The 57,671-nt window shown below is 60.0% G+C and carries 52 protein-coding genes and 1 pseudogene (2 of these 53 running past the window's edge); 27 read left to right on the top strand and 26 right to left on the bottom strand.

The window, feature by feature from the left end; genetic code table 11:
* On the top strand, window positions 1–260 hold the end of the coding sequence (locus tag QP909_RS07625) for an NRAMP family divalent metal transporter (protein ID WP_156794305.1). 904 nt of this gene lie to the left of the window's left edge; the window shows 260 of its 1,164 coding nt (coding positions 905–1,164); the start codon falls outside the window, past its left edge; the stop codon is at window positions 258–260.
* Window positions 260–1,030: a putative hydro-lyase gene (locus QP909_RS07620; RefSeq protein ID WP_225745856.1), complete on the top strand. Its 771-nt coding sequence runs from the start codon at window positions 260–262 to the stop codon at window positions 1,028–1,030. The genes QP909_RS07625 and QP909_RS07620 overlap by 1 nt, the downstream gene beginning before the upstream one ends.
* Here the strand turns inward: QP909_RS07620 and QP909_RS07615 are convergent.
* From QP909_RS07615 to QP909_RS07590, 6 genes are all read right to left on the bottom strand, one after another.
* A complete protein-coding gene (locus tag QP909_RS07615) occupies window positions 1,027–1,647 on the bottom strand; it encodes a GntR family transcriptional regulator (protein WP_284766772.1) in 621 nt (206 codons plus the stop codon). The two genes, QP909_RS07620 and QP909_RS07615, sit on opposite strands and share 4 nt — an antisense overlap.
* A 68-nt stretch (window positions 1,648–1,715) precedes the next feature.
* Window positions 1,716–3,497 carry an acetyl/propionyl/methylcrotonyl-CoA carboxylase subunit alpha gene (locus tag QP909_RS07610; protein ID WP_284766771.1) on the bottom strand — a complete coding sequence of 594 codons (1,782 nt, stop codon included), beginning with the start codon at window positions 3,495–3,497 and terminating at the stop codon, window positions 1,716–1,718.
* A complete protein-coding gene (locus QP909_RS07605) occupies window positions 3,487–5,061 on the bottom strand; it encodes a 5-oxoprolinase subunit B/C family protein (protein ID WP_284766770.1) in 1,575 nt (524 codons plus the stop codon). The genes QP909_RS07610 and QP909_RS07605 overlap by 11 nt, the downstream gene beginning before the upstream one ends.
* Window positions 5,061–5,822, bottom strand: coding sequence for a LamB/YcsF family protein (locus QP909_RS07600; RefSeq protein ID WP_284766769.1), 762 nt, complete (start codon window positions 5,820–5,822; stop codon window positions 5,061–5,063). Before QP909_RS07600 ends, QP909_RS07605 begins: the two co-directional genes overlap by 1 nt.
* Before the next feature lie 212 nt (window positions 5,823–6,034).
* On the bottom strand, window positions 6,035–6,607 hold the full coding sequence (locus QP909_RS07595) for a CAP domain-containing protein (protein WP_284766768.1): 573 nt from the start codon (window positions 6,605–6,607) through the stop codon (window positions 6,035–6,037).
* A gap of 532 nt (window positions 6,608–7,139) precedes the next feature.
* The gene (locus QP909_RS07590) at window positions 7,140–9,038 is read right to left on the bottom strand and encodes a fructose-specific PTS transporter subunit EIIC (RefSeq protein ID WP_284766767.1); all 1,899 of its coding nucleotides are present in this window, start codon (window positions 9,036–9,038) and stop codon (window positions 7,140–7,142) included.
* A 104-nt stretch (window positions 9,039–9,142) separates the two neighbouring features.
* On the opposite strand from QP909_RS07590, the gene QP909_RS07585 reads away from it, so the two are divergent.
* Window positions 9,143–9,652 (top strand): 2'-5' RNA ligase family protein, encoded by a 510-nt coding sequence (locus tag QP909_RS07585; RefSeq protein ID WP_284766766.1) that lies wholly within the window; start codon window positions 9,143–9,145, stop codon window positions 9,650–9,652.
* Here QP909_RS07585 and QP909_RS07580 read toward each other — a convergent pair.
* The 3 genes from QP909_RS07580 to QP909_RS07570 form a co-directional block, all read right to left on the bottom strand.
* On the bottom strand, window positions 9,649–10,842 hold the full coding sequence (locus QP909_RS07580) for an amidase (protein ID WP_284766765.1): 1,194 nt from the start codon (window positions 10,840–10,842) through the stop codon (window positions 9,649–9,651). The genes QP909_RS07585 and QP909_RS07580 overlap by 4 nt on opposite strands.
* A gap of 135 nt (window positions 10,843–10,977) precedes the next feature.
* Complete coding sequence (locus QP909_RS07575) at window positions 10,978–11,883, bottom strand: polysaccharide lyase family protein (RefSeq protein WP_284766764.1); 906 nt, start codon at window positions 11,881–11,883, stop codon at window positions 10,978–10,980.
* Window positions 11,884–11,904: 21 nt separating this feature from the next.
* Window positions 11,905–13,455 (bottom strand): alkaline phosphatase D family protein, encoded by a 1,551-nt coding sequence (locus QP909_RS07570; protein WP_284766763.1) that lies wholly within the window; start codon window positions 13,453–13,455, stop codon window positions 11,905–11,907.
* Between the two features lie 466 nt (window positions 13,456–13,921).
* Here QP909_RS07570 and QP909_RS07565 point away from each other — a divergent pair, with 466 nt between their 5' ends.
* The 4 genes from QP909_RS07565 to QP909_RS07550 all read left to right on the top strand — a co-directional run bounded on the left by QP909_RS07565 (window position 13,922) and on the right by QP909_RS07550 (window position 17,379).
* Window positions 13,922–14,140, top strand: coding sequence for a hypothetical protein (locus QP909_RS07565; protein ID WP_284766762.1), 219 nt, complete (start codon window positions 13,922–13,924; stop codon window positions 14,138–14,140).
* A gap of 141 nt (window positions 14,141–14,281) precedes the next feature.
* Entirely contained in the window at window positions 14,282–15,706 is a 1,425-nt protein-coding gene (uriT, locus tag QP909_RS07560; RefSeq protein WP_284766761.1) for a uridine transporter UriT, read from the top strand.
* Window positions 15,707–15,715: 9 nt separating this feature from the next.
* Complete coding sequence (gene uriH / locus QP909_RS07555) at window positions 15,716–16,657, top strand: uridine-preferring nucleoside hydrolase UriH (RefSeq protein ID WP_284766760.1); 942 nt, start codon at window positions 15,716–15,718, stop codon at window positions 16,655–16,657.
* A 212-nt stretch (window positions 16,658–16,869) separates the two neighbouring features.
* Entirely contained in the window at window positions 16,870–17,379 is a 510-nt protein-coding gene (locus QP909_RS07550) for a gluconokinase (protein ID WP_284766759.1), read from the top strand.
* On the opposite strand, the gene QP909_RS07545 is transcribed toward QP909_RS07550, so the two are convergent.
* From QP909_RS07545 to QP909_RS07520, 6 genes are all read right to left on the bottom strand, one after another.
* On the bottom strand, window positions 17,376–18,770 hold the full coding sequence (locus tag QP909_RS07545; protein WP_284766758.1) for a GntP family permease: 1,395 nt from the start codon (window positions 18,768–18,770) through the stop codon (window positions 17,376–17,378). The genes QP909_RS07550 and QP909_RS07545 overlap by 4 nt on opposite strands.
* 174 nt (window positions 18,771–18,944) lie before the next feature.
* Complete coding sequence (locus tag QP909_RS07540) at window positions 18,945–19,562, bottom strand: M48 family metalloprotease (RefSeq protein WP_284766757.1); 618 nt, start codon at window positions 19,560–19,562, stop codon at window positions 18,945–18,947.
* Between the two features lie 176 nt (window positions 19,563–19,738).
* Window positions 19,739–20,860, bottom strand: coding sequence for an ABC transporter ATP-binding protein (locus tag QP909_RS07535; protein WP_284766756.1), 1,122 nt, complete (start codon window positions 20,858–20,860; stop codon window positions 19,739–19,741).
* Window positions 20,861–20,906: 46 nt separating this feature from the next.
* On the bottom strand, window positions 20,907–22,226 hold the full coding sequence (locus QP909_RS07530) for an ABC transporter substrate-binding protein (protein WP_284766755.1): 1,320 nt from the start codon (window positions 22,224–22,226) through the stop codon (window positions 20,907–20,909).
* Window positions 22,227–22,307: 81 nt separating this feature from the next.
* The gene (locus QP909_RS07525; protein ID WP_284766815.1) at window positions 22,308–23,153 is read right to left on the bottom strand and encodes a carbohydrate ABC transporter permease; all 846 of its coding nucleotides are present in this window, start codon (window positions 23,151–23,153) and stop codon (window positions 22,308–22,310) included.
* 27 nt (window positions 23,154–23,180) lie between these two features.
* Window positions 23,181–24,161 carry a carbohydrate ABC transporter permease gene (locus QP909_RS07520; protein WP_284766754.1) on the bottom strand — a complete coding sequence of 327 codons (981 nt, stop codon included), beginning with the start codon at window positions 24,159–24,161 and terminating at the stop codon, window positions 23,181–23,183.
* 259 nt (window positions 24,162–24,420) lie between these two features.
* Between QP909_RS07520 and QP909_RS07515 the strand changes: the two genes are divergently transcribed.
* The 3 genes from QP909_RS07515 to QP909_RS07505 all read left to right on the top strand — a co-directional run bounded on the left by QP909_RS07515 (window position 24,421) and on the right by QP909_RS07505 (window position 29,191).
* Window positions 24,421–25,638, top strand: a complete 1,218-nt coding sequence (locus QP909_RS07515) for an amidohydrolase (RefSeq protein ID WP_284766753.1) — start codon at window positions 24,421–24,423, stop codon at window positions 25,636–25,638.
* Between the two features lie 513 nt (window positions 25,639–26,151).
* The gene (locus QP909_RS07510; protein WP_284766752.1) at window positions 26,152–27,462 is read left to right on the top strand and encodes a threonine/serine exporter family protein; all 1,311 of its coding nucleotides are present in this window, start codon (window positions 26,152–26,154) and stop codon (window positions 27,460–27,462) included.
* 409 nt (window positions 27,463–27,871) lie between these two features.
* A complete protein-coding gene (locus QP909_RS07505) occupies window positions 27,872–29,191 on the top strand; it encodes an MFS transporter (protein ID WP_284766751.1) in 1,320 nt (439 codons plus the stop codon).
* 264 nt (window positions 29,192–29,455) lie between these two features.
* Here the strand turns inward: QP909_RS07505 and QP909_RS07500 are convergent, their stop codons facing one another.
* From QP909_RS07500 to QP909_RS07470, 7 genes and pseudogenes are all read right to left on the bottom strand, one after another.
* Entirely contained in the window at window positions 29,456–29,746 is a 291-nt protein-coding gene (locus QP909_RS07500; protein ID WP_284766750.1) for a YrhK family protein, read from the bottom strand.
* Between the two features lie 57 nt (window positions 29,747–29,803).
* Complete coding sequence (locus QP909_RS07495) at window positions 29,804–31,123, bottom strand: amino acid permease (RefSeq protein ID WP_284766749.1); 1,320 nt, start codon at window positions 31,121–31,123, stop codon at window positions 29,804–29,806.
* Window positions 31,124–31,284: 161 nt separating this feature from the next.
* Window positions 31,285–31,455, bottom strand: a pseudogene (locus QP909_RS07490) (glycine betaine ABC transporter substrate-binding protein); the annotation flags it as partial.
* A 138-nt stretch (window positions 31,456–31,593) separates the two neighbouring features.
* Window positions 31,594–32,985 carry a hypothetical protein gene (locus QP909_RS07485; protein WP_284766748.1) on the bottom strand — a complete coding sequence of 464 codons (1,392 nt, stop codon included), beginning with the start codon at window positions 32,983–32,985 and terminating at the stop codon, window positions 31,594–31,596.
* A 502-nt stretch (window positions 32,986–33,487) separates the two neighbouring features.
* Window positions 33,488–34,225: a sulfite exporter TauE/SafE family protein gene (locus QP909_RS07480; RefSeq protein ID WP_239278727.1), complete on the bottom strand. Its 738-nt coding sequence runs from the start codon at window positions 34,223–34,225 to the stop codon at window positions 33,488–33,490.
* Between the two features lie 45 nt (window positions 34,226–34,270).
* On the bottom strand, window positions 34,271–34,933 hold the full coding sequence (locus QP909_RS07475) for a TIGR03089 family protein (protein WP_239278728.1): 663 nt from the start codon (window positions 34,931–34,933) through the stop codon (window positions 34,271–34,273).
* Window positions 34,934–34,958: 25 nt separating this feature from the next.
* The gene (locus tag QP909_RS07470; protein WP_239278730.1) at window positions 34,959–36,590 is read right to left on the bottom strand and encodes an LCP family protein; all 1,632 of its coding nucleotides are present in this window, start codon (window positions 36,588–36,590) and stop codon (window positions 34,959–34,961) included.
* A 124-nt stretch (window positions 36,591–36,714) separates the two neighbouring features.
* Between QP909_RS07470 and QP909_RS07465 the strand changes: the two genes are divergently transcribed.
* From QP909_RS07465 to QP909_RS07455, 3 genes are all read left to right on the top strand, one after another.
* Window positions 36,715–37,614 (top strand): glycosyltransferase family 2 protein, encoded by a 900-nt coding sequence (locus QP909_RS07465; RefSeq protein WP_284766747.1) that lies wholly within the window; start codon window positions 36,715–36,717, stop codon window positions 37,612–37,614.
* Window positions 37,615–37,715: 101 nt separating this feature from the next.
* Complete coding sequence (manB, locus tag QP909_RS07460; protein WP_284766746.1) at window positions 37,716–38,810, top strand: mannose-1-phosphate guanylyltransferase; 1,095 nt, start codon at window positions 37,716–37,718, stop codon at window positions 38,808–38,810.
* Window positions 38,811–39,376: 566 nt separating this feature from the next.
* Window positions 39,377–39,625: a WhiB family transcriptional regulator gene (locus tag QP909_RS07455; RefSeq protein ID WP_005528147.1), complete on the top strand. Its 249-nt coding sequence runs from the start codon at window positions 39,377–39,379 to the stop codon at window positions 39,623–39,625.
* Window positions 39,626–39,704: 79 nt separating this feature from the next.
* On the opposite strand, the gene QP909_RS07450 is transcribed toward QP909_RS07455, so the two are convergent.
* Window positions 39,705–40,175: a metallopeptidase family protein gene (locus QP909_RS07450; protein WP_005322429.1), complete on the bottom strand. Its 471-nt coding sequence runs from the start codon at window positions 40,173–40,175 to the stop codon at window positions 39,705–39,707.
* Window positions 40,176–40,271: 96 nt separating this feature from the next.
* Here QP909_RS07450 and QP909_RS07445 point away from each other — a divergent pair, with 96 nt between their 5' ends.
* Together QP909_RS07445 and QP909_RS07440 are read left to right on the top strand one after the other, a co-directional pair.
* Window positions 40,272–40,739: a DUF3499 domain-containing protein gene (locus QP909_RS07445; RefSeq protein ID WP_284766745.1), complete on the top strand. Its 468-nt coding sequence runs from the start codon at window positions 40,272–40,274 to the stop codon at window positions 40,737–40,739.
* Window positions 40,740–40,793: 54 nt separating this feature from the next.
* Window positions 40,794–42,161, top strand: coding sequence for a phosphomannomutase/phosphoglucomutase (locus QP909_RS07440; protein WP_284766744.1), 1,368 nt, complete (start codon window positions 40,794–40,796; stop codon window positions 42,159–42,161).
* On the opposite strand, the gene QP909_RS07435 is transcribed toward QP909_RS07440, so the two are convergent.
* Window positions 42,158–43,513: an FAD-dependent oxidoreductase gene (locus QP909_RS07435; protein ID WP_284766743.1), complete on the bottom strand. Its 1,356-nt coding sequence runs from the start codon at window positions 43,511–43,513 to the stop codon at window positions 42,158–42,160. The genes QP909_RS07440 and QP909_RS07435 overlap by 4 nt on opposite strands.
* Window positions 43,514–43,766: 253 nt before the next feature.
* Here QP909_RS07435 and QP909_RS07430 point away from each other — a divergent pair, with 253 nt between their 5' ends.
* From QP909_RS07430 to QP909_RS07415, 4 genes are read left to right on the top strand one after another with little or no spacing between them, the layout of a single operon-like run.
* A complete protein-coding gene (locus QP909_RS07430) occupies window positions 43,767–45,443 on the top strand; it encodes a nitrite/sulfite reductase (RefSeq protein WP_284766742.1) in 1,677 nt (558 codons plus the stop codon).
* Window positions 45,440–45,691: a hypothetical protein gene (locus QP909_RS07425; protein WP_005322420.1), complete on the top strand. Its 252-nt coding sequence runs from the start codon at window positions 45,440–45,442 to the stop codon at window positions 45,689–45,691. The genes QP909_RS07430 and QP909_RS07425 overlap by 4 nt, the downstream gene beginning before the upstream one ends.
* A gap of 11 nt (window positions 45,692–45,702) precedes the next feature.
* Window positions 45,703–46,389: a sirohydrochlorin chelatase gene (locus QP909_RS07420; RefSeq protein ID WP_284766741.1), complete on the top strand. Its 687-nt coding sequence runs from the start codon at window positions 45,703–45,705 to the stop codon at window positions 46,387–46,389.
* A complete protein-coding gene (locus QP909_RS07415) occupies window positions 46,383–47,432 on the top strand; it encodes a sulfite exporter TauE/SafE family protein (protein ID WP_284766740.1) in 1,050 nt (349 codons plus the stop codon). The genes QP909_RS07420 and QP909_RS07415 overlap by 7 nt, the downstream gene beginning before the upstream one ends.
* Window positions 47,433–47,537: 105 nt before the next feature.
* Here QP909_RS07415 and cobA read toward each other — a convergent pair whose 3' ends face one another.
* On the bottom strand, window positions 47,538–48,275 hold the full coding sequence (gene cobA / locus QP909_RS07410) for a uroporphyrinogen-III C-methyltransferase (RefSeq protein WP_239278738.1): 738 nt from the start codon (window positions 48,273–48,275) through the stop codon (window positions 47,538–47,540).
* A 41-nt stretch (window positions 48,276–48,316) separates the two neighbouring features.
* Here cobA and QP909_RS07405 point away from each other — a divergent pair, with 41 nt between their 5' ends.
* Together QP909_RS07405 and manA are read left to right on the top strand one after the other, a co-directional pair.
* A complete protein-coding gene (locus QP909_RS07405) occupies window positions 48,317–49,339 on the top strand; it encodes an exopolyphosphatase (RefSeq protein WP_269954195.1) in 1,023 nt (340 codons plus the stop codon).
* A 6-nt stretch (window positions 49,340–49,345) separates the two neighbouring features.
* Window positions 49,346–50,575: a mannose-6-phosphate isomerase, class I gene (manA, locus tag QP909_RS07400; protein ID WP_284766739.1), complete on the top strand. Its 1,230-nt coding sequence runs from the start codon at window positions 49,346–49,348 to the stop codon at window positions 50,573–50,575.
* Window positions 50,576–50,816: 241 nt separating this feature from the next.
* On the opposite strand, the gene QP909_RS07395 is transcribed toward manA, so the two are convergent.
* Window positions 50,817–51,605, bottom strand: coding sequence for a hypothetical protein (locus tag QP909_RS07395; protein ID WP_284766738.1), 789 nt, complete (start codon window positions 51,603–51,605; stop codon window positions 50,817–50,819).
* A gap of 247 nt (window positions 51,606–51,852) precedes the next feature.
* On the opposite strand from QP909_RS07395, the gene QP909_RS07390 reads away from it, so the two are divergent.
* The 6 genes from QP909_RS07390 to QP909_RS07365 all read left to right on the top strand — a co-directional run.
* On the top strand, window positions 51,853–52,206 hold the full coding sequence (locus QP909_RS07390) for a DUF4259 domain-containing protein (protein ID WP_179387511.1): 354 nt from the start codon (window positions 51,853–51,855) through the stop codon (window positions 52,204–52,206).
* An 81-nt stretch (window positions 52,207–52,287) separates the two neighbouring features.
* Window positions 52,288–52,902 (top strand): dTMP kinase, encoded by a 615-nt coding sequence (locus tag QP909_RS07385; RefSeq protein WP_239193477.1) that lies wholly within the window; start codon window positions 52,288–52,290, stop codon window positions 52,900–52,902.
* Window positions 52,903–52,905: 3 nt separating this feature from the next.
* Window positions 52,906–53,598 (top strand): MtrAB system response regulator MtrA, encoded by a 693-nt coding sequence (mtrA, locus tag QP909_RS07380; RefSeq protein ID WP_284766737.1) that lies wholly within the window; start codon window positions 52,906–52,908, stop codon window positions 53,596–53,598.
* A gap of 68 nt (window positions 53,599–53,666) precedes the next feature.
* Window positions 53,667–55,445 carry an MtrAB system histidine kinase MtrB gene (mtrB, locus tag QP909_RS07375; RefSeq protein WP_350309220.1) on the top strand — a complete coding sequence of 593 codons (1,779 nt, stop codon included), beginning with the start codon at window positions 53,667–53,669 and terminating at the stop codon, window positions 55,443–55,445.
* 2 nt (window positions 55,446–55,447) lie between these two features.
* The gene (gene lpqB, locus QP909_RS07370; RefSeq protein ID WP_284766736.1) at window positions 55,448–57,181 is read left to right on the top strand and encodes an MtrAB system accessory lipoprotein LpqB; all 1,734 of its coding nucleotides are present in this window, start codon (window positions 55,448–55,450) and stop codon (window positions 57,179–57,181) included.
* A gap of 141 nt (window positions 57,182–57,322) precedes the next feature.
* Window positions 57,323–57,671, top strand: partial view of a ComF family protein gene (locus tag QP909_RS07365; protein ID WP_284766735.1) — the 5' portion only. 173 nt of this gene lie beyond the right edge of the window; only the first 349 of its 522 coding nucleotides appear in the window; its start codon is at window positions 57,323–57,325; the stop codon falls past the right edge of the window.

Genomic DNA, 57,671 nt, shown 5'->3' with positions numbered 1-57,671 from the left:
TCTTCATTGCGGTGTGCACGGTAGTCTTTGTGGCCATCAACTCCGCGCCGCAGAAGTTGCTCATCTTTGCCGGCGCCATCAATGGCCTGATCCTACCTATCGGTTTCGCCCTCGTGATGTGGGTGGCCTGGTTCCGCCGCGACCTCCTGCAAGGCTATAAGTATCCCAAGTGGTTGCTGGTTATCGGCGCCCTGGCGTGGGTACTTACCATCTTCATCGGCTTCAAGGCTTTCTCCGGCATTACCGAGCTGTGGGCATAATGCAGACCCCGGAGCAGGTGCGCGAGTATGCGCGCAGCCATGACATGGCCACCACCGCCGGGCATGCCCGCGGTTTCATGCAGGCTAACCTGCTGGCCGTGCCGCAGGAATACGCGTTTGATTTCTTGCTCTTTGCCCAGCGCAATCCCAAACCGTGCCCGATTGTGGGCGTGCTGGAAGCTGGTCAGTACACCTCCGAGCTGCTGCCGGGTGGGGACATCCGCACCGATATTCCGGCCTACCGCGTTTTTGAAAACGGCGAGCATACAGCCACGCTTGCCGACGCCACCTCGTACTACACCCCAGACATGGTCAGTTTCCTTATTGGTTGCTCTTTTACCTTTGAGACGGCGCTGCAGGATAACGGCATTGAGGTCGCGCACATTGCTCAGCAGCGCAACGTGCCGATGTTTAAAACCACGATTCCCACCACCCCGGCCGGTGTCTTTTCTGGGCCCATGGTGGTCTCCATGCGCCCGATTCCGGCCGCGCAAGTCTCCGATGCCGTGCGGATTACCTCCCGTTACCCATCAGTTCACGGCGCCCCGGTCCACGTAGGTGACCCGGCGGCCATTGGCATTGAGGATTTAAACCGCCCGGACTTTGGTGATCCGGGCGAAGTGCCGGAGGGCTGCCTGCCAGTCTTTTGGGCCTGTGGTGTGACCCCGCAGGCCATCGTGATGGAATCCAAGCCGCGCTTAGCTATTACGCACGCACCGGGCCAGATGCTCGTGACCAACGCCCGGGATCAAGATTTTCTCATTCCTTAATCGTCTAGCACGGCGAGGATCTTCTCGCAGGTATTCATGAGGCTGTCATGCGCGAGTGTGGCGGCCTCGAGGCGTTTTCCGTCCGCGATGAGCGTGGCCAAGGTGATATTTCCTTGAATGTGGTCCGCATGCAGCTGCGGATAGCGCGGAATGGCTAGCAAGAAGGTGAGCCGCATGCGGGCGAGCAGATTATCCATCTGCTCATTGAGCGTAGGCGAGCCCAGCGCGGCGACCAGCGTGCGGTGGAAGCGTTGGTTAATGGCGGAGACTTCCTGGTGCTCGCCGCGTGCCGCGTAGTCGAAGGCGGAGGAGGTGAGGGTGACGAGCGAGGGGGCATCAGCAAACTCGCCCCAGCGCACCGCCGCGGGCTCGATAGCCGCGCGAGCAGCAAAGAGGTCGCGGATATAGTCTGCATCCGGCGTCGCGAGGAAGACGCCGCGATTAGGGATGCGCTCGACAATGCGCTCCGCGGCAAGCCTGGTGAAGGACTCGCGGAGGGTATTGCGCGAGCAGTTAAAGCGTTCGGCCGCTTTGACTTCGCTGAGCTGCTCGCCCGGCTGAAACTCGCCGGCGGAGATGGCCTCGCGCAACTCGGAGGCGACAGACTGGGAAAGCATGACCACAACTGTACTAAAAAGTTATGCACCTCACATTGAAGATGAGGTGCATAACGATGGCGAGAGCGCTAATCGATGGTCGCGATGACCTTGGAGGAATCCAGACGGTCACCCTCGGAGGCCAGGAGCTTGATGGTACCGCCGCGTGGAGCCTTGATGGCTGATTCCATCTTCATGGCCTCGACGGTGGCGATGGCATCGCCCTCGGCCACGGTATCGCCGTCCGCAACGTTCCAGGCCACTAGGTTGGCCTCGAACGGGGAGGTAACCGCATTGTCATCGGTAGACTGTGCGCCGGCCGAAGACGGCGCGGTGGAGGCAGAACCACCGGCCGAGCCGGCGCCCGGCGCGGCGAGGAAATCGACGGGCACGCCGACGTTGACCAGCTTGCCGTCGATTTCTACGGCCACATTGCGGCGCTGGGTGTAAATGGCCTCGACCTTTTCCACCTGGTTGGCGGCAGACGGACGGTAGTTGTGATCCACCCAGTCCGTAAACACGCCGATTTCGGAGGCACCAGCGGCAGCGGTGTCCTCGGCCGGTGCGGCAGTGCCGATGAGTGCAGGCTCATCCATCATGTCGCGGTGGAACGGCAGTACAGTGCGCACGCCAGTAACGGTGAACTCGCGCAGGGCAAAGCGGGCGCGGGCTAGGGCGATCTCGCGGGTTGGGCCCCACACCACGAGCTTGGCAATCAGGGAGTCATAGTACGGAGGGATGATCGATCCGGAGCGCACCGCGGAATCTACGCGGATGCCCGGGCCGGTGGGCGGCTCGAAGGAGACGATAGTACCAGGGCACGGGGCGAAGCCATTGAGAATGTCCTCGGCATTGATACGGAACTCAAAAGCATGGCCCTGAGACTGCGGATCCTCATCGAAGGACAGCGGCTCGCCGGCCGCAATGCGGAATTGCTCGGCGATGATATCGGTGCCGGTGACTACCTCGGTAACTGGGTGCTCGACCTGGACGCGGGTATTGACCTCGAGGAAGGAAATGGTGCCGTCCTCGGAGACAATGTATTCCACGGTGCCGGCGCCGGTGTAGCCCACCTTGGAGCAAATGGAGCGGGCGCCTTCGATGATGCCGTTGCGTTGGGCGTCGGAAAGCGCGGGCGCCGGAGCCTCCTCAATGAGCTTTTGGAAGCGGCGCTGGGTGGAGCAATCGCGGGTGCCGAGCACGCGCACATTGCCGTGCGTATCGGCCAGCACCTGGGCCTCCACGTGGCGCGGGTGGGTGAGGAACTTCTCCACGTAGCACTCGGCGCGGCCGAAAGCCTCCATGGCCTCGCGCCCGGCGGAGTTGAACGCGCCCTCGATCTCTTCCATGTTGTCCACGACCTTCAAGCCGCGTCCGCCGCCGCCATAAGCGGCCTTGATGGCAATGGGCAGGCCGTGTTCTTCGGCGAAGGCGCGGGCCTCCTGCCAGTCATCGATGGGATCGGAGGTACCCGGTGCCAGCGGCGCGCCGACCTCCTCGGCCACGCGGCGCGCTGCAATCTTGTCACCGAGCAATTCGATGGACTCCGGGGAAGGGCCAATCCAGATCATGCCGGCCTCGGTAACCGTGCGGGCAAAGTCGGCGTTCTCGGACAAGAAGCCGTAGCCCGGGTGGATGGCATCGGCGCCGGCGCGCACCGCGATATCGAGCAGCGCGGGCACGTTCATGTAGGTATCGGCCGCGGTATTGCCCGGCAGCGCATAGGCTTCATCCGCTACCTGGGTATGCAAGGCACCAGCATCCGCTTCGGAATAAATGGCGATGGACTTAATGCCCAGGTCGCGGGCGACACGGGCGATGCGCACGGCAATCTCGCCGCGGTTAGCAATGAGGACGGTTTTAATCTGCATTCTGTTCTCCAGTGTTCAAGGCTTGGGGTGCTACGAGTTCAAAGTTCACGCGCGCGCCGGGTGGCAGCTGCGCAGCAATATCAATATCTTCTTCCAATACGGTGGCGATGACCGGGTAACCGCCGGTCACGGCATGATCACGGAGGAAGACCACGGGCTTGCCATTGGGTGGGATTTGGATCGAGCCGGCGACCATGCCCTCGGAGGGGAGCTCTCCGTCTTTAACGCGCTCAATCGGCTCTTCGCCATCGAGGCGCAGGCCCACGCGGTTGGAATCCGAGGTGACGGTCCACTCGGTATCCAGGAAGGCGGAGACATTATCGCCAAACCAGTCATCGCGCGGTCCAAGTACGCAGCGCAAGGTGGCGCGGGTTTTGCCGTCGGAGCTTTCAGAAACGCGCAGTGGGTTGGCTAGCTGGGCGTCGGTCATGCCGGTAGAGCGCGGCAGCACGCCGATGACATCGCCGGTGGTGACCGGGTCCGGGCCAAGGCCAGAAAGGACGTCGGTGGCCGCGGAGCCGAGCTCGGATTCAGCGATGATGCCGCCGCGGATGGCCACGTAATTGCGCATGCCTACCGTTGCAGGGTCCACCGTGACGGTTTGCCCGGCCGTGACCAGCACAGGGCGAGCAAGGTGAACCGGCATCTCGCCGAGGCGCACACGCGCGGTCGCGCCGGTGACGCAAATGACGGTATCGGTGAGCGCGTGGAGCTTAATGCCGCCGATATTCTCCAGCACTGTTGCCCCGCGCGGGTTGCCCACGGCCACATTGGCGGTCGCGGCGGCGGCGCGGTCGGCGGCACCGGAGGGGGTCACGCCGAGATCGCCCACACCGGGGCGTCCCAAATCTTGGTAGAGGGTGAGCAAGCCGGCATCGATAACCTCCATGCGCGGCAAGCGGGCAGGGGCGCGCTTCGAGCGGGAAGAGTGATCAACAAGCTCCGGCAGCTTATCCACGCTGCGATAGCGCACGCGGTCACCAGGCTGCACCAAAGCCGGCGGGTTGGCATTGGAATCCCACATCGGCGTATTGGTGGTACCCAAAAGCTGCCAGCCGCCCGGGGAAACGCGCGGGTACACCGCGGAAAACTCACCCGCGATACCTACGGCACCGGCCGGCACCGCGGTACGGGGACTGGAGCGGCGTGGCACAGCACGCGCCTGGGAGGGGTCCGACGGCGCACAGTAGGTAAAGCCAGGGGCAAAGCCACCGAATGCCGCGGTCCACTCGGTAGAGGTATGCCAGTTTATGAGCGCTTCGCGCGAAAGCCCCAGCAGGTCCGCGGCCTCGTCCACATCCTCGCCGTCATAGAGCACATCGATTTCTACCGTGCGGGCCTCCGCAGCCGTCGCGGCGGCAGGGGAGAAGTCCTGCAGGAATTCGGCCGCATCGCGCGCCGAATCCGGCGCTTCAAACGTCAGTAGCAGGGTGGTGGCGGCCGCGATGCAGTCCACCTGATTCTTCAAAGGCTTGGCAGAAAGCGCCGCGTGCCAATCCATGACCTGGTTCAATCCATCCAGGTCAATGAGCAACGCGCGCGTGCCCACAAAATTAATGTGCATTAGATAAAGCTCCGAATCTCGATGCCTTCTTCCTGCAGGCGCTCCACCACACCGCGCAGCAGCTTCACCGCGCCAGGCGAATCACCGTGGGTGCATACGGATTGCGCATCCACCTCAAGCTTCGTGCCATCCACGGCCGTAATCGACCCGGTCTGTGCTACCTCCAGTACTCGCTGTACCACCTCATCGGCGCTGCCGAGCACCGCATTGGCTTCCTTGCGTGAGACCAGCGTGCCATCGGGATTGTAGTTGCGGTCCGCAAAGGCCTCACGGATGACGGTAAGCCCGCTGCGCTTGGCGACGTCCACCGCTACACCCCCAGGCAGCAACATCACCGGCAAGTCTCCAAAGGCCTTAATGCCCTTGATGACGGCTTCTGCCTGCGCCTCATCTTTCACGATCGCGTTATACATCGCACCGTGCGGTTTTACATAGGAGACCTTGGTGCCATTGGCACGGGCCAAAGCGTCGAGCGCGCCAATTTGGTAGGTCACCTCGTCTGCAAGCTCGTCCGGGTTGTAATCGATAAAACGGCGGCCGAAACCCGCGGCGTCGTTATAACCCACGTGCGCGCCTACGGTCACGCCTGCTTCTGCGGCCGCCTTGAGCGTGCCGGCAATCGAGTGCGGATCGCCCGCATGGAAGCCCGTGGCCACGTTTGCGGAGGACACCATTTCCAGCATCGCTGCGTCATCTGCGACCGGATTGCCTGCAGTGGTTTCTCCCAAATCCGCATTGAGATCGATATGGAGCGAGGACATTCAACACCGTCCTTAAGATTGTTGAACAATTCGAATGTCATTAAGTGTAACCCTCGCCACTGCCATTTGTGAAGGCGGTTACGTTTCATTTACCCGCGTGTGCACCCCCACCCTGGCACGAGAAAACCGCCCCGCCCCGGGTGCGAGGTCCGGGAGGAGGCGGCATGGCCTGCTAGAGCCCAAGGGCTCGAAGGTCCTAGCTTGTGAAATCTTTAGCGTCCGTAGTTTTGGACAGCGTAGAGCTTGCCTTCAGAGTTAATGGCAACGCCGACTCCGATGGTCTTGGCGCGTGGGTCCAGCATAATCTTGCGGTGGCCCGGGGATTCGTACCAAAGCTTGACCAAGAGGGCATCGGAATAGTCGCTCCACGCCTGCAGGACATTCTCGCCGCCGGCCGGGATATTGGAAGGGTAGTAGTTCCAGTGCTGCGGGCGGTGGCTGAGCTTATCCGCGCGCACTAGCTGGTCGGCCCAATCTTGAGCCAGCCCATTGAGTGCGGCATTAGCGCGAACCGGGCGCAGGCCGTGCGCCTGGCGGTATTCGTTGGTGTGGTTGATGATGCTCTGCACGCGATTGGAAGCCGGAGCGGCGGGCTTCGCTGCTGTGGCCGGCGCGGCGGGAAGGTTTAGCGTCGGCACCGGAAGGTTCGCGCCTTTAAAGTCGCTCGAGGAACTTAGGGAGCTGGAGGCTTCAGCAGGTGCAACGCAAATTCCCAAAGTGATGGCTGCCGCAAGGGTGGGGGCTACAAATTTTTTGGTGGAGAAGCGAACAGCGGGGGTGAACATGAGCGGAACCTTTCTTCTGTAACCTGGCGGAGAATCAGGCGGGAAACTGGGAAAATTACAGGAAAAAATCCGTTCCCCTTTGTTTACAAGTTAATCAATTCCAGCGGATAAAAGCGACTTGAACAGCAATTATTAGAATATTTGAAGTTGATGTTCCGTATAACTAATTACTTCTTAGTTATTTCTCGAACTGAGTTAGGAAACTCCTGAAATCCCTCAGTTGGTTGCGTATTTCCCCTCCCCAACGGGGGTGGTCTCTAGTCAATGTCTTAGATTCTCGGAGAAGCAGTAAGTGCTTGAGTTTTGAGGGTGGAGTTTTAAGTCGGGCATAGGGAAATTCGTCCGTTTCTTGGTAGAACCTATAAAGATCATGAGATTTACTAGGCTGCTTAACCTCTACCTGTCCTTTGCTTCTATGGGTGTTGCCTGGCAGTTGTCTCTCGGCGTCGTTGTGTGCTCGGTGAACGGGGTTTAGAAAGGAATAAGAAAAGCGCCCGGCGATGAATCGCCGAGCGCCACATTGAGCAAAGTATTATGCCTTTGCGGGCGTTTCTGTCCCTTGAGAAGCTGGGGCAGGGGAAAGGGCCGAGGAAATGATCTCGGCTGCTTCCTTGCGGGTTTGTGCGCCATAAAGCTGGTTGCGGAAGTCTTCCTTCATAATGCTGCGCGCCAGCTTGGAGAGTAGCTTGAGGTGTTGCTTGCCGGCATTTTCAGGCACAGCGATAAGGAAGGCAAGATTAGTCGGTTCTTCGCCTTCTCCCCATGTAATACCTTCGGGTAGGCGCGCGAAGGCGAGAGTTGGTACCTTCACCCCGGCAGACCGAGCGTGCGGAATGGCCACGCCGTGACCCACACCAGTGGAACGGGTAGATTCGCGCTTCAATGCGGCGCTAGCGACCGCCTCTGCATCGGACATGCGCGCGGAGGTGAGCTTCACCATGGAGCGAATGACCTCTTCGCTAGAAGAACCCAGATCTTTATCGAGGCTAATCGTGTCGACAGCAACCAGCGGTTTGTCCTTGCGCTGCGTCAGTCCTACGAGCAGGAGAATAAGGCCAGCACAGACAGCGATGCCGGCAAGCATGGCGATAAAGAAGCCAACGACGTTATCTACCGCGCCGAGCACCGCGACGATGGGGCCGCCGTGCATAACGTGGTCTTGTGCACCGAAAAGACCGGCGAGTGCACCGGCTACGGCACCACCGGCAACATTGGCGGGGATAACTTGTAGCGGGCGTGCGGCCGCGAGCGGGATGGCGCCCTCGGTGATGCCGAAGAATCCCATGAACAATGCGGCGATGCCCGCATCATTTTCGGCCTTGGTAAACCAGCGGCGGCGCAGGAGCGTAGCTACGCCCACAGCGAGGGGAGGTACGGCAATCGCACATGCCGCCATGCCCATCGGCGCCGCATTGCCGGCCGCGATCATACCGCCGCCGAAGAGGAAGGCCGTTTTATTGAAGGGGCCACCCATATCGAAGGCGATCATGGCGCCCAGGATAAGGCCCAGCACGATGACGGAGGAGCCCTGCATTCCAGCGAGATAGTTGGTCATTGCCTCGAACGCGGCCGAGACCGGTGCGCCAATGAGCAAGATGAAGATGAGCCCCACGATGAGCGTGGTGAAAATCGGGATGACGATGATGGGCCAAATCGGTGCGATGAACTTGTGCACCGGAATCTTCTTAATAGCAAGAGCCACATAACCGGACAAAATACCGGTGACAATGCCACCCAAGAATCCGGCACCTGCCTCAGAACCGTAAAGCGAGCCGGTGGTGGCGATGAGTCCGGTAATAAGGCCAGGGGCAAGGCCCGGGCGATCCGCGATGCCCACTGCAATGTAGCCGGAGAGGACCGGGACCATCAGCGAGAACGCCAAAGCACCGAGCTCATTGACTGTGTTCCAGAAGCTATCTTCCGGAATCGCCATGCCCTCGGGCGTGGGCGTGCCGCCGATGGAGAGGGCGACTGCAATGAGCAGACCGCCGGTCACCACGAACGGGATCATGTGTGAGACGCCGTTCATCAGTGCCTTGTACAAGGTTTGACCTACGCTATTTTTGCGAGGCGTCTCTTCCTCCGTCTTCTCGGAAGATCCCTCCCAGCGCGAGGCGCTCAAGGACCTGCTGAGCAGTTCCTTCGGGTGTTTGATGGCCTCGTCCACGCCGGTGGCCTCGAGTCGCTTGCCGTGGAAGCGGTCCTTGGAAATGACCGTATCGGCACCAATGACAATGGCATCGGCTTCGTCGATATCTTGCTTGCTAAAGGTTCCCTCTACGCCGATGGAACCGTGAGTTTCAATCTTGATGCGATAGCCCAGCTCTTGGGCTGCGGCCTCGAGATTCTCGGCCGCCATGTAGGTATGCGCGATGCCCGTCGGACACGCCGTGATGGCGAGGATGAGGGGCGATGACTCTGAAGTGCTCATGACTCTCATTAAACGGCAATCGTTTGCGTTGACACAAGAGGAGGTTGCCTACTCGATGGCCGGTACGCTGGAGGCACTCCGCTATAGAAAGGGAACGCTCGCTCGTGAGTAAAACATCGCCGGATAATATCTTGCTCTACCTGCCGCAAACGCAGGAAGATCAGGTGCGCGACATCTTTGCCGGTCTTGCTGAGCGCGGCTTTCCAATCCAGCGGCAACGCCCGCACATCACGATCACTTTCTCCCCGGAAATGCAGCCGGAAGTGGTGGATTTGGCCGCCCAGCTGCTGCCGGCCGTTATCCCAGCGGATTTTCGTCGGGTAGGAAACGTCATTTTTGGCACCAAGCGTAAACAGACGGTGGCCTGGCTGCTGGAGACCACTGACGAGTTAGAGATTGCCGCGCGAAAAATCAGTGCCGCAAACCCGGACGGGCGTGGGCCGCGCTGGACTCCGCACCTGACCATGGGTTTGCGCCTGCCGCGCGAGGAGGTCCCCGGCTATATCCAAGCGATGGACGAGCTCACCTCAGCGCACTTCAAGGAACTTACCGCCGTCGAGGCCGCCTATTGGCGGCCGCGCACGCAGGAAAAGACCCTTCTAGCAGGGGCTTAGAGCAGGGCCTGCAGGGCACGGGCAACGCGCAGGACGGTCAGGTCCTCGCCCGGCTTGCCGACGACCTGCACGGCATCACCCACGCCTTCTTCCTCTTCGCCGCGCAGTGGCACCGTAATGGCCGGCCAGCCGAGCACATTGAACGGCTCGGTCCACCGCCGCAGGCTCGCGGCCGATTCCGCGGTATTGTCCGGGGTGATATCAGACCACTTGAGGGGGCCGGAATCGAGGGTAGGGGTGAGGATAATGGGGGCGTCGGCAAGCAGGGCAAGGGCCTCTTCGCGCAGCTTCTCTACGCCCCGTGCGGCCGCGTCGTAGTCTTCCTGGCTGATATCTTCCCCGCCCAGTACGCGCTGCAGAATCACGTCCTGGTACTTATCGCGCTGGTCCAGCAACGGCCGGTGGACGTCATAGACCTCCTTCAGGCGCATCGGCTCATAGAGCTCGGCCGTGGCGGCGATGGTGTCTTCCACATGCACGCCCTCGCTGAGTTCAAAGTCCGATCGCTCCAGCGCCGCTAACAGTTCAGCGAAACGCTCGCCCTTGGCCTTAAGGGCCGTGACATCAAGAGCAGAAACGTCCTGCGCCGCGGCCGGCTCCTCATCCGCAGTGGCAACAAAAGCCTGCTCAATCAGGTCAATCGAGCTGGCAAAGAAGCCAATGCAATCAAAGCTCGGGGCAAAGGGGAAGACACCTTCGACCGGAATTACCCCAAAGGTGGGCTTGAACCCCAGCACGCCCTGGCATGCGGCTGGCACGCGCACCGAGCCGGCGCTATCGGAGCCCACTGTAAGCTGCAGTGCTCCGCAAGCTACCAGCGCCGCCGAACCGGAGCTCGATCCGCCGCCGCACACCTCCGGATCACGCGGGTTAATCACGCGACCATAAGCCGAGGCATCGCCCAAAATGCCATAGGAAAATTCTTGCAGGTTCGCTTTCGCTACCGGCAGGGCACCCTTTGCCGTCAATCGCTGTACCACCGGGGCATCCTTGACCGGAGTGCGGCCCACATTCACCTCGGTGCCGCAGGTAGTCGACACCCCAGCAATATCCACGATGTCCTTGAACGCCACCGGCTGCCCCTTAAGCGTGGGCGATTCATCCACCGCGTGCTCATCAAACGGGATAACGGAAATCACCGCATTATGATTCTGCTGGGCACGGTTTAGGCGATCAGAAACAGTAGGCATATCGGGTGCTAAGTCCTTTCAACGTCGGCGTCGTGTGATGCCAACGATGTAATAGAAGGGGGCAGATGTTACTACCGTACATCAGGGTTTGGTGAACAATTTCCCGTTTCTGGGCAAAGCACTGATTCTAAAGTGTTACCTAGCAAAAATCCCCAGCGCATCCCAAGCTAGCCAGCCGCCTTCGCGCAGGGTGAAGACCAGCTGATTTTCACCTTCCTGCAAGGTGTTCTCTGGGAGCGCAAACTCGATAGCTGCGGGGCGCAGCGGGCTTGGTTCGCCGCTGGCATCGCCTTGGCGCGAACCCTTCGTTGCGCCCTGTGGGAGCTCCACTTGCTTATGAAAGTCATTGATCGTGACGTCGAGAATGCCGCCGAGCTTGGTGGTATCAATGAGCCACAGTGCCAGTGCCGCCTTCTCGGTGGGCTTATCCAATTTCACCGTCCACTTCAGCGTATAGGCCTTGCTGCCGGCCCACTTATCCCCGGGGCCGGGGAGGAGATAGGGGACGTCGGCAGGCGTAGCATCCGGTCCAACGGTGATTGTCTGGTCTGGGTGCGCGGTGACGATCTTCTTGTAGTCCTTTGGGGAATACTGAAACTCCGTTCCCTTTCGGTCAAAGGAACCGATCGTGGCTAGCGCTGTGCCAGCAGTGACCGAAGGCAGGGAGGTAGACGTCGCTTTGCCAGAAGGAGAGGACTCAGCACCGGCGGCATCAACCACCTTGACATAATAAGACCACTGTTCACCGGCAACATCGCGCCGGGAGTGACGGAAGAAGGGGAAGATGGTCTTGCCCAACAGCACGTCTACACCATTGGGATCAGTGCCGATGACGCGGTAGCGATCCAAAACGACGTCCCAGGAGGCAGGCTCCCAGGTGACGTAATTTTCCATGAGCTGCGGTTCTGCCTGAACACCGGTTGCGGCTGGCGGAGCAACTACCGCACCAGGAGCTGGGGTAGAGGAATCCTGGTTAGAAGAGTTCTTGCGGGAAGAACCGCGGCGAGAGGAAGAAGAGGAAAGCGAGCTAAAAAGTCCCATGATGAATTGTCCTTTCGGGGTTTAGAGGGAGCGCAACGTGTGCTCGCCGGCATTGGTGCGGAAGGAGAAAGCAGTCTCACGCGGGGCAGTATCATCGCGCTCAATCCACGGTACGACGACGAATTCGGAATCAAGGTGCTCGCGGGAAGCGCGCACCTTGATGTAGCCACGGCGCTTATCCATGGCCTTCACATATGGCTTTTCCAGCCACTCGGTGCTCTTGGAGCCGGCGAAGCCATCGCCATCGGAAGCAATGGAAGTAGCAACCAATTCCACGCCTACAGGCTGGCCGGATTCAGATTGGATTTCGGCAGCGCAGTGCTGATGAATATCGCCGGTGAAAACAATCGGGTCACTGACCTTGGAAAGGGATTCGATAAGCCGGTGACGCGCTGCGGGGAAGCCGTCCCATTGATCGGTGCTATCGGCGATCGGCACGACGACCACGCTATTGACCACCACGTTCCACTGTGCTGGGGAAGTGGCGAGCTTATCGTTGAGCCACTGCTCCTGCTCCGCGCCCAAGATGCTGGCATCTTCTGCAGATTCTTCGCGGTATTGGCGGGTATCGACCAGATTGAAACGCATTAGCGTGCCCACGTCGAAAGAATCGTAGATGCGGTTATTGGGGCCATCGGGAAGCGCGGGCGGAGCCACCGGAAGATTCTCATAGAAGGCGCGGTAGGCCGCTGCGCGCTGGTAGAGGAAGTGCTCGGCCTTGGTGCCAATCTCGGACCAATTACCGGCGTAGTTATTCTCTACTTCGTGGTCATCCCAAACAATCGCCATCGCGGCTCGTGCGTGAGCGGCCTGCAGGTGCTCATCGGACTTAAAGAGCGAGTAGCGCAGGCGATACTGCTCCAGCGTCTCCACCTTGGCCTTGAAAACGTCGGGCACGCTTGCGCCTTGGCGCCAGAGATTATCGCCTTCCACAATGCCGTATTCGTAAATGTAGTCGCCCACGAAAATCGTCATATCCAGGTCCGGTTCCTGCGCAATGTGCTTCCACGGGGTGAAATAGCCGTGGTACCACGCCTGGCAGGACGCTACGGTGAAGGTGAAATCATCCACCTTCGCATCCGGTGCCGGTAGAGTCTTAAACTGACCTACTGGGCTCACCTTGCCATCCACGCGGAAGCGATAAAAATACTCAGTGGCGGGCTCCAGCCCAGTCACCTGCGGGTGCACCGAGTGCGCCAGCTCTCGTTGAGCTAGGGCTTCGCCTTGCTTGACGACGTCCCCAAACCCCTCATCCTTCGCAACTTCCCACCCCACGCGAACATCGCCGCCGGTCATGCCGCCATGGCCATCCTCGGCCAGCGGTTCAGGGGCCAGGCGCGTCCACAAGATCATCGAATCGTGCCGCGGCGTGCCCGCTGCTACGCCTAGGCCAAAAAGCTCCGAATCCTGCGGATGATCCCCACCTTGCGAGGAACCCCATGAACTTAGACTCGACTGCGCACTTGCCTGCGCTGGGGCATTAATTCCCGCAGCCACTGCTGCTGCAGAAACACCAGCAATCTGCAGGAAATTACGACGATTAAAGGAAGGACGACTATTTGAATCAGACATACAAAGCTCCGTTAAAAGGTCTATAAGGAACTTTTCCAGCCTAAGTAGTTGCAGTGAATCGCTGGTTAATTCTGCGGCAATAGTAAGAGAACGTCAGTAAGCGCCTCGCTGCCATGGATCGTTCTCTCGGCAGTACTCCGGGGAGTTTGCGTTCACGCAATCCGCCCACCATTTATGTGCTCGCATATGTTCTGCTTCCACCTCGCCGGTCCTTGTCATCGCTGCAGGCAAATCCGAATCTGAACCCCCGTTCCCGCTGCCCGCCGGGGAGGAGCACTGAGATGGATCGGAGACGTAGTGATCCGTTTGCGGGCACCGGTAGGGGTATTTTGCCATCTGCTCGTCGTGGAGGTTTTGGCATTCTTGCGCCCAACGGATAGTTCCATCGCTGTACCAGCCGTTGGTGGTCCAGCTACCGCCGCCATAGACGCACTCGGTAAGGGTGGGTTCTGCGGTGGATTCGGCGGTGTTCGTTAGGGGAGCGTCGGCAAGCGAAGGCTTAGCTTCCGCTGTCGGTTGTGGCTCCGAAGAGGTCCTTTCCGGGGCAGAGCTTGTGGAACTAGAGCTGATAGTAGAACTATCGGCCGTGCTTGAGGTGCTAGGCGTCGTCGTTTCTTCCGGCTGTGACTCCGGAGAGGAACAGGAAGCTAAAGAAAGTATCACCGTTGCGACAGCGGCGATGTAGGAGAGAATCTTCATAATCTATGGATAGTAGACAATGAGAAAATAGCTGGTGGCGCTAAGTGGGGTGTCCTGCGCAACACCAAGGAAGTTGAGGCATGCTTCCCACTATGGAGCGGAGGATTCATCAACTACATTTAAAGCCATGACTTCCACCACCTCCGAGCCGCCAAAGCTCCAGCCCAGCTCCTATATTCCATTGATGTTCGCACTGCTTACGGCAGTGTTTGCTTTCCAGCTCAATGCGTCGATGCTCTCGCCTGCCTTGGCGACGATGGAAAATGAGCTGGGTGCCACCACCGCACAGATTGGCCTAACGCAGACTGCGTTCTTTACGGCCGCGGCATTGTTCTCGCTGTTCCTACCGCGCTGGGGCGACCTCATCGGGCGCAGGAAGGTCCTCGTCGGCATGATGGCGGTTGCTGCGCTGGGCTGCGTGGCTTCCGCCATCGCGCCCAACGTCGCCGTGTTGCTTATCGGCCGCATCATCCAGGGCGTGGCCGGGCCGACCGTCCCGCTCTGCCTCATCATGCTGCGCCAGCAAGTACTCAATGAGAAACAATACGCGCTGCTGCTGGGTATTGTGACCTCGGTAAACGGTGGTATCGCGGGTGTTGACGCTTTGGCCGGCGGCTGGCTGGCGGGCAACTTTGGCTACCGCTCGGTCTTTTGGACCATGGCAGTACTATGCGCCATCGCGGTAGTAGCAGTCCAGGTATTTACCAAGGAATCCACGGCCACCGAAACCCCCCGCATGGACTGGGCGGGTGTGCTGCCCCTGGCCGTGGCGCTGGGTTGCGTTCTCACCGCATTCAACGAGGCCGGCAAGCTTGCCGAGGCCAATTGGTTCCTCGTCATTGTCCTTCTTCTCATCGGTGCCGCCGGCTTCTGGGCCTTCTGGAATGTGGAGAAGAAGGTCGCTGACCCGCTCGTGCCGGTGGCTTACCTCAAGCAGCGCCGCACGTGGGCGCTGCTTTCTACCACGTTGCTTACTATGACCGGCGTCTTTGCCGTGATGAACGGCCTAATTCCGAACCTCGGCCAGGACACGGATGCCGGTGCCGGCATTTCCGCCAGCACCATTTCCTGGGTCACCCTTACCCCGTACGCCCTCGCTGGCCTAGTCTTCGGCCCGATTGCCGGTTGGATGGCCTCCAAGTTGGGCTATAAGTACGTCCTGCAAACTGGCCTCATCGGTACCGTCGTAGGCCTGGTTATCTCCATTTTCGTGGTGGGCGTTCCGAATGCGTGGACCTTGCTCTTCGTCTCCATTTTCTTGGGCGTAACCTACGCGGGCATTGCCAATATCATGCTCAACGGCCTGGGCATTGTGCTCTCGCCGGCCGATAACCAGGGCTACCTGCCAGGCATGAACGCGGGTGCCTTCAACCTCGGCGCGGGCCTGTCCTTCGCTGTGCTCTTTGCGGTTTCCGGTTCCTTCGAGCACGGCTACCGCGCGGGTATGATTGCCGGCGTCATCATCCTTCTCGCGGCCCTTGCCCTGTCTTTCCTCATTCCTCGCCCTGAGTCCATCGATGACACCGTGGCGGCGGTCAACGCCCGAAAGTAGGCTCGTGGCATGACGCGAAAAATCATTTTGGACTGCGACCCCGGCCACGATGACGCGGTGGCCCTGCTCCTAGCTCTGGGCAACCCCACCATTGACCTACTGGGTATTACCACCGTTGGCGGCAATCAGACCTTGGATAAGGTTTCCCACAATGCCCTGGTGGTCAAGGAAATCGCCGGGCACCCGGAGGTTCCGGTTTATGCCGGCTGCGATCGTCCGCTCGTGCGCCCGGTCGAGGTTGCCGAGGCCATCCACGGCTCCACCGGCATGGATGTCGAGGGCGTCCAGCTTCCGGAACCAAGCACCGCGCTTGCCGACGCCCACGCCATCGACTTCATCATCGACACCATCATGTCCCATGGGCCCGGCACCATCACCCTGGTGCCCACCGGCCCGCTTACCAATATCGCGATGGCCGCGCGCAAGGAGCCGCGCATCGTCGAGCGCGTTAAGGAAGTAGTCCTCATGGGCGGGGGCTACCACGAGGGCAATTGGTCCCCGGTTGCCGAATTCAATATCAAGATCGATCCCGAGGCCGCCCACATCGTCTTCGAAGAGCCTTGGCCCGTCACCATGGTCGGCCTCGATCTCACCCACCAGGCGCTTGCCACCCCAGAGGTCGAAGCCGAAATCAAGGATCTGGGTACCCCAGTCTCAGAATTCGTCGTGGGCCTCTTCGGCTTCTTCCGCAAGGCCTACCAAGCCAACCAGGGCTTCGATAACCCACCGGTCCACGACCCGTGCACCATCGCCTACCTCATCGATCCGGATATTGTCCAAACCCGCAAGGCCCCCGTCCACGTCGAGCTTGCCGGCGCACTGACCACCGGCATGACCGTCACTGATTTGCGCGAGCCTGCCGACGCCTCCTGCCACACCCAAGTCGCCACCACGCTCGACCACGCCGGCTTCTGGCGCCTTGTCACCGACGCACTCAAGAACCTCGCCTAGGCCACCATCGCCACGCATTCGCTGTGCGTCCGCTACGCGGGAACCCAACTTTCAGCCACGTTATCGCCCTTGAATCACCAGTTTGAGGCAATAACGTGGCTGCTTTGTATCTTGAGAGAAATGTTGACCTCGACACTAGATGCGGCTACTTAACCTGAGTTCGAGGGGTCGGCCTAAACTTGAAAGGAACACAATCAACCCAAGGAGCCACCATGAACCAGCACAGTTTCCGCCACATCGTAGTAATGGGAGTATCCGGCTCGGGCAAGACAACGGTGGGGGAGGTGCTGTCGCCGTTGGTAGGTCTGGAGTACCGCGATGGCGATGATATGCACCCCAAGGCCAATATCGACAAGATGGCTGCGGGGACACCGCTCAATGATGCGGACCGGGAGCCGTGGCTGAAGCAGATTGGTCAGTGGCTGGCAGATAGGCCACAAGGTGCGATGGTGGGCTGCAGCGCGCTGAAGCGCAAGTACCGGGATCTGATTCGCGAGTACTGCCCAGCCGTGGTGTTCGTTCACGTGCACGGTGACTTTGACGTGCTGCATGAGCGGATGCAGCACCGGCCGGGGCACTTTATGCCAGCATCGCTCTTGCAGTCGCAGTTCGATACCTTGGAGCCGCTGGAAGAAGACGAAACTGGCCGCGTCTTTGAGGTGACGCGGCCAGCCGAGGAGATTGCCGAAGAGGCTGCTGCTTGGATTAAGTCTGGTGCCTAAAAGAGCGCTGCTACTGCGTAGAGCACCAAGACCAAGGCAAAGCCGATGACGGAAATCAGAATTTGGTTGACCGTCCAGGTCTTCAGCGTGGTGACCGTATCCATGCCCATCAGGCGGCCGACGAGCCAGAAGCCGGAGTCGTTGACGTGGGAACCGAAGACAGAACCGGCGGCGGTGGCCACGACGATCAGGGCAAGCTGTAGCTCATTGAATCCGCCAGCTTCCACGGCGGGAACCATGAGGGCGGCGGCCGTGGTTAGTGCCACGGTGGCCGAACCTTGGGCCAGGCGCAGCGCCACGGCGATGAGGTAGCAGGCAAGGATGACGGGAATGCCGAGGCCGGAAAGCGAATCGGCCAGGGCGTCGCCAATGCCGGAGGTACGCAGAACGCCACCGAACATGCCGCCGGCACCGGTGATGAGCACGACGGAACAGATGGGGCCAAGCGAGGAATCGATGAGCTTTTCCAGCGCGGTCTTGTCCACGCCGCGGCGCGGCCCCAAGACCACGAGCGCGACCAGCACCGTAATAAGTAGCGCGATAGGCGTCTGGCCAAGCATGACAAAGAACCGCACCCACGCGGCGTCGGCATCGATGGTGCCATAGGACGCCAGGGCATTGAGGCCGGTGTTGAAGAAGATGAGCACCATCGGGATGAGCAAGAGGCAAATCACCGTTGGGGCAGAGGCGGGCTTAAGGGGTTGTTCTTCCTCAGAAAGCACCGGGCCGGCGATGGCATCAGTGACTTTCAGCGGGAATTTCTTGCCGGAAAGCAGGCCGAAGCGGTAGCCGGAAATATACCAGGTAGGCAGCGCAAGCAGCAGGCCAACGAGGAGGACGAGGCCAAGGTCAGCGCCGTAGAACTCACTCGCCGCCACAGGGCCTGGGTGCGGCGGCAGGTACACGTGCATGACAGAAAACGCACCGGCGGCCGGCAGACCAAAGGCCAGGACGGGGCCGTCCAAACGGCGAGCAACGGCGAAGATCACCGGCAGCATCACAATCAGGCCGGCGTCGAAGAAGATAGGAAAGCCCATGATCAGCGAAGCCAGGCCGAGCGCAAGGGGTGCTTTGGATTCGCCGAAGCGGTGAACCATGGCGTCGGCAAGCGATTTGGCGCCACCGGAGGCCTCCACCAACCGGCCAATCATGGCACCCAGTCCCACCAGCAACGCCACCGAGCCCAGCGTGGAGCTAAAGCTTTCGGTCATGGTGGGCACAATGCCCTCGAGCGGAATGCCCGCAGCCAGCGCCGTGAGCGCCGAGACCACCAGCAGGGTGAGAAAAGCGTGGAGCTTGAAATAGATGACCAGCACCAAAATCACGGCGATGGCGGCCACCGCAATGCCTAGCAGCGGGCCGGTTGACAGGGTGGGTTCCCACGTATCCATAAAGCGGGCTCCTTTTCTTATGCAAACCTTTGAATAACGGCAACGTTAGCAGCCGCCCCGCTTGCCGACGTCCCCCTTCCTCCAAATGCGACCCAGCCGACACCCCTGATGGGGCTGGGTATATAAAAATCCCCTAGGCGCCGGTACAGGAACCTAGGGGAGGGTGCAGGCAGTTTAGTCGAACTGGCCTTGAATGACAGCCGCCGCATCCAGCGGAGTCACGTGGTAGGAGATGGGGTTCTGGTTGGCGCCGGCCATAAGGGCGCCGGCGCAGGAGTGGCCCGCGCCCATCATGTGGCCCAGCTCGTGGGCGATGGTGCCCTGGACTGCCTCTGGGTACTGGGCATTAGGAATCTTGATGAAGACCATCTTGTGGTCCGGGTAGGCGGCGCCCTGGACGTAGCCGTTCGGGTCCGGCTTGTAGATGATGGCGACGGTGTCATCGTCAGCCTCGGAAGGCTTTACTTCCTTCAGGGAAGCCTTGCCCTTGAGGGCCTTGTTCCACTCGGCTACCGCGGCATCCAGCTGCTTGCGGTACGGGAAATCGCCGACCACCTTGTACTCCAGCACGCCGTCCTGGAAGTAGGGCTTTACGGAGTCCTCATCGTGGAGGATAGAAGGATCCGGGACCGGCTTGCCATCGTTAGCCAGCTTGGTGATGGTCTTGCAGGTGCCCGGGGAGATGAGGGAGCGAACTGGGTCGCTCTTAGCACTAGCGGCCGGTGCGGCGACGGTGCCGAGGATGGCGGAAGCGGCCAGGGTGGCGGCAGAAAGCTTCTTGAAAGAAGGCATAGGCAGTGAGTTACCTTTCGGTTGGTTTTAAGGTTCGCAGAGTGCGATATTCCCAGCAATATCCGTGGTAAACGGCATTGTGTGGGTGTCTTATGTGTGCGGGCATATATCAGTGTCTTATTGTCTACAAAGGGAAAAATAAGAAAATGGGGAACTTACTACCTCTTTACCGCCTTCTAGTTCAATCGCTCCCCAGTGGTGGTGCTAAACAAATGCACGCGGTCCGGGTCGGGGGAAACGTAGAAAGTATCGCCCACCGCATAGCGGCCGCGGGCATCAACCAGGATGCCGGTCTGGCCACCCATCCGGGTCGAGGATTTGAGGACGCCGTCGGCGGAGCTGTTGCCGGTGGCGTCGTTAAGCTCGCCATAGACATAGGTCTGGTTGCCCAGCTCTTCGACGTGCGCGACGGTGAACTTTGCCCCGCCGTTGCCGGTATCGCTTAGCTGCCAGTCTTCCGGGCGGATGCCCACCGTGACGGTCTCCACGCCCTCAAAGTTGTAGTTTGCCAGATTGATGCGGGTAGAGCCGATGGTGAGCTCAGAGGAGTTATGGGTGAGGTCGTAGATATTCATCGCCGGGGAGCCAATGAAACCGGCAACGAAGACATTCTGCGGGCGGTCATAAATGGTGCGGGTGGTATCCACCTGCTGCAAGACGCCGGCATTGAGAACGGCGACGCGGTCACCCATGGTCATCGCCTCGGTCTGATCGTGGGTGACATATACGGTGGTGGTACCAAGGCGGCGCTGCAGGTTAGAGATCTGCGCGCGGGTGGAAACGCGCAACTTGGCATCCAGGTTGGACAGCGGCTCGTCCATGCAGAATACGGCCGGTTCGCGAACGATGGCGCGGCCCATGGCCACGCGCTGGCGCTGGCCGCCGGAGAGGTTTGCTGGCTTGCGGTCCAGAAGGTCTTCCATCTGCAGGATTTCCGCGGCCTCGTGCACGCGGGATTTAATCTCGTTCTTCGGGACCTTGCGGTTTTCCAGCGCGAAAGACATATTCTGCGCCACGGACATATTGGGGTAGAGGGCATAGTTCTGAAAGACCATGGCCACGTCGCGGTCCGATGGGCTGACCCCGGTGACGTCCTTGCCGCCGATGCGGATGGAGCCGCGGTCGGTGGGCTCGAGACCTGCCAGCATGCGCAGGCTGGTGGACTTGCCGCAGCCGGATGGACCGACGAGAACTAAGAATTCGCCATCGGCAATATTCAGGTTAAGGCGGTCAACGGCGGGGCGTTCCGCGTCCTTAGAGTAGATGCGGCTTGCGCCATCGAAGGTGACTGTAGCCATGGTTACCTTTCAGAAACTAGTGGGGGAGAGGCGGCTGCGAGAGCCACTAATTGATGACGGTCTTGACCTGATTGTCGTAGATGGACTGCAGGGTCTTCTGCAGATCGGTCAGGACCTTGGTCACGTCATCGCGGTTGGTGACGATCTTTTCAAAGGCGCCGCCGATTTCTTGGTCCGCGCCGGGCAGGAAGACGCGGGCGTTATCCTGCGGGCGGGTCTCAGGCAGCTGCTTGATGGCGGTTTCGAAGTTCGGGTTCTCCTTCATGAACTTCTTCTGGTCCTCGTTGTCCACCGCGGTGGAGCGCACCGGCATGTAGCCCACGTTCTGGGACCAGTAGCAGGTGTTTTCCTCATTGGTGATGAAGTCAATGAGCTTGATAGCAGCCAGCTGGCGGTTCTTGCTAATGCCAGCCGGGATGGCCAGGCCGGCACCACCGGTGGGGCAGGCGCCGTCGCCAGTCGGATTAGGCAAGAAGGCGGTGCCGAGCTCGAACTTGGCGGTATCGGTCAGACCCGCCAGGTCGCCGGTGGACAGGACGGTGGCGGCGGCGCGGCCGGTGCCGAACTCCATGGCCATGTCATTGCCCACGTAGGAGTAACCGTTCTTCTCATCGGTGATGTCCTTGAGCCACTCGACGGCCTTGATGGTCTTGTCATCGGTGAACTTCAAGTCCCACTCATCGGAATAAGCGCCGCCCTTGGACCATAGTGGGCCCTGGAAGATCCACCCTAGGTAGTCCACGGCATCGCCCCAGCCGAACGGCTTCATCTTGGAGTCCGCCTCGGCCAGCTTCTTGGACCACTCATCCATCTCGTCCCAGGACTTCGGGCCGCGGTCCGGCAGGCCGGCCTTCTTCCAAGCGTCCTTGTTGTAGTAGAACAGCGGCGTGGAGCGAGCGAAGGGGAGAGCAAAGTGGCCGCCATCGTAGTTGTAGTCCTCATAGAGCGGCTGCACATAGGTAGACAGGTCGATGCCTGCTTCCTTGGCAAGGTCGTCTACATTGGCGATCTGGCCGTTGATAGCAAAGTTGTACCACCAGACGTCAGACAGCACCACGATGTCCGGCAGGTCCTGGCCGGTGAGTGCAGCGTTGAACTTCTGTGCTGCTTCTTCGTAGTTCTTGCCGGCATCAACGAGGTTGACCTTGATGTCCGGGTTCTCCTTTTCAAAGCGGGAGATGATCTCCTTCTCAATATCCTTGGAGGTGCCCGGGTGGTTGGACCACCAGGTCAGTTCGGTGACTTCACCGTCGCCGCCCTTGTCGTTGCCACCCTGCGGGTTGGTGGAAGAGGTGCCGGCACAAGCGGCGAGTGCGGTTGCAGAAGCGGCCGTGGAGGCCAGGGCGAGGAATTTGCGGCGTAGCATGTAGTTCTCCTTAAAAAGCGTGGTTAAGGGGCGGAAAATAAAGCAAGCAGAAACGGCGAGCGTGGGTGGGGAAGAAGCCTTCTAACCCTTCACGGCGCCAGTGGTAAGGCCTTGAATCATGTACTTTTGCAAGGCCAGGAAGATGATGACCATCGGGATGATGGTGAGAATGGTGGCGGCCATTACCGGACCCCAGTTGGTCACACCATCGTTGTTTTGCAGCATGGTCAGGCCCACCTGCAGCGGGGCGACGTCCTCCGTATCCGCCATGAGGAACGGCCACAGGTAGGTATTCCATTCATTGACCATGGTGATGACGGAGAAAGCAGTCAGCGTGGGCCACGAAACCGGTAGCAGCACTTTGGTCAGCAGGCGGATGGGGCCGGCACCGTCCATGCGGGCGGCTTCCACCAGCTCATAGGGCAGGGACAAAAAGTGGTTGCGCATCAAGAAGGTACCGAAGGCCACACCGGCTAGCGGCACGATGATGCCCACGAAGGTATTGCGCCAGCCCAAGGAATTGACCAGGGCGTAGTTGGAAATGACGGTGATTTCGCTCGGCACCATGAGCGAGGAAATCACCAGCAGGAAAACCAGATGGCGGCCGGGGAAGCGCAGGATGGCCAGCGCATAGGCGGAGATGACTCCCAGCACAATCTTGATGATGGACAGCGCCGCGGTAATGAGCACCGAGTTGCGCAGGTAGGTCCAGAACGGAACACGGGTGGTGGCATCGGAATAGTTCTCGGTCTCCCACACTGGCGGGAGCCAATTGACCGGGTCGGTATAAATATCGCCCTTGGCCTTAAACGAGGTCATCAGAATCCAAAATAGCGGCAGGCCAATGAGCAGCAGGACCGCTAGGATGCCCAGGTAGCCGCCGAGGAGCTTGGCGCGGCGGGTAGCGGGGGATTCATCCGTGACCATGTGAAGGGTAGAAGTAGCCATGTTGGGTTAACCTCGCTTATCCATGATGCGGACCTGGATCAGGGTGATGATGAGCAGGATGAGGAACAAGATGGTGGCGGCGGTTGCACCGTAGCCGGCGCGGAAGTTGACGAAGGTCTCGTTGTAGATCTGGAAGACCAGCGTCTGCGTGCCATTGCCCTGCGGGCCACCACGGGTCATGACGTTGATGATGTCGAAGACCTGCACGGAATTAAGCAGCACCGTAATAGATAGGAAGAAGGTGGTATTGCGCAGCTGCGGCATGGTCACACGCCAGAATTTGCGCCAGCGTCCGGTGCCGTCGATAGCGGCAGCTTCATCCAATTCCTTATCTAGGCCCTGCAGCGCCGCCAAGTAGATGACGAAGGTATAGCCTAAGTTTTTCCACACAAAGGTGAAGGTCACCATGAACATGGCCCAGCCCGGTACGGCGTAGAAGTTGGGGGAGTCCACGCCGAACCAGCCCAAGAGTTCCTGGATGAGGCCAAAATTGGGGTCGAAGACGAATTGGAAGGCAATGCCAATGGCCGCGCCGGAGATGGCATAGGGGGCAAAGACCACCGAGCGCGCAAAGTTGCGGCCCTTAATGTTTTGGTTCAGCAGCAAGGCCAGCGCTAGGCCGATGACCATGGAGCCAATCACTGCGAAGAAGGTAAAGACCAGGGTGTTGAGCACGATGGTCTTCGTGTCATCGCGGCTAAACCACTCCACATAGTTATCCAAGCCCACGAAGGTGGAGGTGGGGCTGGAGATATTCCAATTGAAAAAGGAGAGGCGGATATTGTCCAGTAGCGGCCGGTAGGTAAATACGGCCAGCAGGATCAGGTTGGGAGTAAGCAGTGCTGCAGCCAGCAGCCATTCCTTGTGTCGGTTGCGAGCGGCCTTGCGAACGAGCGCCGCTGAATCACCGGGGCTTTCCGCGCGTGCGGGAGATGCGGTTGTAGTGCCGGCGCCACCGGCACCGAGAGAGTCTTCCTGAAAAGTCACTCGGTCAATCTAGGGCGGGCAGGTGACGCCCAGCTACACAGAAAACAAACTTCTGATGAATAATAAGAAGCCGATGAGTTAAAGATGGACGCGTCATCAAAGATTCTATAAAGCCGCAGCGTAACCGCCTATGGTGCCAGTCGCAGCGCCGACCAACTATGTCCGGCATTACAAAGATGCCCCGCTTGCCGACGCCCACCTTCCTCCCACCCCACTACACTGGCCCCTACAATCCACCACGAGCCCACAGGAGGAAGCAATGTCTGTCCGTACTGTTTGCAGCAACTATGACTCCGTCAAGGTGTGGCAGGAGCCGCTGTATAAGGATCTGCACCAGCACCCGGAGCTGTCCATGCAGGAAGAACGCACGCTGGGCATTATCAAGGACAAACTTGCCGATCTCGGCTTCCATCAAATTGACGTAGGCGGCGGCGTGGTCGGTGTCCTAGAAAACGGTGCCGGGCCTACCGTCATGCTGCGCGCGGACTTCGATGCCCTACCGGTTGAGGAAGACACCAGCCTAGATTACGCCTCCACCGATACCGCCGTTGACCAGGAAGGAAACACGGTCCCCGTCATGCACGCCTGCGGCCACGATTCCCACGTGGCCAGTCTGCTGGGCATGGGCTCGCTCATGGCGCAGGCTACCGACCAGTGGTCCGGCACCCTACAGCTCATTTTCCAACCGGGCGAGGAGATTGCCGCCGGTGCCCAGTCCATGGTGGATGACGGACTCGTAGACAAGGTCGCCACGCCCGACGTAGTACTTGGCCAACACGTCTTTGCCAGCAACTTTCCTGCCGGCACTGTGGCGCTGGCCTCCGGCCCATTCATGTCCACCGCGGTAAGTATGGACGTCAAGGTTTATGGCCAAGGCTCGCACGGCTCCATGCCGCACCTCAGCGTCGATCCCGTGGTACTGGCCAGCTCCATTGTCATGCGCTTGCAGACGGTCATCTCCCGCGAACTCAACCCCTCCGAATTCGGCGTGTTGACCGTGGGCGCCATCAACGCCGGCTCGAAGGCCAATATCATCCCCTTCGAGGCCAACCTGAAGATCAATGTGCGCGCCTATAGCGAGCAGGTGCGCGATAAAATCACCGGCGCCATCGAGCGCATCGTTAATGCCGAGTGTCAGGCTGCCGGCAGCCCGCAGCCTGCCGAGTTCAGCTACCACGATTCCTACCCGCTTACCAGCAACGATGAGGACACCACGGAGCGCCTTAAGGAAGGCTTTGTGTCCTACCTCGGCCCCGACCGCGTCCTCGACGCTGAGCCCCTCACCGCCTCGGAAGATTTTTCCACTATTGCTCGCGCTTTCGGCGTTCCCTACTGCTTCTGGGTGTTTTCCGGCCGCGAAGAAGGAAAGGACGTCCCCAATCACAGCCCGCACTTCGCCCCGCTGCTGCAGCCCACCCTGCGCACCGGCACCGAAGCCCTTATCGCCGCTGCGATGAGCTACCTAGGAAACAACTAACCGAAACGCAGTATTCGGCCGTACAGCTCCAATGGTGTGTGCGGCCATGCCTTTTGGGATGCGCGCTGTATGAGGTAGCGGGGGAGTAGTCCGCAGGCTCCATAACCGCGAATCTGGTTCATGCATCGCTTTCCGACGCCCACTTCTTCCTCTACGCCCCAACCTGCAGACCTCTAAAACAGCTCCAACGCCCGGGCCTCGCTTGGGGCCACAGGGCGCTGGAACTGGTTCTCTCTATCTCTCTTGCGTTCTCTCGAACACGTAAATTAAAGATAACGCGCTAGGCTGCCATGGGTCTGGTATTTGCCTGTGAATATAGTGGCAATCATTTGACGGAGGGTAAGAAATAGCTCAATCAGGTTACGGGTATCAAGGTGGAGGCTTTTGGATCGATGAGCCTGATTCACAAGAGGCTTCTTTTGCGTAAGATTCTAGGGAAACTACAAGCGCGCTATCGGGTTGGGGTCGACAAGTCTTTAATTGTGCGCCAAGAGCAGTGTCAGAGGAGGAGAGATGGCACAACAATTTGATCCGGAGATGCATCGGCAAATGGGTGTCGAGGCGGACGTTGTATTGCGGGTGGGAATGCTCCTAATGGGTGCCGGCACCTCTGGTTATCGCGTACTTAGAGGGATGAAACGGAGTGCGCGAGCTTTGGGGTTTGACCATCTAGATGCCACAGTGGGTCTGACGCAGATTACCTGTACGTTTCACCGCGGCGAATACTTCCGGACGGTCATTGCTCGGCAACATTCGCCTGCAGTTGATGCCTCTCGGATTGAAGCCTTGGAAGATTTGACCCACAATCGCCTCTACGCTGGGATCACTGCTCAGGAATTAGCGGCGATGCTGGATACTATTGAGCATAATGTCAAAAAGCGCTGGGGCGGTCTAATTCTTTCTTTCGCTGCCGCGATCGCATGTGCGGCGTTTGCGTATCTTAATTTTTTCCCGCTGGAAGCAGTGGGGTTGGTTGCTTTGGCGGCGTTTGCAGGCCAGTTTGTTCGTTATACAGTTCTCCACCGTCACGTTCATCAAATCGGGGGAGTGATTGCTGGTGGTGCGACGGCAAGCATAGTTTTCTTTTTATTGACGGAGATCTTCGGAGCTTTAGGTTCGGTGGAGCCCAGTGAATTGTCCTCGGGTTTTGTGGCGGCCGTTTTATTCCTGATTCCCGGGTTTCCACTTTTCTCTGCTTTGATCGACATAGCCCGCTTTGATCTTGATGCGGGGATTGTCAGGCTGGGGTATGCTTTCACCGTTATATTTACGGCCGCTTTCACGGTCTCTATGGTTAGCTGGCTGACTAAACTTAGTCCTGACCCACCTGCACCTGCACAGGATATGCAGTGGTTTTTGTTGGCGCCGGTTGCAAGTTTTTTAGGAATTGCAGGGTTTGCCTTCCTTTTTAACTCTTCCCGCCGCATGGTCTTAGTAGCGGCGTGCGTTGGAACCGTGGCAAATGAGCTTCGTTTGATTCTAATTCACGCGGGAACGACCATTTTCTTTGCGGCCTTCATGGGTGGATTGCTCATAGGGCTGCTGGGTGCAGTTGCTTCTAAAATGGCGCGTCTTCCCCGTATTACAACGACTGTTCCGGCCGCAGTGATTATGATTCCGGGAGTCACAATGTTTCGAGCGGTGTATTATTTGAATGATGGTCAAATGGATCAAGCATTGGCCAATGTCGCGACCGGAATGATGGTAGTTGGATCTATTGGTGCCGGTTTGGTCTTTTCTCGCCTGCTTACTGATAAGGATTGGGCCTTGGGCCGCCTAATTGATTTTGATAAAAAGCTTCCGCAGAGACCTTCTGCCACATAATGCCAAGGCTCTAGCTAGGGCAGTAAAACGCCTGCGGCCCTCGGAACCTAAAAGGAACCGAGGGCCGCAGGCGTCTCTCTCTACAAGGTGTTTCCATGTATCGGCTTAAAGCCGCCCTCTGGAAACTGAGGGTTCTCTCTATCTCTCTCGTATGCGCTCTCTCAAACGCACGATTTCAGTATGGGGCATTGGGCTGTAGTGCCCATGGGGTCTGGCTGTTGGGTTGCTGTTAGTGGCTGGGAATGGGGTGGGGAGGGCGTCGGAAAGCGGGGCAGGGGTGTAGGTGCGCAACATTGGCGCGTGAAAGTGACGTAGAGCATAGTTGGTTTCTGTAGGGTTGAAGGTATGCGCGCAGTCAGGCTGCGCATGTTTCACATGCTTGTAGAGCTACAGAATTGAGGTGAGGAGCATGTCTCCTCTCACAGCCCAACCCCTAGCCAAGGACGCCGTGCCGGCACAGGTGGAAGATACAGAAGTTACGAAACGCCAACATCGCTCGGCCATTAAGGCGGCGTTCATCGGCACCTTCATCGAGTGGTTCGACTACGCGGCCTATATCTATATGTCCGCGATTATCTCCCGCGTGTTCTTTCCGGAGATGGAAGGCCGCCGCGCGCTGATTATGACGTTTGCGCTCTTCGCGCTGTCATTCCTGGTGCGGCCGTTGGGAGGCATTGTATGGGGTCACTTTGGCGATAAATACGGGCGCATCCACACGCTGACGGTGTCTATTGTGATGATGTCGGTGGCTACCGCGTGCATCGGATTCCTGCCGGGGTATGCCACCATTGGCTTTGCCGCCTCTATCTTGCTGTTGCTGTGCCGCATGGTGCAGGGCTTTTCCGCAGCCGGTGAGTATGCGGGCGCGGCCACGCACCTGGCTGAGATTGCCCCGGCCGGCAAGCGTGGCATCTATTCGGCGGTAGTGCCGTCCGCGACGGCCTCGGGTTTGCTCTTGGGCTCGCTCATTGCGGCACTGCTGACTGGAGTCCTCGATGATGCCGCCCTGGATTCCTGGGGGTGGCGCGTACCATTCCTCATTGCGCTGCCTTTGGGTCTGTATGGCCTGTGGATTCGCCGCAACACGGAAGAGTCCTCCCACTTTGAGGATCAAGATGAGCCGGAGGAATCCCCGCTGCGTGAGGTCCTCAAGTATCCCAAGGCCCTGGCCATTGCCTTTGCGGGCGCGGTTCTCAACGCCATTGGCTTCTACGTCATTTTGACCTACCTGCCCACTTACCTGTCGGAGGAGTTGGGCATGGCCGCGACGCCGGCGTTTATCGCGTCCTCGGTGGCGTCCGCATTCTATGTCGGCTTTGCCCTGCTGACTGGCATGCTTTCGGACCGCTTGGGCCGCCGCACAACGATGCTGTGCGCGGCCGCGTTCATGGGTGTGTCCATCATTCCGGCCTTTATGCTTCTCGATGGCGCCGGGCTCCTGCTTGTCATTATCATCCAGGTCTGCTTGGGCGGCGTGCTGGCGCTTAACGACGGCGTCCTGCCCTCCTTCCTTTCCGAACAATTCCCCACGCACGTGCGCCTGTCCGGCTTCGCGCTGACGTTTAATACGGCCAATGCTGTCTTTGGCGGTACCGCTCCCATGATTGCCACCTGGCTTATTGATGTCACAGGCCTGCAGCTTGCTCCCGCCTTCTATTTGGTGGCTGCGGCGCTGGTGACCGGAACTGCGGTGCTATTCGCTTCGAAACACAATAAGCTGCACCAGTAGCGCTTCGGCACAAAGTAAAACGCCTGCGGCCCTCGGAACCAAAAGGAACCGAGGGCCGCAGGCGTCTCTCTCTACAAGGTGTTTCCATGTATCGGCTTAAGCCGCCCTCTGGAAACTGAGGGGTTCTCTCTATCTCTCTCGTATGCGCTCTCTCAAACGCATGATTTAAGTATGGGGTACGGGGCTGCTACTGCAATGGATTGCGCCTGATAGGTCGCTGCCAGTTGCTGAAAGTTTACTGTTAGCCCCGTCTGCCCATTGCGCCTAGTAGTCGTAACTTTCGGCGGTATTGGCATCTGCCCCAATGCGCTGCAGGTGCGTGCGGCGCTTCAGGCGGATGGCCGGGCGGGCTGCCATGCCTAGGCTGCCGAGAAGATAGAAGACGGTGGCGACCATTGACATGCCGGCCAGCGTCAGCACCGAGCCAAGGATGAAGACCACGGAGATGGCGATGTCATTGGCAATGGAAAACGTCTCGTACTTGTTTTTAATTTTGATTTCGTTGTTCTGCCCGAGCTTGATTTCTAGGTCGGGATCTTTTTCCTGTTCTGACATGATGTCTCCCACCTTGCCAGACAGGAAAAGTCCTTGTCGAGCCACGTTTTTGTGCGATTATTGGAACATTCCCCAGATGGTGGCAAAGAGCACGATTAAGCCCATGACTGCCACAAAGTAGTTGGTCTTTTTACCGCGGAAGCGGGCTAGTGCCTCCACGCGGTAGATGACCCAAATAGGCAGCAGGTAGGTCATGAAGGCGAAGAAGACGCCGCCTACGACAGAAATCATATCCAGGATGGAGGGGTTGAAAATTCCTACTAGAGACGTGGTGATGAAGATGAAGAGGTAGGTCCACAGGTCAAGCGTGCGCGTAGACATCTTCTTTGTGGCCTTCGGTGCAGCCAGGTTGAAGAGGTACTGGGTCCCCTCGATGGTGCCAAGGGCGTGGCCAAAGTAAGAGGAGGCCACCGCGAAGATTACAACAATGGGCGCCATGTAGGCCATAAACGGGGTGCCGGTTTCATTGGCGAAGTAGGAGAGTACCGGAAGGTTCTTGTCATTAGCCTCCTGCATGCCGTCCGCGCCCATGGCCAGGGCGCAGGACCAGACGAAGAACATGGTGAAAAGGGTCAGCAGGATGGCGGAGTTGCGGATGACCTTATCGGACTGCGCGTGGTGGTCCGCGCCGTATTCCTTTTCCATGCCCAGGGAGAATTGGGAGATGGCGGCAACAAAGGAAAAGGAGAAGACCAAGACGGGAAGGATAAGGATGATGGCCTTGAGCACACCGCCGGCGCTGTGATCGCCGGCTTCCATGAAGGAACCCAAGTCCCATTGCGGGATGAGGTAGAGCGATACTGCTGCGAGCGCCACGATGAGCGGGTAAACCACGAACTGGGCAATCTTCAGCATGATGGCATTGCCAAAGGCAAGTGCCAGCGTCATAAGTCCCACGCATAGCGGTGCCAAGATGTAGCGGGAAATTTCCGGTCCGCCTAGTTGGTTGACGATGAAACTATCGACTGTATTAGTAATCGATACGCCGTAAATGAGCACCACCGGGAAGATAGTGAACCAGTAGATGATGGCGAGGATGATGCCGTTGCCGCGGCCGAAGAAGTGGGTGAGTACCGCGAGGACGTCCTCGCCATGCAGCGGCGAGTAGCTAATGATCCAGGAGAAGGCACGGTGGGCTAAGTAGGTCATCGGGAAGATGAGCAGAGTGGCTACCAGTAGCGGGATGAAGCCGAAGCTGCCGGCAGAAATCGGCAAGAAGAGGATACCTGCGCCCACGGCAGTGCCGAAGAGCGTGATTGTCCATTGGCTATTGACGGCCTTATTGGCGGTCACCTGGCTGTTGTTGGGGGTGTCTGCGCCGCCGGTAGTGGGTGAACTGGCCGGTGAAGCGGGCGCATTCGCAGTAGTGTGAGACATAGAATTCATCCTTCAGTACTTGTGAATGAGCTAACATAAACAATCTATCTGAAGGTGTTAGCGAACGAAAGCAAATTTGTGATCTACGTTAAATAAATGTTAAAGACCGCCGCACCGAGGGTGGTGCAGCGGTCTTTGAGAATCTTGTTAAGGTGCCGCAGCTAGTCCGCGATCAGGTCTTCTTCCTTCAAGAAATCCAGCGCTATGGTGGTGCAGTCCTCGCCATCGACGTCGACGCGGACGTTGAGTTCCTGCATCTTTTCGTCGGTAAGCAGCTGCGAAAGAGGAGCGAAGAGCTCTGCAATTTCTGGGTGCTCGTCCAGGGCCTCGGTGGGGGCATCTGGAGCGGAGTGATGACATGTATGGGGAGGGGGACATGAAGGAAGGCCGCCGCACCATTTGATGGTGCAGCGGCCTTCTGGAAGTGACTGGCTAGGAAACTGTGTCCCTAGGGCAGAAGTAGGGTGTTCTTAGAACAGGCCCTCAGCCTTCTTGCCGGTGTCCTTCATGGTGTGCTCGCGGGAGTCAACGTTCTGGTCGTTGTGCTTGGAGTCATCACCCTTGATGCGGGAGGTCTGGGTTACCTCGATGTTGTTGATGAGGCGGCCTTCCTTGGTCTTGCCGTCGCCGAAGTCCAGGTTAGCGATGCGAGCTTCTTCGCCAGCGTTAATCGGGTTAGCCAGGGTTACCTCGAAGGAGCGGGTGGAGGTCTTCTCATTGAAGCCCAAGTCACGGATGTGAGCGCCGTTGGAGGAACGCGGGGTGATGAGGCGGTCAACGCCCTTCGGGCCCTTAACGGTCTTCACGTCAACGCGGAACTGGGTAGCTGGGAACTCGCCGTAGTAACGCTCGGAGCCAACGTTCTTAGCGCGCAGAGCAACGGTGCCTGCGAAGCCAGCGTGCTTAGCGCCGGACACGGTCAGGTAAGGCTCGAGGTCGAGCTTGTGCTTGGAGTCCTTCTTGTCCTCCTTGGCATCGACCTCTTCCTGCTTCTTCTTGTCGGCAGCCTCTTCGTTCTTGCCCTCTGCCTCAGAGACCTTCTCGGTTGCTTCCTTGGCGTTGCCCTCGGAGTCCTTGATTACCTCTGCGTCAGCCTCGAGGTTCTTGTCCTCTTCAACAACCTTCGGGTCATTGACGTCGGTGGTGTTCTGAGCGTCCTTGTTAGGAGCGTAGGAGTCGGACAGCTTGTCGTACAGCTTGACGCGAACCTCGTTCTTTACCGGCTGCATTGCATTCCATGCGGTCGGGGTGGACCAGGTGCCGTTAGGCTTGCAGTACTGCTGGGTGCCGGTCATGTTCAGCACGCGGAAGCCGTAGGTAGCTTCACCGGTGTGGTTTGGCGGAACGTCGTATGGTCCGATGGACTGGCCAGCTTCCCAGGACAGGGAGTAGGAAGCGCTAGCGCCGATCTTGGTGGCGATCTCGTGGGAGATGCCGAAGGAGCCCTCACCCTTCTTGCCGGAGCCCTTGCCGCCCAGGTTCATGGACGTGGTCTCGGTGCGGTCACCGTTGACGGAAAGGGAGATGGACTGAGACTTGGACAGATCCTGCTGCAGCGGGATGTCCTTCTTGGTCTGGTTGGTGGTGGAGATGGTGCCGGCCGGCAGGAAGCGATCGGAGACCTTGTAGACCACGGTGCGGTGGTCCTCCCACGGGTTGCATACCGGGCGAGGGTTCAGGACGTTCGCCTTCTTGTGGTCGGAACCGTGGGTGGTGTGGATGATTGGCAGATCCGGGTTCAGAGCCGGGGTCTCCGGGTAGGACTCGGTCTGGGTAGCTGCGCCAGCCAGCGGTGCCGCGAAAGCGGTGCCGGCGACGATGAGGCCGGCGGTCAGGCCGGTCATGCGACGACGAATCGACATATAGAACTTCTCCTGGGCAGGTAGAAAATGAATGAACTTATGAATGAAATCCAGCAACTCACAGTGTTGCGCTAAGAAAACGCTAAAACAGGCTCATAATTAAGTCATCTCTTAGATGTCTATATATTTACTGGAGCGGAGGGTGGGTATTTTTTATATAGACCAACCTGTTTATTGGGATTTATTCCCGCTAGATGGCTGGCAGTGTGTGAAAAATTATTGATGGATAGATGTATATACAATGGCCGATCGACTTAAATTTGTAACACCCCTAGGTGGGGGTGTTCCTGTGGCTGCGAGAAAGGTATTGGCACCCTGTTGAAAAGTTGTGGACATGTCACAATATGCGCCGTACGCTGCATTTAGGCGGGTGGAAAGAGGTTATAAAATGCCTAAGCGTGAATGTTACGTGACATAAGTTAAAGGCGTTTACATTGCAGAGGTTGACGTGTTCCGCAACTGGAACCTGCCGGGGTCTTCCGCTGAGGGGTAGCGGGTAGGGCTAGAAAAGGGCGGCTTCGGCAATAAGCATGAGCGCCGCGCAGATGGCCACGATGATGACGATGCGGTTGAGGAGGCGCCTATCTATAAAACGGTTGAGGTAGTTGGCGGCAACGAGACCCACGACAACGAGGGGGAAGTAGGCCGCCGCTGCGGTCACCTGAGTGCTGGTGATCTGCCCATTAAACGCCAGAATTATAAGAGAAATTAAGGTTCCGAGGACAAAGGTGCCCGCCAAGGTGCCGCGGGTGCGGTTTGGGTCGAAGCGCTTCATAATCAGCGCCATGGGCGGGCCGCCGATGGAGGTCGAGGTGCCCAGGATGCCGGAGGCTACGCCGGCGATGAGCGTATTGGCGGTGGTGGGGCGAGGGCTCCAGCCCAAGCTGGATAGCGTCATAGCAAGGAGTACGGCGCAACCGATGAAGATGGACAGCCCATCGGGAGAGAGGCTGGCGATTGCCCACGCGCCCACCAGGGAACCGGGAATGCGGGCGAGGGAGGAAATGCCCACCACGCGCCAGGATGTCTCGCGGAAGGTGCGCGCGAGCGTATAGCTGGAAATGCACAGTGCCAGCAGCAGAATGAGCGTGGGCACGAGCTCAGGTCGAATGAGCGCGATAATGGGCGTGGCAATGGTGCCTAAACCAAAGCCGATGGTGCCCTGAGTAATGGTGCCAGCGAGGATGAGGACGCCGATGAAGATAGAGGACCATGCGTCCACAGAGATTCCCAGAAACATAACGAGGGCTAAGTATATCTGGGTCTAGCCTGCATACAGAAACAATTAGAGGCGTGCGGTGGCCTTCTCATTGGCGGCGATTTCCTCTAAGCGCTCGGCCGGGCACATGCCGGCAACGATGACCGCGGAACCGCCAGCGGCTAGGGGCTCGAGCACGGCGCGGGAGAAAGACTCATTATCGGACCAGCCGGTAGAAAGTAGGCGCTCGGCGGTAGCGGGGGCATCGACAAGCTGGGGCAGTGGTTGGGTTTCTCCGAAGTACTGATCGCCGTAGAAGCGCACGGTGGGGCCAAAATCGATGGCGCCGGTGGGAAGCTCCCCGCCGGACTCGACCACGCCGCGGCCAAAGGGGTTCTCGCTAATGAGCACGATGTCGGCCTGGGGCTGGCGCTCGTGGGCGGCCGCGTAGCGGGAAGGGGAGGTAAAGACGACGTCGGCAAGCGCGGCAGACTCGCCAAAGCTATAGGAAGGGCCAGAAGCAAGGGCGCCCAAGGCCACAACGGCCGCCTGCCACGAGGAAGGAAGATCGATAGCGATGGTGGAATCCGCCTCTAGGTCGAGCTCTTCTTCCAGCATATTGGCGATCTTGGCCACCCAATTGTCGAGCGTTTGTGCGGAAAAATCCATGCGCGCGCCGGTGGACTCGTTGTATACGGTAAGCCGCGGGGAGGCGGCATCGGCACGCAAAAGATGGGCGAGTAGTTCCATACCCGCCCATCGTAGGGGAGAAGTGCTAGTTCACGCAGCGCGGGCCGTCGCCACCAGCATCGATCTCTGGGGAAACCTTGGCGGTACCGAAGTCGTTGCCTGGGGTGCCAACCGGCTGGCTGGACTTATCTTCCTCCGGCTGCTGGTCGCTGGCTTCCTTATCGGAAGGTCCCTGGTAATCATCGGTAGCAACCACGATGAGGGTGTCGTCATCGAGCTGCGTATTCTCTGCCACCGGCACCCCGCCCAGCTTCTTGGCCAGGGCCTTAGCTTCCTTGCTCGTCGGATCGGCGGCGACCACCTGCGACTCGCTGTAGATGCCCGGCTGCGCATTGGCGGAACGCTCCACCGTGTAGCCCTTGCCTTCCAGCCAAGAGCCGATGCCGGAGGCCAAGCCATCAATATTGCCGGCGTTGAGGACGTGAATATTGATATTCGGATCGACGTCCTTGTCCTTGTCCGCCTTTTCTTGCTTGTCCTTATCTTCGGCCTTGGACTCATCGGTGGCTTCATCGTGGGTCTTGGCCAGGTCATCCATGAAGCGGTGGACCTCGGCGGAATCGATGGTGACGATGGATTCGCCATAATCGCCCTGGCCGTCGATGGAGGTCACCGGGATAGTGGTGAAGGTGACATTGCCGCCGGCCAGACCGGCCAGCTGGGTAACAAAGCCCATGATGTCCCAGCCCTCATCGATGACTACGGAGCGCTCTACCGCCTTGGCAATCTTAGACAGCTTGGAAGGATTAGCCAGGGTGTCGTTGTCCAGGATCTTATTGACCAGGGACGCCATGAAGGCCTGCTGGCGCACGATGCGGTCGAGGTCGCCGCGCGGGAGGTTATAGCGCTGGCGCACGAAGGCTAGGGCCTTGGCGCCGTCGAGGGTCTGCTTGCCCTTGCTGAACTTAGCGCCAGACATGTCATCATCAACATCATCGTTGAGGCAGACATCTACGCCATCGACGGCGTCAGTGAGCAAAGTAAAGCCCAACAGGCCCACCTCGGCGTAGTGATCAATAGACACACCGGTCAGGGTGCGCACCATGGCCAGCAATCCTTCGCGGCCGGCTTCGACGCCCTGCTTTTCGATGTCCTTATCCGAATGTGGCTTCTTTTTGCCCTTGGCCTCCGCCTCAGCATTTTCCTGCTCGAGCTCTTCCACCTTGGCGTTCTTATGGGAGGCGAAGACAGCATTCATCTTCATATTGCCGTAGTCCGGATCCTTGACATAGGTATCGCGCGGAATGGATACGGCGGTGGCGCGGGAACCGTCCTCCGGAACGCGGATGAGCATCATGGTGTCGGTATTTTCCTCACCATCGGCCACGCCGGCGTGCAGGTCCGCCAGTTCCTTCTCGGAGAGGGGATTGCCCTTGGCATCGGTGCGCGAATCCTTGCCCACCAGCAAGATATCTACTGCGCCATCGAGCGAGTTACCGGACAAGCCCTGGCCGTCTAGGGACAAGTCAGTGGCCGAAGACATGCCACTATCCAGCCGGCCTACGGTGGCATAACCCACGCCAGATACCACCAGGATCAAGGCAGACAGGAGTGCCACGATCGCCTTGATGGCCGTGGAACCTTTTTGCTTTACCGCACTAGCGGCAGAGGGCGCCGGCTGGATGGTGCGCGCCCGGCGAGTGTTCTCAGAAGTCACAAGTGGAGGCTTTCTAGATTGGTGGGGATCTGGAGACAGTTTAGGGCAGAAAAGCCAAAAATTAGTGATCCGTGTCCGATTTCGCGTGTTCGGGCAGTGTCCCTGCCCAGTGCGAGGAGCGCCTGTGACTAAGCTCGGGGCCATTGTGACTACACCAAATCAATCCCCGCTGGCCGTGATCACCGTGACCTATAGTCCCGGTGAATACCTCGGTAGTTTTTTGGACTCCCTCCCGGGCGCCTGCGCTCGCGGCACCAATGTCGTGCTTGCGGATAATGGCTCCACCGACGGCGTGCCCGAGGCCGCCGCCCGCGAACGTGCCGGGGTGGACTTTCTCGATACTGGCGGAAATATTGGCTACGGCGCTGGCATGAATGCGGGTGCCCGCTTCGCCCGCGAGCACGGTGGCGTGGATGAGGAATTTTTCCTTATTTCCAATCCCGATGTCACCTTTACCCCGGGATCTATTGATCAACTCATTGAGTGCGCCCGCCAGTGGCCGGATGCTGCGGCCGTGGGCCCGCGCATCGTGGAGCCGGATGGTAGCAACTATCCCTCGGCCCGCGCCGTGCCCACCGTGGCTACCGGCATTGGGCACGCACTCTTTTCTTCGATCTGGCCGTCCAATCCATGGTCGCGCGCCTACCGCGATGAAGCCGATATGACCTCCCAGCGCCCAGCCGGATGGTTATCCGGTTCCTGCCTTCTTGTGCGCTGGGATGCCTTCGACGCCATTGGCGGATTTGATGAGCGCTACTTCATGTATCTCGAAGACGTAGATCTAGGAGATCGCTTCACGCGCGCCGGCTACCAAAACATCTTTTGCCCAGAGGCCGTCATCAGCCACGCTAAGGGGCATTCCACCCAAGCGCACGCCGGAGCGATGCTGCGCGCCCACCACAACTCCGCCTATCGCTTTCAGGCAGACCGCCACCCCGCATGGTGGCAGGCCCCACTGCGCGGCGCGTTGTGGCTGGGACTGCGACTCCGCGGGCTTATTGCCTCAGCCTCGGCACGTTCTTAAGGCTCGGTGCGCGTGCCGTTGAACTGGATTGCGCGCCATACGCTCTACACTGTCCCTCAGAAAATCACAGAATAAAACTGTCCGCATACATAAGGAAGACTATGACTGAAGCAGCCACCACCCACGGTGCCAGCACGGATGCAGTGATTCTCGTCGGCGGCCGCGGCACCCGCCTGCGCCCACTAACCATCGGTACGCCGAAGCCGATGCTGCCGACGGCAAACTACCCGTTCCTGCAGCACCTGCTCGCCCGCATCAAGGCCGCCGGCATTGAGCACGTCGTCATGTCTACCTCCTATAAGGCCGAGGTCTTTGAGGATTACTTCGGTGATGGCTCCGATCTGGGCTTGGAGATCGAGTACGTGGTGGAAGAGACCGCGCTCGGCACCGGCGGCGGCATCCGCAACGTCTACGACAAACTGCGCAATGACACGGTCATGGTCTTCAATGGCGACGTGCTCTCCGGCATGGATCTGGAAGGGATCCTCACCACGCACCATGACAAGGACGCCGATGTCACCATGCACCTGCTCAACGTGGCTGACCCGCGTGCGTTTGGTTGCGTGCCGACCGACTCCAACGGCCGAGTTACCGCGTTCCTAGAAAAGACCGAGGATCCGCCAACCAACCAGATCAACGCCGGTTGCTATGTATTCAAGCGCTCCGTCATCGAGTCCATCCCGGCTAACCGCGTTGTTTCCGTGGAACGCGAAACCTTCCCAGGGCTCTTGGCTGAAGGCCGCCTGGTTGTCGGCCACGTAGACAACTCCTACTGGCGCGACATGGGCCGCCCGGATGACTTCACCCGTGGTTCCTCCGACCTAGTACGCGGCATCGCGCCTTCCCCGCTGATTGAGGGCAGGACTGGTGAATCCCTGGTAGATCCCTCCGCCGGAATCGCCGGTGGCGTGCTGCTGCTATCCGGTACCGCCGTGGGCCGTGGCTCCGAGGTGGGCGCGGGCTCCCGCTTGGAGGGCACCGTTGTCTTCGACGGCGTGCGCATTGAGCCCGGCGCCATCATCCACAACTCGATCATTGCCTCCGGCGCCCACATTGGCGCCAACGCGGTCATTGAGAACTGTGTCATTGGTGAAGGCGCCCACATCGGCGCACGCTGCGAGCTTCTCGACGGCATGCGTGTCTTCCCCGGCGTTGCCATTCCCGATGCCGGCGTGCGTTTTAGCTCCGATGCTTAACGCTTTCGCCGTGGTCTGGGCACTGCACTAGGTCCAGCTGACATAGGTCGAACTGAGGACAATGGAGCCTCGGTTCGGCCTCTCTTTTTGTGGGGCCACCGAGCCCGACTGTCCGCACTGGCCGACACGGTGTGAAATCTTCACAGATGCGAAGCGCATGGATCCCCTCTTTGCAGGGTTGTGCGCGCGACACGCCGGAATTTCCTGAAAATTGTTGACAGAAAAACGGGGTACCACTACATGTAGTACCCCCTACCTACACCCCCATAGGGGATCAGTTGTTACAGATGTGACGGATGGGGATCGTGTGCTGCGTTTTTGCCGGAAAGCGCGAAGAAGCCGCCAATTCGGGTTGACGATATTTAGTGATCCGGTGTGAAATTACATCAGTGAAAGAAACAGCGGCCGGCGCCGTTACTTCCACACCATCCCGGCGGGGTTGCCCAAGGGGAATGTGGTGTACAGTCGGTCGCACTGATGAGAATTACCCAACCTCGGAGAAAGGAAAAGGCGTGGACAAAATGGCTAATAACAACGCCATTCTCCGTGGCGGTGCTGCTGCAGAGATGTCGCTCGATGAACTCTTCGGTGCCGTCGAGCAGGAGTGGCAGGACCAGGCGCTGTGCGCACAGACCGACCCTGAAGCATTCTTCCCTGAAAAGGGAGGCTCTACCCGTGAGGCCAAGCGCATCTGCCAGGCCTGCGCGGTACGCGATGAATGCTTGGAGTACGCGCTGGAGCACGATGAGCGCTTCGGTATTTGGGGCGGGCTATCGGACCGTGAGCGCCGCCGCCTCAAGCGCGAGATTGGATAATTAAGGTGTCCAGTAAGGCCCCTGGCTAGCACGCAATGTGCGGCCAGGGGCTTTTCTGCTGCCGCGAAACCTACTGGGGCTACCAGCTATAGCGCGGGTCCACTTCTTCGGGGTCCAAGTTGAGGTAGTTGGCCACCAGTGCGGTAATAACGGTGCCCAGGAGTTCGGAACGCTCGGACGGGGTAGAGGCACGTTGCTCAATAGGCATGCGGAAGATGACCAGGCGCGCGCGGGTGGGCTGGCCCTCGGAATCTACACCGGCGGGAACCACGCGGCCGAGGGGAACTGGGCCATCGGCGATAATCTCATCCGGTAGTACGGTCATATCGGGAGAAAGCCGCATGCGCGGGATGGTGTCTACGGCCAAGTCGAGGCCACGCAATTGTGGCGCGAAGGCGTTTTGGATGGGGGCATAGGCCTCCAATACGGCCATGTCGAAGTGCTCGCGCGCGCTGCGGTAGCGCGGGGTCTGCTGGGGGAGGAGAGGTCCGCGCATGCCGTGGCCGTGGCGGTCGCGGGCGGGGCGGATATGCGGGCGAGCGGCGGTCATGACCCTGATTCTAAGGTGCTGGCGGGCCGGATTTAGCGGAGCCACGCCGGGGCGAAGACTATCTAAATCTCAACCAAGGGTTTAGACTTATGCGCTGTGACTATTTCTCGCCATTGCTCCCGCCCAGGCTGCGGCCGCCCCGCCGTGGCGACATTGACCTACGCTTACGCGGACCAGACGGCCGTCGTTGGACCGCTGGCGGAAGAGGAGAACCCACACAGCTGGGATCTGTGCGCCACCCACCGCGACCGCATCTCCGCCCCAGTGGGCTGGGAACTGGTGCGTGTGGATCGCATTGAGCTGGATGAGGAAGATGACCTGATGGCTTTGGCAGAGGCCGTCAAGGAAGATGGCCGCGTGACTACCGGCTTGGTCGATGACCGCAGCGCCGGCTCCGGTGCCGACCCCATCGACTACTCCGCGACCTTTGATGGGGCAGACCCTGCCAATTCGAATCACCCGGTCTTTCGCACCCGCCGCGTGGCTTATGCCAAAAAGGCGCGCCGCGCACACCTTTCCGTCGTGCCCGATGAATCGACGCCCGCGGAACCGGAACAGGACTGACACGAACCCCGTGGTGCGGTAGTTTCCCAGCGGGCGGGAGTACTATTGCAGGTTATGCGAACTCGTGAGCATCTTGATGCAGTAATTAAGGCCTATGACGTCCGTGGCGTGGTGGGCGAAGATATCGATGAGAACTTCGTGCGCGATACGGGCGCCGCGTTTGCCGTCATCCTGCGGGAAGAAGGCGAAAATACCGTGGCAGTCGGCCACGATATGCGCCCGTCCTCGCCGTCTCTGGCGCGCGCTTTTGCTGAGGGCGTGACCTCGCAGGGCCTCAACGTGACCCTGCTGGGGCTAACCTCTACCGACGAGCTCTACTACGCCGCCGGTTCCCTGGAGTGTGCGGGCGCTATGTTTACCGCGTCCCATAACCCAGCCAAGTACAACGGCATTAAACTCTGCCGCGCCGGCGCGGTACCGGTGGGCCAGGAGACCGGCTTGGAGCAGATTAAGCAGATGCTTATCGACGGCACCCCGGAGTTCACCGGCACCGAGGGCGCAATTGCCGAGCAGGAGATTCTGGCCGGCTACGCCGACTTCCTGCGCAAGCTGGTACCGCTGGAGGATTCCAAGCCGCTCGTCGTAGCTGTCGATGCCGCCAACGGCATGGGCGGCCACACCGTGCCGGCCGTCTTCGATGGCTTGCCTTTCGACGTCCGCGATTTGTACTTCGAGCTCGATGGCACTTTCCCGAACCACGAGGCTAACCCCTTGGATCCAAAGAACCTCGTAGATCTGCAGAAGTTCACCGTGGATCAGAAAGCCGATATTGGCTTGGCCTTCGACGGCGATGCGGACCGCTGCTTCGTAGTGGATGAAAAGGGCCAGCCGGTTTCTCCGTCTGCCATCTGCGCACTGGTGGCTGAGCGCTACCTGGAGAAGTTCCCCGGCGCTACCATCATCCACAACCTGATTACCTCCAAGACCGTGCCGGAGCTCATTAAGGAAAAGGGCGGCACCCCGGTGCGCACCCGCGTGGGCCACTCCTTCATCAAGGCGCAGATGGCAGAGCACCAGGCCGCCTTCGGTGGCGAGCATTCCGCGCACTACTACTTCCAGGAGTTCTGGAACGCCGATTCCGGAATGCTTGCTGCGATGCACGTGCTGGCCGCTCTGGGCCAGTCTGATAAGCCGCTGAGCGAACTCATGGCGGAATACTCCCGCTACGAGGCCTCCGGTGAGATCAATTCCACCGTGGAGGATCAGAAGGCCGCTACCCAGGCGGTACTGGATGAGCTGGCGGATAAGATTGAGTCCGTCGATGAGCTCGATGGCGTGACCGTAGAGCTCAAGGGAACCGAGGCATGGTTCAACGTGCGCGCGTCTAATACGGAGCCGCTGCTGCGCCTCAATGTAGAGGCAAAGACCGCCGACGAGGTGCAGTCCATCGTCGACGAGGTCCTTGCCATCATTCGCCGCTAAACTTCGGCGCGTGAGTGGGAGACCATGTCCTCCCACTCCACAAACTTCTTACGCTCGCGGCCCTCGCGCTCACCCAGCGCGCGTTCGGCCGCGTCCAAGCGCTGCCAATCCTGCCACGTCAGGTAATCGATACCGCGCTCGGTAAAGACTTCGGTGATATCCGCGGTGCTGGAGGGGGAGGGGAGGGTGCCAGAAGCGGCGTCGGCAAGCAGCATGCCAATCGTCTCCGTGGCATCGGACTTGGTATTGCCGATCAGCCCCACCGGGCCGCGCTTAATCCACCCGGTGGTGTAGAGACCCGGTACTACCGCGCCGGCCGCATCGATGACATGGCCGCCATCGTTATTGATGACGTTCTTGTCCTGGTTAAAGGGCACGCCATCGACCGCATCGGAGCGGTAACCGGTGGCGAAATAGACCGCCTGCACCGGCCATTCGGTGAATTTGCCGGTGCCGTGCACACTGCCATCGCCGTTGAGCACGGTGCGCTCGGTCTTGATGCCCCTGACCTTGCCGTCCTCGCCCAAAATTTCTACCGGCTGCTCGAAGAGGTGGATCTGCAGCGTGTGCGGCGCCTCCTTGGGATCGCGGATGGCATACTGCTCGAGCACCTGGCACACCAAGTCGGTGGACTTGCTCTCCTGGCGCGCGGCCAGCGAGGCTTCGTCATAATCGATGTCCTCGGGGGAGACCACAACATTAATGGACTCAGAATGGTCCAGCTCCTTGAGCTCCTGCGGAGTGAACTTGGCCTGCGCCGGGCCGCGGCGGCCGAAGACGCGCACGGTCTCAGCCTGGTTCTTAGCCAGGGACTCGTAGACATTATCGGGGATCTCGGTGACCTTGAGCTCATCGCCGGTCTTGGCCAAGATGCGGGAGACGTCCAGTCCCACATTGCCCACGCCAATAACCGCAACTTCCTTGGCGGACAGGTCCCAATCGCGCTCGAAGCGCGGGTTGCCATCGTAAAAGCCCACGAATTCGCCGGCGCCATGCACGCCGTCCAAGTCCGCGCCAGGGATATCGCGGTGGCGGTCGCCCACGGCACCGGTGGCAAAGACCACAGCATCGTAGTGCTGCTGTAGCTCGTCGACGGTGATGTCACGGCCGATATGCACGTTGGTCAACAGGCGAATCTGCTCGGTATCGAGCACGCGGTGCAGGGACTTGATGATGCCCTTAATGCGCGGGTGGTCCGGTGCTACGCCGTAGCGGATGAGACCGAAGGGCGCGGGCATCTGCTCGATGAGGTCAATCTGTACCTCGCCGCCGGTCTTCTTCACCAGGATATCGGAGGCGTAGATGCCGGCTGGGCCTGCGCCGATGACGGCTACCTTCAAGGGCTGATTCATGCTGCGTGAATGCCTTTCTCTCTATCGCGGCGTCTAGACCGCTAGGTTCATTTTCTGTGGCTTATCTTTCTGGCAATTGAACCGTTTAGTCTAGGTTGCGGCAAAGCGTTGAATTAGATTCTAAAAATATTCTTCTCTTCATGCAGTTCAGGACGATTTTTTACTTGAAAATAAAAAAGACCGCTTTGTCTGCTCATTTTAGACGGGTAGGTTGTCTTTCAATACTTTGGAAAGGCAGGTTGAGATCTACACCATGACCACCGCGACTAATACCAAGCGCACGCCCCGCGCTAAAAAGCCCGAAGGCCAATGGAAGATTGACGGCACCGAGCCCCTCAATAACGATGAGGTAATTAAGCAGGAAGACGGCGGACTTTCTGCTAAGCAGCGCGTCATCGATATCTATTCCAAGCAGGGGTTTTCCTCGATCCCAGCCGATGACCTAGCCCCTCGCTTTAAGTGGCTGGGCCTTTATACACAGCGCAACCAGAACTTGGGCGGTGAGATGACCTCCAAGCTATCTAACGCGGAACTGCAGGACGAGTACTTCATGATGCGTGTGCGCTTCGACGGCGGCCGTGCCGATCCTGCCAAGCTGCGCGCCGTCGGTGAGATCTCGCGCGATTATGCCCGCTCCACGGCGGACTTTACGGACCGCCAGAATATCCAGTTGCACTGGATTCAAATCGAGGATGTGCCCACCATTTGGGACAAACTCGAGTCTGTGGGGCTGAGCACGCTCATGGGCTGCGGCGATGTGCCGCGCGTCATTTTGGGCTCTCCAGTTGCCGGCGTGGCCGAGGACGAGATTATCGATGCCACCCCAGCCATCGAAGAGATTAAGAATAACTACCTGCCGCGCGAGGAATTCCATAACCTGCCGCGCAAATTCAAGACCGCTATCTCCGGCAACTCCCGTCAGGACGTCACGCATGAGATTCAAGACGTAGCCTTCGTGGGCGTGAACCACCCCGAGTACGGCCCGGGATTCGATTGCTTCGTTGGCGGCGGCCTATCCACCAACCCGATGCTCTCGCAGTCCCTCGGCGCCTGGGTTCCCCTAGAGCGCGTGCCGGAGGTCTGGGCCGGTGTGGTCGGCATCTTCCGTGACTACGGCTTCCGCCGCAATCGCAATCGTGCCCGCCTGAAGTTCTTGGTAGCCAAGTGGGGCATCGAGAAGTTCCGCCAAGTGCTCGAGGAAGAATACCTAGATAAGCCGCTGCTGGATGGTTTTCCGCTAGAGGTCGAGCCCGGCTCCCGCGATCACTTGGGCGTGCACCGCCAGAAGGATGGCAAGTTCTACGTCGGCGTCAAACCTACCGTGGGCCACGCCACCGGCGAGCAGCTCATCGCCATTGCGGACGTGGCCGAAAAGTTCGGCATCAGCCGCATCCGCACCACCCCGATGAAGGAATTGCTCTTCCTCGATGTGGAGGAAGAAGACATTCCGGCGCTCTCCCGCGCGCTCGATGAGACCGGCCTGTACTCCCAGCCGTCCGAATTCCGCCGCGGCGTCATCTCCTGCACCGGTCTGGAATTTTGCAAGCTCGCGCACGTGACCACCAAGGCCCGCGCCATCGAGTTGGTAGACATTCTGGAAGACACCTTGGGCGATCTGGACGTGCCGATTTCCATCGCGCTCAACGGCTGCCCCAACGCCTGTGCGCGTTCGCAGGTATCGGACATCGGCCTGAAGGGCCAGATTGTTACCGATTCCGAGGGCAACCGCGTCGAGGGCTTCCAGGTCCACCTGGGCGGCGCCCTTGGCTTGTCCCCGGACTGGGGCCGTAAGCTGCGCGGCCACAAGGTCGTCGCCGATGAGGTGCCCGAGTACGTCATTCGCTTGGTCAATAAATACAAAGAGCAGCGCGAGGACGGCGAGCAATTCCGCCACTGGGTCTTGCGTGCCAAGGAGGAGGACTTGCAGTGAATTTTCGCCGCCAGCCCAACCCCAACCGCAACCATCCCAGCTTCTGCCCGTATTGCGCCGGCACCGACCTCTTCCCGGATGAGGAAGATGATTTTGCCTGGAAGTGCCAGGAGTGCCTGCGGATTTTCTCCGTGCGCTTTCACGGCCAAGACGATGCCCCGGTAGCCCCCGCACCGGCCGTGTCCTCCAACGAGGCATTGAAGCGCTCGCTTGCCCGCCGCGGACACTCCACGGCACCGCAGGCTTAAGGATGCGCCCCATGCCCGCACTTATTACCCTGTCCCACGGTTCGCGGCACCCGGACGCCGCGGCCGGCATTGAGCGTTTGACCCAGGTCGCGGGTCTGCGCCCAGCCCGCGCCGCGCACCTGGAATTCAATGAGCCCGACCTCACCACGGCCGCGCTCGAGCTCGCCCAGCTAGGGGAGACCGAGGCCATTGTGGTTCCCCTGCTTTTTACCCAGGGCTATCACCAGCGCGTGGACGTCCCACGCGCGCTTGCCGACGCCTCCCAAACCTCCCACCTTTCCCTCCACCTCGCCCCAGGGCTCGGCACCAGCGAGGACCTCGCCCGCGTGCTCGCCTCCCGTACCCGGCCTGACGATGCCCATGTGGTCATCTACTCCGTCGGTTCCTCCGATACCGCGGCTAACGATGCCATCCGTGAGCTAGCCCACCGCACCTTCGCGCTCACCGGCGTGCCCACGGCGGTGGAATTCGCCACCCGCGGTGGTCGCGAAGGGATCGTGTCCTTGTGCCGCGAGCATCAAGACCCCTCTCGCGTACGCGTTATTCCGCTCTTCGTGACCGAGGGCCTGCTCCTAGACCGGTTGGCGGGCGTTCCCGCGACCGTCGACCGCCCTCTCGGCACTGATCTCGCGGGCCTCGTTGCAGATCGCTTTCACCACGCTCGTCGCGCCGCACAGGAGGTGTTCGCGCCATGCTAACCCTCATCCTCATCGCGCTCGCCGGTGCGGCCGCCAACCTCGTGGACGGTGGTATCGGCATGGGCTTTGGCGTCACGTCTACCACCATGCTGCTTCTTGCCGGCCTTGGCCCCGCGCAGGCGTCGGCCGTCGTACACACCGCCGAGCTGGGTACCACGGCCATCTCCGGATTAAGCCACGCGCGCTTCGGGAACGTGGATTGGAAAACCGTAGTCCGTCTCGGTGTGCCGGGTGGGATCGCCGCCTTTTTGGGCGCCACGTTGCTGTCGAATATCTCCACCGCGGCGGCCGCGCCAGTGACCGCACTCATCCTGGTGGGCATCGGCGCCAACCTCATCTGGCGCTTCTCCCAACCACGCCGCCGTGGCTCTGCCTATAAGCGCACCCACTCCACGCCGTTTCTGGCCGGACTTGGCCTTGTGGGCGGATTCGTCGATTCCACCGGTGGCGGCGGCTGGGGCCCGGTGTCGACTTCCACGCTCATGGCCATCGGCCGCGAGCAGCCGCGCCGCATCGTGGGTACGGTCAACGCCGCTGAGTTCCTGGTGACCTTCGGCGCTACTGCGGGCTTTATCGTCGGTCTCTGGCACGATATCGTCGCCAACTTGGCCGCAGTTCTTGCCCTGCTCATCGGTGGCGCTATCAGCGCGCCCATCGCCGCGTGGCTTATCTCCCGCATCAACCCCGTCCTGCTCGGCGGACTGGTGGGCACGGCCATCGTGGGCCTGAATATCAGCAAAATCATCGGCGGTGCCGAGACGTACTTTGGCTGGGCAGTGCCTGCAGCAGTTACCCCCGTTGCCATCGCGATCGTGGTCGCGGCTGGTGTAGCGGCCACCATCCGTGGCGCGTTGCGCACCAGGCGTGCGCGTGCGGCGGAATTGGAAGCCGAAAACGCTGAGGAAGCCGCCCATGCTGATTTCCATGCCCCGGATTATCCGGAGCGCGTCGCTGCCGCCCACCGCGTCCACGGTTCGCGCAAGTCCGGCGTGACCATCGTGCAGGATAAGGCGCCCGAAAGCCCCGCTGCTGACCGCGCGTAGCACTTCCGCCGCGACCTTTGGCCACGATACGGACCAAACCCCAACTGCGGTGGGGTAGAGCGCGGCCACAAGTTGGCCTCGCGGACCCGGAAGGCCTCGAGGGTGCTACAGCCCGGCCACCTCGCCGATGACGTAGACCGCTGGCGCGGAGATCTCGTGCTTGGCCATCGTCTGCGCCAAGGTGCCCAAGGTGCAACGATAGGCGCGCTCGGTAGAAAGCGTGCCCTCTTGGATGATGGCGCAGGGAGTGGAGGGGGAGAGGGAGGCTCCGATAAGCGCACTGGCAATCGCCGGGGCATTTTTCACGCCCATGATGACAGCCAGCGTGGCGCCAGAGCGGGCGAGCGCTGCCCAGTCCACCAAGGACTTCTCATGGCCGGGCGGAAGGTGGCCGGAGACCACCGTGAACCCGTGGACGATGCCGCGCTGGGTTACCGGGATTCCTACGGCCGCAGGAACGGAAATGGCGGAGGTTACGCCCGGAATGACCGTGGTGGGTATAGACGCATCCGCCAGCGCTTGCACCTCTTCAAAGCCGCGCCCAAAGACGAAAGGATCGCCCCCCTTAAGACGGGCCACCTTGCGGCCGGCACGGGCGTGTTCGATGAGCAGCTCGTTGATCTTTTCCTGCGAGATTGACTTCTTATAGGGGAGCTTAGAGACGTCAATAAGCTCTTTGGAAGAAATATCACACAGCTTATCGAGCTGCGCCGTAGGTCCCAGGTGATCGGCAAGAATAACCTCTGCATCCTGCAGGGCGCGCATGCCGCGCACGGTAATGAGGTCCCACGCGCCGGGGCCGCCGCCAATCAGGGTTACGGGATGAATCTGTGCGGAAGTCATAGGACTTCATCTTAGTGGGCGCCCGACTATGCTTGGGCCACATGGATACCGGTAATTATGACGCCGAAACCGTGCGCTTTTTTGATGTGGCGCACGAAGGCGCCCAAATCCGCCTGGTGGCCGGAGAAGTGGAGCGCTGGGGCGAGGCGCTCAGTGGGCTCAATCCCCGCTCGCTTGTCATTATCCCCACCGACGCGATTGCCCGCCAGGCCGCCCACCTGGGAGTTGGCCTAGCCGAGCCGCTGCGGATCCCGATTGTGGTCACTGAATCACTCCCGCGCTACGTGGGGGCTCTGGACGTGGTGGTGGTTGTCGGCGAGCCCGGCGAGTGCGATTGGGCGTCGCGCGCCCTCATTACTGCCAGCCAGCGCGGTGCCACCACCGTGCTCATCGGGCCGGCCAAGGGTCCGCTGGTGGAGGACTGCCCGGAAGATACGCTCGTCACCCCTTGCTTGCCGACGACCGAGGGGAGCTCGCCCGCGCGCAGCATTGCCGCCCTGCATGCGCTGTGCTGCCTGCTCTATCAGGGCCCGACCGCGGTGAAGGAGACCCTCGAGGACCTTGCGGCGGCCGTGGACCGCGAGCTTGCGCAGCTTTCTCCCGAGCGCGATGCCACTACTAATCCGGGCCGCCAATTGCGCGAGTTTATTGACGGCGCCCGCATCATCCATTCCTGCGTGCTCGACCCGTACTCCTATTCCGATCGTCGCGAGCACGTGCAGCTCGACGCCCTCGTGGCCCGCATGGCTACGACCATCTGGGCCGTACACGGCCTGCCGAGCGCTTATGTGGACCCAGCCGAATTGCGTCGCGCGCTCGACCGGGATTCTGATAGTTCCCCGGCTAATGATCTCTTCTATGACCCCTTCATTGATGGCGATGGTGCCGAGGGCGCTTTGGTACCCTTGAAGGTGGTTTTCTGGGGGCAGGAAGAGGCGAACCTGCCCAACTCGCTTGCAGTCCGCAGTATCGACCCGGAACCGGGCCTGGGGCATCTTGCCCGCTCACTGCAGCTTATTACGCGGAGTTTTGCCGCGACCGCCTACGAGATTTCTAAAGGATAGAAACACATGCAGCTGTTGCACAGCGCCACCCGCAACTATTCCTGGGGCTCGCGTACCCTTATCCCGCACCTGCAGGGCCAGCCCGATGCCGATAAGCCCGTCGCAGAGCTGTGGTTCGGCGCTCACCCCGGCGACCCTTCCACGGTGGATGGCCGCCTGCTCAACGAGGTCATTGCAGAGGATCCGGCAGGGCAGCTAGGCGGCCGCGTTTCTGCCGAGTACGGCGAGCGCCTGCCCTTCCTGCTCAAGGTGCTTGCGGCCGAGGAGCCGCTGTCCTTGCAGGCGCACCCGTCAAAGGCGCAGGCGGAAGAGGGCTTTGCCCGCGAAAACGCCGCCGGCATCGAACTCACCGCGTCTAATCGAAATTACAAGGACGATAATCACAAGCCCGAGCTCATTGTCGCGCTCACGGATTTCTATGCCATGGCCGGCTTCCGCCCCTTGGCGCGCACCCGCGAGCTTTTTGCCGCCCTCGAGTGCCCTGAGCTGGACCACTACGTTGCCATGCTGGACGACGACCCCTCGGCAACCACCGAGTCCGCCAACCTGCGCGTCCTTTTCACCACGTGGATTACCATTCCGTCTGCCAAGCGCAAGGAGCTCATTTCCGCCATTGTTGCCGCCGGCGAGCGCCTGATCGCCGCGGACTCGGCCGATTGGAAGTCCCGTGTCATGTCTACGGTGCTGGATCTCAATCAGCGCTACCCAGGCGATATTGGCGTGCTGGGCGCATTGCTGCTCAACCACATCGAGCTCTCGCCCGGCGAGGCCGTCTACCTAGACGCAGGCCAGCTCCACGCCTATGTCTCCGGCCTCGGTGTGGAGATCATGGCGAACTCCGATAACGTGTTGCGCGGTGGCCTGACGCCAAAGTTCGTTGACGTTCCAGAGCTGGTCAAGGTCTTGACTTACGCCGCTGCCGACGAGCCGCGTGTGCAACAACAAGATAAGTCCGCCCAGGACAATGTCCACGATGCCGCCGCATGGTCCTACCCGGTACCCATCGAGGAATTCCTGCTGGATCGCGTGGAGCTCACCGGTTCGTCTTCTGTGGATCTTGATTACGATGGCCCGACCATCGCCCTGTGCACCGCAGGTTCCGTAACCTTTACCGATGCTGCGGGCAAGACCCTCACCGCGACCCCAGGCCAAGCCGTCTGGCTGCCAGCCTCCGAGGGCCTCGTTACCGCTACTGCGGAATCCGACACCGCGGACCTCTTCGTCGCCCGCGCCTAGTCCGCGTTTAGCCCACACAAGCACGCTTCGCCTCCGTCCTCCGGCTTCAGGCGAAGCGTGCTTTTCAGCCTTCATTACGGCCGCGTTGCGGCCTGCTCTGCCCAATTCTTGGCGCATATTGTGGCTGCGTTGTAATGACCGCATTCCAGCGCATACAAAACAAGCACGTTTCCCCGATTCTGACTTCAGATTCGAGGAAACGTGCTTGTTTTGTTCGTCTACGCCGAGAACAGGCTCCGAATTAGCGCGTAGGCGCCGCTTCCCTCGGAGCCTGCTGGGCCGTGGCCGGTGCCTGCTTAGTTGGCACCAAGTCGGTAGGCTCCTGGTTCTGATCGGTGGAAGGTCGCTTCGCAGCGGCATGGCCGGTGAGCTTCTCTTCCTCTGCCTTTTCGACCGTGTGGTGCTCCGTGCCAGCTGGTTCCTGGGCTGGGGCGTCGGTAATCTTGCCCGCATCTTCATGCACGGAAGGCTCCTCAGGCGAAGGCTGTGGAGTGGACGGGCCAGTGGTGGCCGGCGGGGTGGTGCCGCCCTGGTTGTTCTGCGGGGCGCCAGTAGGCTGCGAGCCGTTCTGGTTGCTCGGGTAATCAGGCGTCAGACGCTGATTGCCCTGGCCGGTGCCCTGACCACCCTGGGTGGCGGTATTGCCCTGCGAGGTGGTGCCCTGCGGGGAGATGTTTTCTGGACGGTAGACCTTGGTGGGCTGGGTTGCTGCCTGTGGGCGCACTACCGCATTAGGGGCGAGAAACGGATCGTTGTTGTGCGGCTGCTGGTGCTTCGAATCGCCAGACGAAGCGGTGGAACTCGTAGCGTGCGTGGAGTGCTGCTTTGAAGGGGAACGGTCCGTGGAAGAAGTGGTGGTCTCCTCGGCCGCGGTGTGGGTCGGGGAGACGGAGGTGGTCGCGGACTGATCCGCGGCGTTGGAATAGTTAGCGCTCGGCGAGCTCATGCGCCAGACGGCGACTCCGACGACGGCCGCGGCGATCAGTCCGGCCACAATGAACACGTAGACGCGGCGCGAATCTGGCTTCATCGTGGCTGTCCTTTCTATGAGGTGGGCGGCTTCAGCCCAAGGAGGAGGGCGATACAGCGCCCCGGTAACAAGTTGGTAACGAGACTATCATGTTTGGGAAACATTGCGACGGCGTCGCAATTCTGTGATAAGTAAACAAAAAGGCAGTTCGCGGGTGTAGAAGGCCATGCAAACCTTTTCATCGTCTGCTTTCTTTCACTAAGAAAGCGTGTATAAATGGCGCTGAAAGCACCGAAGGAGTCAAAAAGTGAGTACTTGGGACGAAAATATTTTCAGCACGGACCTCAACGTCGATTTCTTGGATGAAATGGCAAACCTCGATGAAGAAGGGGTAATTCGCGCCGTCGAGGATGCCTGCGAGGTCGCACACAGCAAGCCAAAACTCAGCGAAGAAGAGGAGCAGAATGCTCAAGCGGCGGCCACCATTGCTGCCATTTGGGCTGGTGCGCCCTTTAGCGCGGGCGAAGTAGTCGAAGACTACCCCTATATTAGGGAACTGGTGGGCTCTGGCAGCGAGACCCTGACGGAAAATGCCCTCGAGGTGCTTGAAAACGTCGAGGAAGAATATGACCTCGAGCCATTCATTGAGGCCCTGTCCTAAGCCGAACCTGCTGCCCGCGGCAGCGGCCGCGCGAGAGCGGCCCCGCGGGTGAAATAACAGAAGGGAAGATAGCCCACACCTATGCTGATCAGCATCGAAGGCATCGACGGTGCCGGTAAAAATACGTTGGTCTCCGCACTTAAGGAGTCGTTGGACCGGCCCGTAGAGGTTATTGCCTTTCCGCGCTATGCAGACTCGATTCACGCGCAGCTAGCGCAGAAGGCACTCTATGGAAAGATGGGCGACCTCACGGATTCGGCTTATGCCATGGCGACGCTATTCGCGTTGGATCGCTATGGCGTAAAGGACCAGCTGCAGCGCGCCAAGGAATCCGACACTGTGGTGCTACTGGATCGTTACGTGGCTTCCAATGCCGCGTATTCGGCGGCGCGGCTCGAAGACGATGCGGTGATGGAGTGGGTACACGATCTGGAATTTGGCACCCTCGGCCTGCCGCAGGCGGACCTGCAGGTGTATTTGGATACGGCGGTAGAGGTGGCGTCGGAAAGAGCGCAGGCACGAGCCCAAGCAGACGCCAGCCGGGAACGCGACCGCTACGAACGCGATGGTGGGTTGCAAGAACGCACCGCCGCAGCCTACCGGCGCTTGGCAGATGCGGGCTGGGGCGGACGCTGGATCGCCACCGCCGATGCGGATACTATTATTTCAGCGATAAAAGACCTTGTAGGAGAATAGAACGTGGCGCCCAAGATTTTGGTTGTCGATGACGATCCGGCTATCTCAGAGATGCTGACCATTGTGCTCGAGTCCGAAGGACTCAAGCCCATTCCGGTCATGGACGGCAATGACGCTGTTCCTGCCTTTGAGCAGCACGAGCCGGACCTCATCCTGCTGGACCTCATGCTTCCGGGCATGAATGGCGTAGATATTTGCCGTGCCATCCGCCGCGAATCCTCCGTGCCCATCGTTATGCTGACAGCCAAGACCGATACGGTTGATGTGGTGCTCGGCCTTGAATCCGGCGCGGATGATTACATCACCAAGCCATTCAAGCCCAAGGAGCTCATCGCCCGCATCCGTGCGCGCCTGCGCCGGACCGACTCTGCGGAAGCTGAAATCCTGGAGGTTGCGGACCTTGTCATCGACGTGCCGGAACATACCGTGCGCCGCACCGATGGCACCGAGCTGAACCTGACCCCGCTGGAGTTTGACCTGCTGCTGGAAATGGCGCGCCGCCCCGGCCAAGTGCATACGCGTGAATCGCTGCTGGAATCCGTGTGGGGCTATCGCAATGCTTCTGATACCCGCCTGGTTAACGTGCACGTCCAGCGCCTGCGTGCCAAGATCGAGCACGATCCGGAAGACCCGCAGATTGTGCTGACCGTGCGCGGCGTGGGGTATAAGACCGGCAAGGTCGGCGCCGGAGAGTAAGGACCATCGGCATCATAGAGCGTCTAAGGCGCATTCGAGACGCCTTCATTACAACGTGGCGCACCTCTTTGCAGGCGCGCGTCATTGGCATGATTTTGGTCGCCTCTTCGGTGGTCATGATCATCTTGGCCTACGCGCTAGTGTCCGTGCTTACCCAGCGCCTGGTCAGCCAGAAGGAGGACGTGGCTCAGCAGGAGCTGGAGCGCGCCCGCACGGCCGTGGAGCAGCAGATCGATGCCACCAGTTCTGCTAACTCCGTCCAGGTACGCATCAACTCTGCGCGTGCTGCGTTGGGCCAGCTCTCCGCCCAACAGGGCGATGCCCAGGCGGTCTATGAGCCAGTCATCGTGGTGGAAAATCAGGATGGCTCTGTTACCACTTCGCCCGAGGATTTCCCCGTGCCGGATCAGCTGCGAGAGATGGTGGATCAAGGCCAGATTGCGCAGCAGTATTTCCCAGCTCCGCGCGAAAATGGTGATCACTACAACGCCTTGCTGGTAGGCACGCCTACCGATACCGATATTCCCCATACGCAGGTCTACCTGGCGTTGTCCATGGAATCGGAAGAATCCACTATGGCGCTGATGCGCGGCCTGCTCTCGGCGGCTGGTGTAGTGGTCGTGGTGTTGCTGGTGGGCATTGCCTGGCTGGCTACCCAGCAGGTTATTACGCCAATTCGCTCGGCCTCGCGGATTGCACAGCGCTTGGCGGCGGGTCATTTGAAGGAGCGCATGGCCGTCGATAGCGATGATGAGATGGGTCGCTTGGCCGCGTCCTTCAATAACATGGCCGATAAGCTGTCCTCCCAAATTGCGCAGCTGGAGGAGTACGGCGATTTGCAGCGGCAGTTTACCTCTGACGTCTCCCATGAGCTGCGTACCCCATTGACCACCGTGCGCATGGCCGCGGACATGATTGAGGCCGAAAGCGATAGCCTGCCGCAAGGTGCCCAGCGCGCTTCCCGCCTGATGTCGAGCGAACTCGACCGCTTCGAGGAATTGCTCGCGGACTTGCTGGAGATTTCTCGCCACGATGCTGGTGTGGCGGATCTCTCCACGGCTGCCATTGATCTGCGCTCCTGTGTGGAGGCGGCTTACGGGCAGGTGGAGCATTTGGCCCGCGAGCTCGACGTGGAGGTCCAGCTCAACCTGCCGGAGGAGCGCATCGGAGTCGAGGCAGATTCCCGCCGCCTCGAGCGCATCTTGCGCAACCTTCTGGCCAATGCCATTGACCACTCGGAAGGCAATCCAGTGGCGGTAGACGTCGCAGCCACGGACACTGCGGTGGGTGTTACCGTTACGGACCATGGCGTGGGCTTAAAGCCTGGCCAGGAAGAGCTGGTATTCAACCGCTTCTGGCGTGCGGATTCCTCCCGCAAACGTCATTCCGGCGGCACCGGTTTGGGCCTGGCTATCGCCCGCGAGGATGCCGTCCTGCACGGCGGCACGCTAGATGCCACCGGCTATGAGGGCTTTGGGTCCCGCTTCCGCCTCATCATTCCGCGGACCCCGAATACCGAGGTGGGTGAGGCCCCCATCGCTGTGGAGATTCCCGGCGCACCCGTCTCCAGCACTGCGGATGGTAGTGAGCTGGCAGAACCCGATGCTGAAGCTCCAGAAGCACAGGACACCGGCGCCGCCGCGCCGGATGCAGGGCCTGCCGCTGCAACGCCGGCCATTTCATCGGGCATGAGCTCGCCGCACGTCGACAAGAGCGAAAAATGCACCGATGGCGAGACGGAGGGCGATGGCATCCTCTGGCCTTCGGAACGCGAGCTTAACCGCGGCGCGGCCGCCCCGGACAGGCGCGCCTATAAGGCTCCGGACTTTGAGGGTAGGAGGAAATAAGCGTGTTGAGAGCGAACTATCGCAAGACCGCGGTTGTCGGCACCGCAGCGGCCGTGCTGTTCGTCAGCGGTTGTTCCACGCTGCCGAATAACACCGGCCCGCAAGTAGTAGGTACCTACCAACAGCAAGAGGATGGCCCTGAGGAAGTCATTGCACCGCAACCCGGCGATGACCCGGACCTGACGCTGCGCGATTTCTACCAGGCTTCCGCCGTGCCGGGAAACGACCATGAGGTCGCGCGCGGCTTTCTGACCGATAACGCTCGCGAAGCCTGGGACGCCAGCGGCGATGTGATGGTAGTCGATAGCCTGGACATCGTTACCGCTCCCGCAAGTAAGCAAAGCTCGAGGGACAATGAGCGCGCTTTTACGGTGCGCGGCACCATCATCGGCCGCCTGAAATCCGGCGGTGCGTACGTGCCGGAAAATGAGGGTTACGAGGCCGTCATCTACATGAAAATGCAAGACGATAGGTGGCGCGTCGATGGTTTGCCGGCCGGAGTGGTAATGGAACGCAATGAAATGCGCAATCACTACACCCCGCAATCGCTGTACTTCTTTAAGCAGAGCAACGACGTGTTGGTACCAGATCGCCGCTGGCTATATAAGGGCGGCGAACAATCGGAGTCGACGCTCATTACGCTGCTGATGGAGGGACCTTCAGCCAGCATTGCGCCCGCTACTCGCCGCGCAGCGGGGGAGAATGTCACTTTCGCCGGCTATGACCGTGAACAGGGCTACCAATTCGAGGGCCTCGCTGATTTGGACACCAATGATCGCACGCTCTTTGCGGCCCAGTTGGTGTGGACGCTTACGGAAGCCGGCCATACCGGCCCCTTTAAGGTCAAAGCCGATGGTGGCGACTTGGTGGAGGGCATGGATAGCCTGAGCGTGGATGACTTCGCGGACTATAACCCGGAGGAAAGCAGCACCTCTTTGTCTAAGCTCTACGCCCTCAATGAGGGCAACCTGCTCGAGGTGGACGATGGTGTGGCCGAGCCCGTGAAATCCACGCTGGGCAGCAGCGGTGATGTGCAATCCGTAGATGTTGCCGATAGCGGCCTCGTAGCGGCAGTGCGCCGCAAATCCAATAATGACTTCTCGCTGCAGATTGGCGAGCTTGATGGCCAGCTGCAGGATTCGGTGGATGGCCCCACACTGGCACGGCCGACCTTTGAGTACAACGGGCAAGCCGCCTGGACCGTGGTCGATGGTGATCGCATCGTGCGCGTGGTGCGCTCCAAGACCACAGGCCGCATCTCCGAATCCGAGGTGGATGCCCGCAGCATCGATGACATCGAAGGCGAAATCTCCGTCATCCGCTTGTCCCATAGCGGTGCGCGCGTGGCCATGATTATTGATGGCCACGTGTATATCGCGGCCGTTGCCCAATCCAGCAGCGGCGATAAGCGGATCGTCAACGCCCGCGAGGTAGGCCCTGAAGTATCCGGTTCGGCCCTTTCGCTGGACTGGAATGCGGATGGCTCGCTTATCGTGGGTACCTCCTCGAGCCAGTCGCCCGTATGGCGCATCGAGCAGGATGGTTCCTCGGCCTCGACCATGCCTACCGGCAATATCACCGCCCCCGTGGTGGCCGTGGCAACCTCGCCTACCAAGCTCTTTATTACTGATTCGCACGCCATGCTGGAGCTTCCCTCCACCGTCATGGACGAAACCAACTGGCGCGAGGTCTCCGGCCTGCAGGGTCGGCGTTCTTCCCCTATCGTTTCTAATTAGCCGCCAGAGGGCCTGCGCGGCTGGGGAGAGGCAATTATGAGCTTGGGGGAGCTTATTTTTCCGCGCGCGTGCGCTGGGTGCGGCGCGCCGGGCGAGGTTTTGTGTCCTCGGTGCCGCGATCACTTGCGGCAGCCGCCCTACATGGTGGCGCGACCCCGGCCGCTGGGCGCGCCCGTCTATGCTCTCGGCTCCTATTCCGATATTCGACGCCGTATCATCATTGGCATGAAGGAGCGAGGCAATCGGCCGGTTCGCGAGTATGTGGGGGCCGTCTTCGCAGCCGGGCTGGCCCATTTGAGCGCCCGCGGCGATATCCCGCGCGAATTCACTCTCGTTCCCGCTCCTACTCGGCCGCGTTCGGCGCGGGCACGCGGGGGAGATCCGGTGTCCGCTGTGTGTCACGCCGCGGCGCAGCACCAGGGCGTGGGCGTGTGCGCGGCGCTTGCTATGGGCCAGTCCACCGCGGACCAGTCCGAGCTCAATGCCCAGG

Origin of the sequence: Corynebacterium sp. MSK195, from assembly GCF_030228885.1 — a bacterium.
Taxonomy (GTDB): Bacteria; Actinomycetota; Actinomycetes; order Mycobacteriales; family Mycobacteriaceae; genus Corynebacterium.
This window is presented reverse-complemented; position numbering and strand designations above follow the sequence as displayed.

Bases quoted from the DNA above. Each gene is read 5' to 3' on its own strand.
- QP909_RS07620 (WP_225745856.1), top strand. From the start codon at position 260: ATGCAGACCCCGGAGCAGGTGCGCGAGTATGCGCGCAGCCATGACATG.
- QP909_RS07615 (WP_284766772.1), bottom strand. From the start codon at position 1,647: ATGCTTTCCCAGTCTGTCGCCTCCGAGTTGCGCGAGGCCATCTCCGCC.
- QP909_RS07610 (WP_284766771.1), bottom strand. From the start codon at position 3,497: ATGCAGATTAAAACCGTCCTCATTGCTAACCGCGGCGAGATTGCCGTG.
- QP909_RS07605 (WP_284766770.1), bottom strand. From the start codon at position 5,061: ATGCACATTAATTTTGTGGGCACGCGCGCGTTGCTCATTGACCTGGAT.
- QP909_RS07600 (WP_284766769.1), bottom strand. From the start codon at position 5,822: ATGTCCTCGCTCCATATCGATCTCAATGCGGATTTGGGAGAAACCACT.
- QP909_RS07595 (WP_284766768.1), bottom strand. From the start codon at position 6,607: ATGTTCACCCCCGCTGTTCGCTTCTCCACCAAAAAATTTGTAGCCCCC.
- QP909_RS07590 (WP_284766767.1), bottom strand. From the start codon at position 9,038: ATGAGCACTTCAGAGTCATCGCCCCTCATCCTCGCCATCACGGCGTGT.
- QP909_RS07580 (WP_284766765.1), bottom strand. From the start codon at position 10,842: ATGCCTACTGTTTCTGATCGCCTAAACCGTGCCCAGCAGAATCATAAT.
- QP909_RS07575 (WP_284766764.1), bottom strand. From the start codon at position 11,883: ATGGGACTTTTTAGCTCGCTTTCCTCTTCTTCCTCTCGCCGCGGTTCT.
- QP909_RS07570 (WP_284766763.1), bottom strand. From the start codon at position 13,455: ATGTCTGATTCAAATAGTCGTCCTTCCTTTAATCGTCGTAATTTCCTG.
- uriT (WP_284766761.1), top strand. From the start codon at position 14,282: ATGACTTCCACCACCTCCGAGCCGCCAAAGCTCCAGCCCAGCTCCTAT.
- uriH (WP_284766760.1), top strand. From the start codon at position 15,716: ATGACGCGAAAAATCATTTTGGACTGCGACCCCGGCCACGATGACGCG.
- QP909_RS07550 (WP_284766759.1), top strand. From the start codon at position 16,870: ATGAACCAGCACAGTTTCCGCCACATCGTAGTAATGGGAGTATCCGGC.
- QP909_RS07545 (WP_284766758.1), bottom strand. From the start codon at position 18,770: ATGGATACGTGGGAACCCACCCTGTCAACCGGCCCGCTGCTAGGCATT.
- QP909_RS07540 (WP_284766757.1), bottom strand. From the start codon at position 19,562: ATGCCTTCTTTCAAGAAGCTTTCTGCCGCCACCCTGGCCGCTTCCGCC.
- QP909_RS07535 (WP_284766756.1), bottom strand. From the start codon at position 20,860: ATGGCTACAGTCACCTTCGATGGCGCAAGCCGCATCTACTCTAAGGAC.
- QP909_RS07530 (WP_284766755.1), bottom strand. From the start codon at position 22,226: ATGCTACGCCGCAAATTCCTCGCCCTGGCCTCCACGGCCGCTTCTGCA.
- QP909_RS07525 (WP_284766815.1), bottom strand. From the start codon at position 23,153: ATGGTCACGGATGAATCCCCCGCTACCCGCCGCGCCAAGCTCCTCGGC.
- QP909_RS07515 (WP_284766753.1), top strand. From the start codon at position 24,421: ATGTCTGTCCGTACTGTTTGCAGCAACTATGACTCCGTCAAGGTGTGG.
- QP909_RS07510 (WP_284766752.1), top strand. From the start codon at position 26,152: ATGGCACAACAATTTGATCCGGAGATGCATCGGCAAATGGGTGTCGAG.
- QP909_RS07505 (WP_284766751.1), top strand. From the start codon at position 27,872: ATGTCTCCTCTCACAGCCCAACCCCTAGCCAAGGACGCCGTGCCGGCA.
- QP909_RS07500 (WP_284766750.1), bottom strand. From the start codon at position 29,746: ATGTCAGAACAGGAAAAAGATCCCGACCTAGAAATCAAGCTCGGGCAG.
- QP909_RS07495 (WP_284766749.1), bottom strand. From the start codon at position 31,123: ATGTCTCACACTACTGCGAATGCGCCCGCTTCACCGGCCAGTTCACCC.
- QP909_RS07485 (WP_284766748.1), bottom strand. From the start codon at position 32,985: ATGTCGATTCGTCGTCGCATGACCGGCCTGACCGCCGGCCTCATCGTC.
- QP909_RS07480 (WP_239278727.1), bottom strand. From the start codon at position 34,225: ATGTTTCTGGGAATCTCTGTGGACGCATGGTCCTCTATCTTCATCGGC.
- QP909_RS07475 (WP_239278728.1), bottom strand. From the start codon at position 34,933: ATGGAACTACTCGCCCATCTTTTGCGTGCCGATGCCGCCTCCCCGCGG.
- manB (WP_284766746.1), top strand. From the start codon at position 37,716: ATGACTGAAGCAGCCACCACCCACGGTGCCAGCACGGATGCAGTGATT.
- QP909_RS07455 (WP_005528147.1), top strand. From the start codon at position 39,377: ATGTCGCTCGATGAACTCTTCGGTGCCGTCGAGCAGGAGTGGCAGGAC.
- QP909_RS07450 (WP_005322429.1), bottom strand. From the start codon at position 40,175: ATGACCGCCGCTCGCCCGCATATCCGCCCCGCCCGCGACCGCCACGGC.
- QP909_RS07440 (WP_284766744.1), top strand. From the start codon at position 40,794: ATGCGAACTCGTGAGCATCTTGATGCAGTAATTAAGGCCTATGACGTC.
- QP909_RS07435 (WP_284766743.1), bottom strand. From the start codon at position 43,513: ATGAATCAGCCCTTGAAGGTAGCCGTCATCGGCGCAGGCCCAGCCGGC.
- QP909_RS07430 (WP_284766742.1), top strand. From the start codon at position 43,767: ATGACCACCGCGACTAATACCAAGCGCACGCCCCGCGCTAAAAAGCCC.
- QP909_RS07420 (WP_284766741.1), top strand. From the start codon at position 45,703: ATGCCCGCACTTATTACCCTGTCCCACGGTTCGCGGCACCCGGACGCC.
- QP909_RS07415 (WP_284766740.1), top strand. From the start codon at position 46,383: ATGCTAACCCTCATCCTCATCGCGCTCGCCGGTGCGGCCGCCAACCTC.
- cobA (WP_239278738.1), bottom strand. From the start codon at position 48,275: ATGACTTCCGCACAGATTCATCCCGTAACCCTGATTGGCGGCGGCCCC.
- QP909_RS07405 (WP_269954195.1), top strand. From the start codon at position 48,317: ATGGATACCGGTAATTATGACGCCGAAACCGTGCGCTTTTTTGATGTG.
- manA (WP_284766739.1), top strand. From the start codon at position 49,346: ATGCAGCTGTTGCACAGCGCCACCCGCAACTATTCCTGGGGCTCGCGT.
- QP909_RS07395 (WP_284766738.1), bottom strand. From the start codon at position 51,605: ATGAAGCCAGATTCGCGCCGCGTCTACGTGTTCATTGTGGCCGGACTG.
- QP909_RS07385 (WP_239193477.1), top strand. From the start codon at position 52,288: ATGCTGATCAGCATCGAAGGCATCGACGGTGCCGGTAAAAATACGTTG.